Source organism: Methylobacterium sp. Leaf106 (assembly GCF_001422895.1).
Classification (GTDB): Bacteria; Pseudomonadota; Alphaproteobacteria; order Rhizobiales; family Beijerinckiaceae; genus Methylobacterium; species Methylobacterium bullatum.
The window spans coordinates 1-57,503 of record NZ_LMNB01000023.1; the positions used below are offsets into that span (position 1 = coordinate 1).

48 protein-coding genes, 2 tRNA genes and 1 pseudogene (1 of these 51 running past the window's edge) are annotated in these 57,503 nt (G+C 64.7%); 15 read left to right on the forward strand and 36 right to left on the reverse strand.

Annotated elements, in window-relative coordinates; translation table 11 throughout:
* Positions 1-68 precede the first annotated feature (68 nt).
* The 3 genes and pseudogenes from ASF34_RS11870 to htpG form a co-directional block, all read right to left on the reverse strand.
* Positions 69-1,303 (reverse strand): annotated as a pseudogene (locus ASF34_RS11870) (IS256 family transposase).
* Between the two features lie 628 nt (positions 1,304-1,931).
* Positions 1,932-2,021: transfer RNA gene (locus ASF34_RS11875), tRNA-Ser, on the reverse strand.
* 100 nt (positions 2,022-2,121) lie between these two features.
* Positions 2,122-3,954, reverse strand: coding sequence for a molecular chaperone HtpG (gene htpG / locus ASF34_RS11880; RefSeq protein WP_056161287.1), 1,833 nt, complete (start codon positions 3,952-3,954; stop codon positions 2,122-2,124).
* 185 nt (positions 3,955-4,139) lie between these two features.
* Here htpG and ASF34_RS11885 point away from each other — a divergent pair, with 185 nt between their 5' ends.
* The 3 genes from ASF34_RS11885 (at position 4,140) to ASF34_RS11895 (ending at position 7,059) form a co-directional block, all read left to right on the forward strand.
* Positions 4,140-4,433, forward strand: a complete 294-nt coding sequence (locus ASF34_RS11885; protein WP_338011532.1) for a hypothetical protein — start codon at positions 4,140-4,142, stop codon at positions 4,431-4,433.
* 134 nt (positions 4,434-4,567) lie between these two features.
* Positions 4,568-5,719, forward strand: a complete 1,152-nt coding sequence (locus ASF34_RS11890; protein ID WP_056161291.1) for an FIST N-terminal domain-containing protein — start codon at positions 4,568-4,570, stop codon at positions 5,717-5,719.
* Positions 5,716-7,059 (forward strand): ATP-binding response regulator, encoded by a 1,344-nt coding sequence (locus ASF34_RS11895; protein WP_056161292.1) that lies wholly within the window; start codon positions 5,716-5,718, stop codon positions 7,057-7,059. The genes ASF34_RS11890 and ASF34_RS11895 overlap by 4 nt, the downstream gene beginning before the upstream one ends.
* A gap of 26 nt (positions 7,060-7,085) precedes the next feature.
* Here ASF34_RS11895 and ASF34_RS11900 read toward each other — a convergent pair whose 3' ends face one another.
* From ASF34_RS11900 to ASF34_RS11925, 6 genes are all read right to left on the reverse strand, one after another.
* Positions 7,086-8,276 carry an L-dopachrome tautomerase-related protein gene (locus tag ASF34_RS11900; protein ID WP_056161294.1) on the reverse strand — a complete coding sequence of 397 codons (1,191 nt, stop codon included), beginning with the start codon at positions 8,274-8,276 and terminating at the stop codon, positions 7,086-7,088.
* Positions 8,277-8,307: 31 nt separating this feature from the next.
* On the reverse strand, positions 8,308-9,279 hold the full coding sequence (locus ASF34_RS11905) for an SMP-30/gluconolactonase/LRE family protein (protein WP_056161296.1): 972 nt from the start codon (positions 9,277-9,279) through the stop codon (positions 8,308-8,310).
* 65 nt (positions 9,280-9,344) lie between these two features.
* Positions 9,345-10,550, reverse strand: a complete 1,206-nt coding sequence (locus ASF34_RS11910) for an SMP-30/gluconolactonase/LRE family protein (protein WP_056161298.1) — start codon at positions 10,548-10,550, stop codon at positions 9,345-9,347.
* A 96-nt stretch (positions 10,551-10,646) separates the two neighbouring features.
* A complete protein-coding gene (locus tag ASF34_RS11915; protein ID WP_056140965.1) occupies positions 10,647-11,012 on the reverse strand; it encodes a response regulator in 366 nt (121 codons plus the stop codon).
* Positions 11,013-11,186: 174 nt separating this feature from the next.
* Positions 11,187-11,756: a hypoxanthine phosphoribosyltransferase gene (gene hpt, locus ASF34_RS11920; RefSeq protein ID WP_056140962.1), complete on the reverse strand. Its 570-nt coding sequence runs from the start codon at positions 11,754-11,756 to the stop codon at positions 11,187-11,189.
* A gap of 70 nt (positions 11,757-11,826) precedes the next feature.
* Positions 11,827-12,606 carry a zinc-ribbon domain-containing protein gene (locus tag ASF34_RS11925; RefSeq protein ID WP_056161300.1) on the reverse strand — a complete coding sequence of 260 codons (780 nt, stop codon included), beginning with the start codon at positions 12,604-12,606 and terminating at the stop codon, positions 11,827-11,829.
* Between the two features lie 157 nt (positions 12,607-12,763).
* Between ASF34_RS11925 and ftsE the strand changes: the two genes are divergently transcribed.
* The 3 genes from ftsE to ASF34_RS11940 all read left to right on the forward strand — a co-directional run bounded on the left by ftsE (position 12,764) and on the right by ASF34_RS11940 (position 15,386).
* A complete protein-coding gene (ftsE, locus tag ASF34_RS11930) occupies positions 12,764-13,462 on the forward strand; it encodes a cell division ATP-binding protein FtsE (RefSeq protein ID WP_018045475.1) in 699 nt (232 codons plus the stop codon).
* A 35-nt stretch (positions 13,463-13,497) separates the two neighbouring features.
* Positions 13,498-14,430, forward strand: coding sequence for a cell division protein FtsX (locus ASF34_RS11935; RefSeq protein ID WP_056140957.1), 933 nt, complete (start codon positions 13,498-13,500; stop codon positions 14,428-14,430).
* 269 nt (positions 14,431-14,699) lie between these two features.
* Positions 14,700-15,386: a YdcF family protein gene (locus ASF34_RS11940; protein WP_056140955.1), complete on the forward strand. Its 687-nt coding sequence runs from the start codon at positions 14,700-14,702 to the stop codon at positions 15,384-15,386.
* 643 nt (positions 15,387-16,029) lie between these two features.
* Here the strand turns inward: ASF34_RS11940 and ASF34_RS11945 are convergent.
* The 4 genes from ASF34_RS11945 to ASF34_RS23125 all read right to left on the reverse strand — a co-directional run bounded on the left by ASF34_RS11945 (position 16,030) and on the right by ASF34_RS23125 (position 17,328).
* Entirely contained in the window at positions 16,030-16,281 is a 252-nt protein-coding gene (locus tag ASF34_RS11945) for a hypothetical protein (protein WP_056140953.1), read from the reverse strand.
* 243 nt (positions 16,282-16,524) lie between these two features.
* A complete protein-coding gene (locus tag ASF34_RS23120; RefSeq protein ID WP_018045471.1) occupies positions 16,525-16,683 on the reverse strand; it encodes a hypothetical protein in 159 nt (52 codons plus the stop codon).
* Between the two features lie 151 nt (positions 16,684-16,834).
* Positions 16,835-17,158 carry a hypothetical protein gene (locus ASF34_RS11950; RefSeq protein ID WP_018045470.1) on the reverse strand — a complete coding sequence of 108 codons (324 nt, stop codon included), beginning with the start codon at positions 17,156-17,158 and terminating at the stop codon, positions 16,835-16,837.
* Complete coding sequence (locus tag ASF34_RS23125; protein ID WP_018045469.1) at positions 17,155-17,328, reverse strand: hypothetical protein; 174 nt, start codon at positions 17,326-17,328, stop codon at positions 17,155-17,157. The genes ASF34_RS11950 and ASF34_RS23125 overlap by 4 nt, the downstream gene beginning before the upstream one ends.
* A 346-nt stretch (positions 17,329-17,674) precedes the next feature.
* Between ASF34_RS23125 and ASF34_RS23130 the strand changes: the two genes are divergently transcribed.
* Both ASF34_RS23130 and ASF34_RS11960 read left to right on the forward strand, forming a co-directional pair.
* Positions 17,675-17,986 carry a hypothetical protein gene (locus ASF34_RS23130; protein ID WP_200913268.1) on the forward strand — a complete coding sequence of 104 codons (312 nt, stop codon included), beginning with the start codon at positions 17,675-17,677 and terminating at the stop codon, positions 17,984-17,986.
* Between the two features lie 510 nt (positions 17,987-18,496).
* Positions 18,497-19,405, forward strand: a complete 909-nt coding sequence (locus ASF34_RS11960) for an MBL fold metallo-hydrolase (RefSeq protein WP_056161305.1) — start codon at positions 18,497-18,499, stop codon at positions 19,403-19,405.
* Here ASF34_RS11960 and ASF34_RS11965 read toward each other — a convergent pair.
* Both ASF34_RS11965 and ASF34_RS11970 read right to left on the reverse strand, forming a co-directional pair.
* A complete protein-coding gene (locus ASF34_RS11965; RefSeq protein ID WP_056145057.1) occupies positions 19,392-20,870 on the reverse strand; it encodes an amino acid permease in 1,479 nt (492 codons plus the stop codon). The two genes, ASF34_RS11960 and ASF34_RS11965, sit on opposite strands and share 14 nt — an antisense overlap.
* A gap of 188 nt (positions 20,871-21,058) precedes the next feature.
* Positions 21,059-21,814, reverse strand: coding sequence for a DJ-1/PfpI family protein (locus ASF34_RS11970; RefSeq protein WP_443136535.1), 756 nt, complete (start codon positions 21,812-21,814; stop codon positions 21,059-21,061).
* A 312-nt stretch (positions 21,815-22,126) separates the two neighbouring features.
* Between ASF34_RS11970 and ASF34_RS11975 the strand changes: the two genes are divergently transcribed.
* From ASF34_RS11975 to ASF34_RS11985, 3 genes are all read left to right on the forward strand, one after another.
* Entirely contained in the window at positions 22,127-22,870 is a 744-nt protein-coding gene (locus ASF34_RS11975) for a sigma-70 family RNA polymerase sigma factor (RefSeq protein WP_018045464.1), read from the forward strand.
* A gap of 225 nt (positions 22,871-23,095) precedes the next feature.
* Entirely contained in the window at positions 23,096-23,506 is a 411-nt protein-coding gene (locus tag ASF34_RS11980) for a DUF1236 domain-containing protein (protein WP_018045463.1), read from the forward strand.
* A gap of 212 nt (positions 23,507-23,718) precedes the next feature.
* Positions 23,719-24,024, forward strand: coding sequence for a hypothetical protein (locus ASF34_RS11985; protein ID WP_018045462.1), 306 nt, complete (start codon positions 23,719-23,721; stop codon positions 24,022-24,024).
* A 16-nt stretch (positions 24,025-24,040) separates the two neighbouring features.
* Here ASF34_RS11985 and mscL read toward each other — a convergent pair whose 3' ends face one another.
* The 3 genes from mscL to ASF34_RS12000 all read right to left on the reverse strand — a co-directional run bounded on the left by mscL (position 24,041) and on the right by ASF34_RS12000 (position 26,166).
* The gene (gene mscL / locus ASF34_RS11990; RefSeq protein WP_026176221.1) at positions 24,041-24,463 is read right to left on the reverse strand and encodes a large conductance mechanosensitive channel protein MscL; all 423 of its coding nucleotides are present in this window, start codon (positions 24,461-24,463) and stop codon (positions 24,041-24,043) included.
* A gap of 57 nt (positions 24,464-24,520) precedes the next feature.
* Positions 24,521-25,366: a CDP-alcohol phosphatidyltransferase family protein gene (locus tag ASF34_RS11995; protein ID WP_018045460.1), complete on the reverse strand. Its 846-nt coding sequence runs from the start codon at positions 25,364-25,366 to the stop codon at positions 24,521-24,523.
* A gap of 89 nt (positions 25,367-25,455) precedes the next feature.
* Positions 25,456-26,166 (reverse strand): phosphatidylserine decarboxylase, encoded by a 711-nt coding sequence (locus ASF34_RS12000; protein ID WP_018045459.1) that lies wholly within the window; start codon positions 26,164-26,166, stop codon positions 25,456-25,458.
* A 213-nt stretch (positions 26,167-26,379) separates the two neighbouring features.
* Here ASF34_RS12000 and ASF34_RS23135 point away from each other — a divergent pair, with 213 nt between their 5' ends.
* Positions 26,380-26,550 (forward strand): hypothetical protein, encoded by a 171-nt coding sequence (locus tag ASF34_RS23135; RefSeq protein ID WP_187273446.1) that lies wholly within the window; start codon positions 26,380-26,382, stop codon positions 26,548-26,550.
* Positions 26,551-26,581: 31 nt separating this feature from the next.
* Here the strand turns inward: ASF34_RS23135 and ASF34_RS12005 are convergent, their stop codons facing one another.
* On the reverse strand, positions 26,582-27,484 hold the full coding sequence (locus tag ASF34_RS12005) for a pyridoxamine 5'-phosphate oxidase family protein (protein WP_056161308.1): 903 nt from the start codon (positions 27,482-27,484) through the stop codon (positions 26,582-26,584).
* A 28-nt stretch (positions 27,485-27,512) separates the two neighbouring features.
* The gene (locus ASF34_RS12010; RefSeq protein WP_056162014.1) at positions 27,513-28,127 is read right to left on the reverse strand and encodes a glutathione S-transferase family protein; all 615 of its coding nucleotides are present in this window, start codon (positions 28,125-28,127) and stop codon (positions 27,513-27,515) included.
* A 139-nt stretch (positions 28,128-28,266) separates the two neighbouring features.
* Here ASF34_RS12010 and ASF34_RS12015 point away from each other — a divergent pair, with 139 nt between their 5' ends.
* Positions 28,267-29,175, forward strand: a complete 909-nt coding sequence (locus ASF34_RS12015) for a LysR family transcriptional regulator (RefSeq protein ID WP_056162016.1) — start codon at positions 28,267-28,269, stop codon at positions 29,173-29,175.
* Positions 29,176-29,439: 264 nt separating this feature from the next.
* Here ASF34_RS12015 and ASF34_RS12020 read toward each other — a convergent pair whose 3' ends face one another.
* Complete coding sequence (locus ASF34_RS12020; RefSeq protein WP_056161311.1) at positions 29,440-30,261, reverse strand: oxidoreductase; 822 nt, start codon at positions 30,259-30,261, stop codon at positions 29,440-29,442.
* Positions 30,262-30,822: 561 nt separating this feature from the next.
* Here ASF34_RS12020 and ASF34_RS12025 point away from each other — a divergent pair.
* Positions 30,823-31,917 carry an acyltransferase family protein gene (locus tag ASF34_RS12025; RefSeq protein WP_018045453.1) on the forward strand — a complete coding sequence of 365 codons (1,095 nt, stop codon included), beginning with the start codon at positions 30,823-30,825 and terminating at the stop codon, positions 31,915-31,917.
* Between the two features lie 253 nt (positions 31,918-32,170).
* Here the strand turns inward: ASF34_RS12025 and ASF34_RS12030 are convergent, their stop codons facing one another.
* The 7 genes from ASF34_RS12030 to ASF34_RS22800 all read right to left on the reverse strand — a co-directional run bounded on the left by ASF34_RS12030 (position 32,171) and on the right by ASF34_RS22800 (position 45,158).
* A complete protein-coding gene (locus ASF34_RS12030) occupies positions 32,171-33,979 on the reverse strand; it encodes a reverse transcriptase family protein (RefSeq protein ID WP_056161313.1) in 1,809 nt (602 codons plus the stop codon).
* 316 nt (positions 33,980-34,295) lie between these two features.
* Positions 34,296-35,960 (reverse strand): hypothetical protein, encoded by a 1,665-nt coding sequence (locus ASF34_RS12035; protein WP_056161315.1) that lies wholly within the window; start codon positions 35,958-35,960, stop codon positions 34,296-34,298.
* On the reverse strand, positions 35,957-39,103 hold the full coding sequence (locus ASF34_RS12040; protein WP_056161317.1) for a hypothetical protein: 3,147 nt from the start codon (positions 39,101-39,103) through the stop codon (positions 35,957-35,959). Before ASF34_RS12040 ends, ASF34_RS12035 begins: the two co-directional genes overlap by 4 nt.
* 505 nt (positions 39,104-39,608) lie before the next feature.
* Positions 39,609-40,373, reverse strand: a complete 765-nt coding sequence (locus ASF34_RS12045; protein ID WP_200913269.1) for a hypothetical protein — start codon at positions 40,371-40,373, stop codon at positions 39,609-39,611.
* Positions 40,374-40,429: 56 nt separating this feature from the next.
* Positions 40,430-41,407 carry a hypothetical protein gene (locus ASF34_RS12050; protein WP_056161319.1) on the reverse strand — a complete coding sequence of 326 codons (978 nt, stop codon included), beginning with the start codon at positions 41,405-41,407 and terminating at the stop codon, positions 40,430-40,432.
* Between the two features lie 246 nt (positions 41,408-41,653).
* On the reverse strand, positions 41,654-42,940 hold the full coding sequence (locus ASF34_RS22300) for a hypothetical protein (RefSeq protein ID WP_082494184.1): 1,287 nt from the start codon (positions 42,938-42,940) through the stop codon (positions 41,654-41,656).
* A gap of 1,780 nt (positions 42,941-44,720) precedes the next feature.
* Positions 44,721-45,158, reverse strand: a complete 438-nt coding sequence (locus ASF34_RS22800) for a hypothetical protein (protein ID WP_156465712.1) — start codon at positions 45,156-45,158, stop codon at positions 44,721-44,723.
* Positions 45,159-45,302: 144 nt separating this feature from the next.
* On the opposite strand from ASF34_RS22800, the gene ASF34_RS23775 reads away from it, so the two are divergent.
* On the forward strand, positions 45,303-45,467 hold the full coding sequence (locus tag ASF34_RS23775) for a hypothetical protein (protein WP_082494155.1): 165 nt from the start codon (positions 45,303-45,305) through the stop codon (positions 45,465-45,467).
* A 264-nt stretch (positions 45,468-45,731) separates the two neighbouring features.
* On the opposite strand, the gene ASF34_RS12055 is transcribed toward ASF34_RS23775, so the two are convergent.
* From ASF34_RS12055 to leuC, 8 genes are all read right to left on the reverse strand, one after another.
* A complete protein-coding gene (locus ASF34_RS12055; RefSeq protein ID WP_082494156.1) occupies positions 45,732-46,715 on the reverse strand; it encodes a PD-(D/E)XK motif protein in 984 nt (327 codons plus the stop codon).
* Positions 46,712-49,078: a Z1 domain-containing protein gene (locus ASF34_RS12060; RefSeq protein ID WP_056161324.1), complete on the reverse strand. Its 2,367-nt coding sequence runs from the start codon at positions 49,076-49,078 to the stop codon at positions 46,712-46,714. The genes ASF34_RS12055 and ASF34_RS12060 overlap by 4 nt, the downstream gene beginning before the upstream one ends.
* Before the next feature lie 11 nt (positions 49,079-49,089).
* Positions 49,090-50,646, reverse strand: a complete 1,557-nt coding sequence (locus tag ASF34_RS12065; protein ID WP_056161326.1) for an ATP-binding protein — start codon at positions 50,644-50,646, stop codon at positions 49,090-49,092.
* Between the two features lie 7 nt (positions 50,647-50,653).
* Entirely contained in the window at positions 50,654-52,009 is a 1,356-nt protein-coding gene (gene dcm, locus ASF34_RS12070) for a DNA (cytosine-5-)-methyltransferase (protein ID WP_056161328.1), read from the reverse strand.
* A gap of 1,320 nt (positions 52,010-53,329) precedes the next feature.
* Positions 53,330-54,004, reverse strand: a complete 675-nt coding sequence (locus tag ASF34_RS12075; protein ID WP_056161330.1) for a recombinase family protein — start codon at positions 54,002-54,004, stop codon at positions 53,330-53,332.
* 642 nt (positions 54,005-54,646) lie between these two features.
* A complete protein-coding gene (locus ASF34_RS12080) occupies positions 54,647-56,362 on the reverse strand; it encodes a tyrosine-type recombinase/integrase (RefSeq protein ID WP_082494157.1) in 1,716 nt (571 codons plus the stop codon).
* A gap of 81 nt (positions 56,363-56,443) precedes the next feature.
* Positions 56,444-56,528 (reverse strand) — tRNA-Leu (locus tag ASF34_RS12085).
* Positions 56,529-56,632: 104 nt separating this feature from the next.
* On the reverse strand, positions 56,633-57,503 hold the 3' portion of the coding sequence (leuC, locus tag ASF34_RS12090) for a 3-isopropylmalate dehydratase large subunit (protein WP_056161335.1). Its footprint extends 545 nt past the window's final position; 871 of the gene's 1,416 nt are visible here — the last part of the coding sequence; its start codon lies beyond the right edge, outside the window; its stop codon occupies positions 56,633-56,635.

Genomic DNA, 57,503 nt, shown 5'->3' on the forward strand with positions numbered 1-57,503 from the left:
GGTCGTGTCCCCTGGCGTGGTGTAGCTTCATAGAGCCACCCCGATCACCGGTAGGGCCGGTGGTTTGATCAGGCTGCCAGGGTCGGCAGGCTGACGAGAGGATCATCGCCGATCGGGGCGATGCTTTCCAGCGTCATGTAGCGGGCCCGTTGCACGGCCCACTCGTCGTTCTGTTCGAGCAGGATCGCGCCGACGAGGCGTGTGATGGCGGCCTCGTTGGGGAAGATGCCGACGACTTCGGTGCGGCGTTTACTTTCGCCGTTGAGGCGCTCCAACGGGTTCGTGGAGTGGAGCTTGACCCGGTGGACGGCCGGAAAGCCCATATAGGCCAGCACATCGGGCTCGGCCGCGTCCATCAGGGCGGCGAGCTTGGGCACCTTGGGCCGGAGTTGGTCGGCGATCTTGCGCCACTGGACCTTGGCGGCCTCTGCGTCGTCCTGGGCGAACGCGGTGGCGATGAAGGCCGAGACGACCCGACGGCCCGAGCGGCCGGCGTGGGCCAGCACGTTGCGCATAAAGTGGACCCGGCACCGCTGCCAGGTCGCGTTCATCACCTTGGCGACGGAGGCCTTGATGCCTTCGTGCGCATCCGAGACCACGAGCTTGACCCCGCGCAGACCGCGCCGGGCGAGTTTGCGCAGGAACGTGGTCCAGAACGTCTCGGCCTCGGACGGGCCGACGTCCATGCCGAGCACCTCGCGCCGGCCGTCGGCGTTCACGCCGACCGCCACGATGACGGCGACCGAGACCGGGCTCCCGTCGCACATGTGCGATGGGGACCCTGGATGCGGCCGTCCTGGCGCACCTTCACGTAGGTCGCGTCGATCCAGAGATAAGGCCACTCGCCCTCGATGGGCCGGTCGAGGAATGCACCGACCCGCTCGTCGATCTCCTGGCACAGCCGGCTGACCTGGCTCTTCGAGACGCCCGTCCCACCCATCGCCTGAACGAGATCATCGACGGACCGGGTCGAGATGCCCTGGATGTAGGCCTCCTGGATCACCGCCGTGAGCGCCTTCTCGGCCATCCGCCGCGGCTCCAAGAAGCCGGGCAAGTAGCTGCCCTTGCGCAGCTTCGGGATACGCAGTTCCACAGTGCCGGCCCGGGTCTGCCAGTCCCGGTCGCGGTAGCCGTTGCGCTGCACCAGCCGCTCGGCGCTCTTCTCGCCGTGAGCCGCCCCAGTCAGGCCGCCCACCTCCAACTCCATCAGCCGCTCGGCGGCAAAGCCGATCATCTCCCGCAGCAGATCAGCGTCGGCACTCTTCTCCATCAGCCCGCGCAGGGTCATCATCTCGTCGGTCATCGGGGGTTCTCTCGGGTTCGGGGTTGGTCGTCGCAACCCGACCCTACCCGGCAACCGCCGATGACCACCCTGAAGCTACACCACACCCTGGGACACGACCAGGGGGTTCTCTCGGGTTCGGGGTTGGTCGTCGCAACCCGACCCTACCCGGCAACCGCCGATGACCACCCTGAAGCTACACCACACCCTGGGACACGACCGGTATAAGATATTAGACTTCGTCGTTGGCGCCGATAACACCGTTCCAACCCCTCATCAGGGTCGCGTCTTGGGCATCGAGTGATCTAAACGCAGCTCCTCGCTGACGCAAAACGTAAGAATCTTTGAATTGCGTGTTAGCAGTGAAGAAGGTGGCTATGCGAATCTGACTTCGCCTCGCGCCTTACGCGGTGGCCCGCTATTCAACCGCATCCTCTCGGACGGGGATCAGTGCCTCTGGGCAAAAAAGTCGCGTTGATCGAAAGGCCGCCATGCACCCCAAGCGATCGGCCTCGCGCGCGCGAGACGAAGTCCAGCGCGATCCAGCTTTAACCGACACAAGCCGATACAAAATGTGGGGTAAATTGGCGGTGGTCGCCGGTCGTCAGGCCAAATTCCGCAACAGCTACAATGGTTTGGCTTATTCAAATGGCGGAGAGGGGGGGATTCGAACCCCCGATGGGCTTGCACCCATGCCGCATTTCGAGTGCGGTACAATCAACCGCTCTGCCACCTCTCCGCGGGGCGCCTCGATGAGACGGAAGCTCGTTAACACGAGTTCGGTCGACATCACAAGTCGTGAGCGCACAAAGAATGCGCTCCCGTCGAACGTCGCGGGGTCAGCCGCCGGAGGCCAGGGCCGCGGCGACCTTGCGGGCGAAGGCGACGGGGTCGCGTGGAGTGTCGCCGTCCTGAATGCGGGCGAGGTCGACAAGGGTGCCGGCGGGCTCCGTCACGTCCTCCCCGGCCTCGGCCTTCGCCGCGAGGGAAGCGATCAGCGGGTGGCGCGGATTGATCTCGAGGATCGGCAATCCGCCGGCTCCTCGCCCGGCCCGGCGCAACAGGCGCTGCATCTGCAGGTCGGGCCCGCTGCCCGAGGCCGAGAGCACCACGGCACTCTCCACCAGCCGCTCGGTGGCGCGCACGTCGGCCACATCCTTGGCCAGTGCCGCCTTGAGGGCGGCGACGAGGGACTCGACGGAGGCGGGTGCCTCGCCGGTTTCCTCGGTGGCGGCGATCTTCGAAAGGTCGAGGCCGCCCTGGGTCACCGAACGCAGGGGCTTCTCCTCGAACCGGCCGAGCTGCTCCGGCCAGAACGCGTCGACATGGTCGGAGAGCAACAGCACCTCGACGCCACGGGCGCGGAACCCCTCGAGCTGCGGCGAGGAGGCCAGGGCGTCGGCATCGTCGGCCACGAGGTAATAGATCGCCTCCTGGCCGTCCTTCATGCGCGAGACGTAATCGGGCAGGGAGGTCCAGCCTTCCACCGCCGAGGAGCGGAAGCGCAGGAGCGGAGCGATCTCGCCCCGGCGCTCGTAATCCTCGTAGATGCCCTCTTTTAGGACGGGGCCGAAATTCTCCCAGAAGGACTGGTAGCCCTCCGCATCCTTGGCTCGGGTACCGAGTTCGGAGAGGACGCGACCGGTGACGGCGCGACGGATCTTGGTGAGGACCGGCGTCGCCTGCAGCATCTCGCGAGACACGTTGAGGGGCAGGTCCTCGGTGTCGACCACGCCCTGAACGAAGCGCAGCCAGGTCGGCAGCAATTCGGCCTCATCGGTAATAAACATGCGCCGGACGTGAAGCCGAACCTTGCTCGCGCGCTCCCCCTCAACCGCCTGGAACGGCTTCATGCCGGGAATGAACAGCAGGGCCGAGAATTCGAGCGCCCCCTCCGCCCGCCAGTGCAGGGTCGCCCAGGGCTCGTCGAAATTCATGCCTACATGGCGGTAGAACTCGGTGTACTGCTCCGGGGTGACCTCGGATTTCGACTTGCGCCACAGGGCCGTGCCCTGGTTCGCGATCTCGGTCTTGCCCTCGGAGACGATGGCCACCGGCACGGTGATGTGGTCGGCCCATTTGCGCACGACGTGGTCGAGGCGATAGCTCTCCAGATACTCGTCGGCGTCCTCCTTGAGATGGAGGACGATGTCGGTGCCCGGCTCGTCGCGGGTCGCCTGTTCCAGGGTGTAGCTGCCCTGGCCGTCCGAAGCCCAGGTCCAGGATTCGTCGGAGCCGGCGCGGCGCGAGGTGACGGTGACACGGTCCGCCACCATGAAGGCGGAGTAGAAGCCGACGCCGAACTGGCCGATCAGGCTGGGTTTGTCCTCGGCCTTCGCGTCTCCGAGCGACTGGCTGAAGGCGCGGGTGCCGGAGCGGGCGATGGTGCCGAGGTTCTGCGCCAGTTCGGCCTTGGTCATGCCGATGCCGGGATCGGAGATCGTCAGCGTGCGCGCGGTCTTGTCGGGGGTGATCGTGACCTTCGCGTCGGCCGGCGGGGCAGAGACCGATTGCGTCAGCGCCTCGAAGCGACGCCGGTCCATGGCATCGGCGGCGTTGGCCACCAATTCGCGCAGAAAGATTTCGCGGTCGGAATAGAGGGCGTGAACCACGAGGTCCAACAGCCGGCCGACCTCGGCACCGAATTCGTGCCGTTCCAGGGTATCGCTCAAGGGTTTGCCTCCGGGGATCGAACGGTGCGCGATATGACCCTTGCGGTGCGGAAATTCAATATCGGCAAGTAGAAGCCGGGTCCGTCATGCCGCCGCCGGGGGCAGGCGCCCGGTCCATGCAACCTTGTCCGCTCTCGGGCGTAGCCGTGTCTGACTCACCACGTTCGAGGACGACGATGGAACCGATGAAGCCTATGGAACCCATGAAGCCCATGGAGCCGATGAAGCCCATGTCTGGCGGCGAGGCCTGGTGGCCCCAGGAGCTGGGCCAGCCTTCCACCAGCGGTGGCCAGAACGGGATGCGCTACGCCTTCTTCCCCGACCCGCGCCGGCTCGTCATCGACACGGACGGCAAGCGCACGACCTACGATACCGGCGATCACCAGATCAGCGGCGTCTCCCAGAGCAACGGCTCCGCGCCGACCTTCTCGTCCCGCCAGGGCGACGTGTCGGTGAAAGACCTCAAGACGGTGGATTGAGCCCAAAAGGCGGCGCTTGCGAGCGCCGCCATTGCGCCCGGCCTGACGCACCGACATACTCCTCCGACATGACGTCGAGGCGCAAAGCCGACGCATGACGCCGAGGGGACGGGACGGTGAAGGAAGGCACGCGGATGCGCGGGCATCTGTGCGGGATCAGGACCGCCTGGACGGTTGCCGCGACGGCGGCCGAGGCGGTGGCGGACGTCGCCGCCGGCATCGGTCCATCCCGTCTCTCGCATCTGCTGGCCTTCTTCTCCCCCGATTACGTCGTCGATGACCTGAACACCGCCCTGGCAGGCGCTTTCCCCGGCACACCCATCACCGGATGCACCATGTCGGGCGGCATCTGCCCGGCGGGCGGGCTGGATCGCGGCCTCGTGGTGGTCGCTTTCCCCGAAAAGGGTTTTCGCGTTGTCTCCGCGATCCTCGATGCCATCGACCATCTCGACGTGACGCGCACCGCCTTGTCCGTCCGTGCCCTGCGGCGGATCCTGGAGACGGAATCCCCCGATGCCGCACCGAACCGGCGCTTCGCCCTGTCCTTCATCGATGGCCTCGCCAATGCGGAGGAGACGGTGGTCTCGGCCATCGCATGGGCGCTCGATGGCATCCCCCTTGTCGGCGGATCCGCCGGCGACGACCTGAATTTCCGCGAGACGGTGCTGCTCCACCAAGGCTCGATCCATCGCCGGGCGGCGGTGGTGGTCCTGGTGGAGACGGATTATCCGTTCCAGATCTTCAAGAGCGATCATTTCGAGCCGACGACCACGAAGTTCGTGGTCACGGCCTCCGACGACGAGCAGCGCATCGTCCACGAGTTGAACGCCGAGCCCGCCGCCCGCGAATACGCCATGGCGGTGGGGCTCGACCCGGAAGCGCTGACGCCGATGAGCTTCGCCGCCTATCCCCTCGCGGTGAAGGTCGGGGGCGAGTATTTCTGCCGCTCGATCCGGCGCATGAACGCCGATGGCTCCCTGAGCTTCTTCTGCGCCATCGACGAGGGCGTCGTCCTCACCCTGGCCCAGCCGCGCGACATCGTGGAGACCACCCGGAGCGAACTGACCCGTCTCGAAGCGGCACTCGGGGGGATCGATCTCATCATCGGCTTCGATTGCATCCTGCGCCGCCTCGATGCGGAGAGCCGGCAGGTCCGCCAGGGCATCTGCGACCTCTATCGCCGCTATGACGTGGTGGGGTTCGAGACCTATGGCGAGCAGTACCGGGCGATGCACCTCAACCAGACCTTTACCGGAATCGCCATCGGCCGGCTGGCCGCTTCATGACAGCCGGCTCTCCCAGCGTCGGCGACGAAGAGGCCAGCCGCCGTATCGCCAAGCTGGAGCGTATCAACGCGGCGCTCATGGCGCATGTGGAGCGCACCATGGACCAGCAGGGGGGCGCCTATTCGCTGTTCCAGACTGCGATCATGCTCGAGGGCCGCGTCCGCTCCCGCACCGAGGAACTCACCGGCCTGATGCACAGCCTGGAGCGCTCAAACGCCGCGTTGGTCGCGGCCAAGGAGGAGGCCGAGACCGCCAACCGCTCGAAGACCCGTTTCCTCGCCGCCGCCGGGCACGACCTGCTGCAGCCGCTGAACGCAGCGCGCCTCTCGGCCTCCGCCCTGTCGGACATGCCACTCGGCTCGGAAGCCCTGGCGATGTCGGCGCAGGTCGAACGGGGGCTGCAGACCATCGAGGACCTGATCAAGACTCTTCTCGACATCTCCAAGCTCGATGCCGGCATCGTCCGCCCGGTCATCCGGCCGGTGGCTCTCGGCGATCTGCTCGACGGGATCGCGGCGAGCTTCATGCCGATGGCCGAACGCAAGGGCCTGCGCCTCGCGGTCCGCTGCCCGGAGATCCGGGTGGACAGCGACCCGGTCCTCCTTCGGCGCATCCTGCAGAACCTCGTTTCCAACGCGATCCGATATACTGGCCGGGGCGGCGTACTGATCGCCGCGCGCCGGCGTGGTCGGCTGTGCCGCATCGAGGTGATCGATACCGGCTGCGGCATCGCGGAGAGCGAGCGCCATCTCGTCTTCGAGGAATTCTACCGGGGCGGCGGGGCGGGTGACGAGGGCGAGCCGGGACTTGGCCTCGGACTCTCCATCGTCCAGCGCATGGCCGCGGCCCTCGACCATGCCCTCGTCCTCGATTCGCGGCTCCGCCACGGCACCCGGGTCAGCCTGTCCGTCCCCATCGGCGCCTCCCCGACCGAGACCATGGCCGGCCCCGCGCCCATCGCCACGCGGTTGACCGGGGCGCGCGTCCTCATCGTCGAGAACGACCCGGCCACCGCCGATGCGCTGAGGCGTCTGCTGCAGAACTGGGACGCGGAGGTCAGCGTCCATCGCGACCTTGCGAGTGTGGCGGAGCGCGTCGCCGCCGGGCAGCCCCCGCCGGACGTACTGATCCTGGATTATCACCTCGATCACGGCGCCTGCGGCCTCGATGTCGCGAGCTACCTGCGCGGCGTGGCTCGTTCGGCCCTGCCGGTCATCGTGACCACCGCCGACCATTCGCCCGGGATCGAGGCGGACGTGGCGATGATCGGCGCCGAATTGATGCACAAACCGATCAAGCCGGCGCAGCTGCGTGCCCTCCTCACTCACATGCTCGCCTGATCATACGACCGGGCGGGGGCGCCGTATCAAGCCGGGTCGGCGTCGATACGCATTCGGAGGATGGCGTAGGGCGGCTGCCGCATGTCGCGGCCGTTGTTGTAGTCCGGGCTCCGATTGACCTGCGCGGCGGTGATGTAGAGCCAGCGGTCGGGGGTGATCCAGAACGTGTCGGCCCAGATCAGCCGGGGATCGGTGGCGAGGATGGTGACGGTGCCGTCCGTTTCGCGCCGGCCGACCGCATTGTGCTCCTGCAGGGCGAGATACACGCGATCCTTGGAATCCGCGATGAGGCCGCCGGTCATGCCCTTCTCGCCGAGATCCTCGACGGCGGCGGCGACCTCGGCATCGGACACCGCCGGGTCGAGGAGCGAGGCGGTCTCCACCGCATAGAGCCGCCGGCCCATGAGTGGCGCGTAGTAGAGGCGGCGGCCGTCCGGGCTCAGGGCGATGCCGTTGGCGCCACCCTGCACCGGGCGCGGCGGTCCCTCCGCCTTGCGCTGCAGGATCTGGCGGTTCTCGACGACCTTGACGATGCCCTTCTGGGATTCGGTGCTGGCATGCTCGGCGAGGCGCCGGACGACGCGGCCGCTGGCGAGATCCACCGCCAGGATCGCGCCGTGCCCGTCCTGGCCCTGGTCGGTGATGAAGGCCACCGCCCGGTCGTCGCGGATATCGATCCGCAGGTCGTTGAGCGAGGAGGTCGCGGTGATGCCGGCCTCCAGCGGAACCACGCGGACGATGCGGTTTCCGGCGAGATCGATCTGGACGAGCTTGGCACCGCCCGGCATGGGCGGGCCGGCACCGTCCGGCAGTCCGGCATCGAGGACCCAGAGCGTGTCGTCCCGGTCCATTACGCCATTGGGGACATGCAGCAGGCGGGTCTGGGCGTGTGTGGCATCGGGCTGGTTGGTGGTCTCGTCGGGATAGGGCGTCACGCTCCCATCCGGCATGACTTCGCCGAGGGTGAAGGGCACCTTGGCGTTAAAGCGCGGCATCATCACGAAGATGCGGCCGCTCCGCGACAGAGTGAGGCCAGTGGGGTTCGAGGGCGCATCCGCCGCCATGGCGAGTTCAAGTCCCGGCACCCCTGGATCGCTGGCGACCGTCTTGCCGGATGCCGTAGGGGGGGAGCCTCCCTCAGCTGCAGAGGCCTGGCTGCTCAGGCAGGCAAATCCGGCGAGGCCGGCCGCCAGCATGTCACGTCGTGCGAAAGTCATTGATGCTGCAATCCTGAAGAAATGACGTTGGTCAGCCGGCTTTCGCCGCGCCCCGGACCTTGAGATCGATCGCGGCCACCACGGAGCCGGCCGAGATGAAGAGGCGATGCCCGTCCGCCCCACCGAACTCGACGTTGGAGGCCGGCGTCGCCGTGGCGATCCGGCCGAGCAGCGTCCCGTCGGGTAGGTAGATGCGCACGCCGTCGGCACAGGCCGCATAGATCCGCCCGGCCTCATCAATGGCGAGACCGTCCGGAGCGCCGGCATCGAGCGAGGCGACGACCCGTGGCTTGCCGAGGCGCCGATCCTCCACCGGGAAGGCGAGGATGGCCCGGGCGCCCTCCGCATTGTCGAGGGCGGCACTGGTCTCGGTGACGTAGAGCGTGTGGCCGTCCGGCGCGAAGGCGATGCCGTTGGGCTGGCCGACGGCATCTGTCATGCCCTGGACTTCACCGGCCGGATCGATCCGGTAGACCCGCCTCGCGGATTGGGCCGGCACCGCCTGAATGCCTTCATCCGGCACGGTGATGCCGAAGACGGGATCGGTGAACCAGATCGCTCCGTCGGGCGCGAGCGCCGCGTCGTTGGGTGAGTTCAGGGGCTTGCCGTCGTAGGAATCCGCCAGCACGGTCATCGTCCCGTCGGGGTCGCGGCGGACGACGCGACGGGTCCGGTGCTCGCAGGTGACGAGGCGCCCCTTCGCATCGAGGATGTTGCCGTTGGCGTTGTTGGAGGGATCGCGAAACGGCTTCACCTCGCCGTTTTCCCCGATTACCAGCATGCGGTTCGACCGCACGTCGCTGACGATGAGGCCCCCGAGATGCGGCGCCCAGCACAAGCCTTCGCACCACCGACCCTCGCGGTAGAGGGGCATCGGCCGGGCGGACGGATCGACCAGTTCGGCGAACCGGGGATCGTCTGACCGGAGGATCGGAGCCGCCGAGGCGTGACCGTTCCAGAGACCGGATGCGGCGAGGCCGCAGAGGATGTCGCGTCGGCGCATGGGAAAGCTCGCAGGGGAGGGCGGGAATGCCCGGCCGGTCTCGCCGACCGACCGGGCCTTCGGTCTCAGCGGGCGGCTGGGATCGTCGTCGATCCGGTGGCATCGCTCGCCGGGGGCTTGATGCTCCACAGGTCGGTGGGCAGGGCCGCCGGTGCGTCGGGCTTGTAGAAGGCCGAATCCTGGATGCGAGAGGTCGTCACGTAGAGGGTGCCGTCCGGTCCCTCGGCGAAAGTGTCGGGCCAGCGCAGGCGCTTGTCCTGGATCAGGGTCGTGAGGGCAGAGCCCTTCGCGGACAGGTCGCGGACCTTGATCGAGTCATCCTGGGGCGAGGTGACGTACATCCGCCCATCCTTGCGCGAGATGATGAGGCCGTCCGCAGGGCCGTTGTCGCCCACCGTCTCCACCTTGCCCGACAGGCTCCTGTCGCTGAGCGCTTCCGGCACGAGCGACGACGTCATCCAGCCGGTGAGCGCGGATGTCGGCAGGCTGTAGAGGGTCCGCCCCTTGATCGCCTGCCAGTACAGGGTGTCGCCATCGGGCGAGAGGGCGATGCCGTCGGCGGCGAATTCCACGCCGCGTCCATCGGGCCGCCGAAGGGGCCTGCCCTCGTAGGTCACGGTCACCGTCTTGTCGGGCTGGGTCGTCGGATCTCCGTCGAGGAGGCGGCGGGCCTTGCCGCTGGCGAGATCGACCACGACGAGGGCACCACTCGCGCCCGAATCGGTGATGTAGGCGGTCTTTCCATCCGGCGAAAAGCGCACGTCGTTGAGGTAGGAACCCTGAGGGGCCACGGCCTCGTCGAAGGCGATGGTGCGGGCGGGCCTGTTGGTCTTGAGGTCGATCTCCACGAGCTTCGGCCCGTTCTTCACCACCGCCGCCATGCCGGGCGCGGCCGGATCGAGCACCCAGAGATTACCGTCAGGGCTCGCCACCACACTCTGGACGCAGATCCAATGGTCCCCAGCCGAGACATCGTCCTTGCGCGCATTGCGCCAGGCGTTCCACTCGGCGTCGGGAAAAGGTGTGATCCGGCCGTCTTTTACCTCGGCGACGGAGACGGCGCTGTCTTCGGTCCAGCGTGGGAAGTTGACGAACACGCGACCATCCTTGGAGACGGTGACGCCGGTGACCTGATGCTCGAAGCTGGCGACCTTGGTGAGTGTGCCGGCGGCGGGACCCGGCTGGGCTTCAGCCGCAGCGGCCCCGGTGGCGATCGTGCCGGAGAGAAGCAGCGCGGCCAGGGCGGCGCGGGTCGTCGTCGATGACGTCATGGGGCACTCGTCGCGAGAAAAGGAGGAATCACTCCCTTCGGCAACGCAATGACCGGCGGCCAAGCTTCATCGAAATTTCGCGGACGTGCGGCCCGTTCAGGCGGCGAGCGCGCGTTTCACCGTCGAGCGCAGGTCGGCCAGGGAGAAGGGCTTCGTCAGCACATCGGTGACGATGGCGTCGAGGCCACGGGCCCGCTCGCGCTGGTCTGCGAACCCCGTCATCAGGAGGATGGTCAGGTCGGGAAAATCGCGCTTGGCCGCGAGAGCGAGGGCGATCCCGTCCATCAGCGGCATACGGATATCGGTGAGCAACAGATCGAACCCGCCATCAGCCTCCATCAGCCGATCGAGCCCGTCGCTCCCATCCGACGCCGTCACGACGGAATGCCCGTCGATTTCCAGGCCCCGTTTCAGGAAGCCACGCACGGGCTCTTCATCGTCAACGAGGAGGATTCGTGCCATCAACTCTTTGTCTCTGCTGGATCGTCCAGACTGCGCTTTTACTCAGCTTCGATGTCAAGGGCCGCTTTGCATCAAATGATATGCAAATGTCCTGCGTAACCCGACCGCGCGCAATTGTCGCCCTAAAGCCACGGCTGTGCCTGATCGTCAGCTTCGCGTGCCTGCAGGACGGGCTCAGGTGCCGCCGAACAGGTCCGGCTCGCTGCTCACGTGGTCGACCAGGCCGACGAAGGGGAGCTGACGATATTCGTGGGCGACATCCATCCCGTAGCCGACCACGAACACATCGGGGCAGGTGAATCCGACGAAATCGGCATCGATGGTCACCGCCCGCTTGCCCGGCTTCTCGAGCAGGACGGCAGTCAGGACCCGCTTGGCGCCACGCGCCATGAGCAGGTCCTTGGCGAAGACGACGGTGCGTCCGGATTCCAGGATATCGTCCACCAGGAGGACGTCGCGGCCGCGAACCTCACTCTCGACGTCGCGCAGGATCTCTACCTGTCCCGAGGAAACCGTGCCGCTGCGATAGCTCGACAGGTGGACGAACTCCACCTGCGGTGACAGGCCGGACCGGTGCAGCGCCCTCAGCAGGTCGGCTGCGAACATGAAGCTTCCCTTGAGAACCGCCACGACGAGGAGGTTCTCGGGCTTGGCCGCGACGATGGCCGCGGCCAGCTCCTCGTTGCGGTTCGCGATGGCGGTTTCGTCGAAGAGGACGCGCACGCGTCGGGTCGGGCTGGTCATACGATCTCTCTACCACGAGCGGGCGCGGGTGGCACCGTTTTTTGCCCTGCGCGAGAGGCAACGTCCGGTGTCAATGACCGAGATCCGTCTCCGGCACACCGCGCTCCGGTGCGAACCCGACCTTGATCGTGCGCCCCTGCGCCGGCGGCGCCGACAAGCTTGCCCTGAACCGGGCCGTCTCGCGATCCTCGAGGCTGGAGCGCGGCGGCGCCACGGTCCAGCGGTAGATGGTCTGGTCCTGCGCATCGCGCACCTCGACTTCGATCGGCGGCACCGGGACGGGGTTGCCCGCCACGCCGACCACGTCGCCCTCGACGACGAGTTGGGACGCGGCGCCCTCGCCCTGGGTCTGGAAGGCCGAAAGATCGCGGATCTCGATGCCGCGCAGGTTCACGGGCATGCCGATCCCGGCATAAAGTGCAGCGCTCTGGGGCATGGCCCGCACCACGGTGCTGCGGGCAAGTAGCGCCAAGGGTATGCCCGCCAGCAAAGCGAGCCCGAAGGCGGCGACCGGCGACATAGCGCCCCATCGTTTCGGAGGGGGCGTGCGCCCGCGGGGCTTGCGGACCGGCTTCTCCTCCGGCATCGGATCCACCGCTGCGGCCTGGGCCTCCTCGGCCAGTGCCGCTTCCCATGCATCGAGATCGGCCTGCGCTTCCCCGCGCCCCTCCACCGAGCCCATCGCCGCCTGAATCTCGGCCATCTCCTCGGCGAGAGCAGCAGCGACCTCATCGGGTGAGATGAACCAAGTCTCGCGACAGGCGGCGCAGCGCACCGAGCGGCCTTCGACGCCGACCCTGTCGGTGGCGATGTCGTATTCGCTTGCGCAGGCCGGGCATACGATCAGCATGGCGAATCGACGCCTCGAATTCTCGATCGGCGGTTGCCGGTTCGGTGAAAAAGACTCACACCATCATCGCCAAGAGCGGTTAATCCTCCGTGAAGCGGCAGAATGGGAGCGCAGGCTTGTCAGCAGAATCAGGCATCAACGGATCCGGGCATCTCGCGTGACCGCTGACAGCCTCCTGTCGGGCGTCGAGGAGCCCGTGGTCCAGTTCGAAAATGTCGGCATGCGCTACGGCCTCGGGCCGGAAGTGCTGAGCGACGTGAGCTTCCAGATCGCCCCGCGTTCGTTCCAGTTTCTCACCGGTCCCTCCGGCGCGGGAAAGACCACCCTGCTGCGCCTGATCCTTCTCTCGGTCCGGCCGACGCGGGGGCTGGTCTCGGTGTTCGGAGAGGAAGTCAGCGACATCTCCAACGAGGCGCTCACCGGTTTGCGCCGGCGGATGGGCATCGTATTCCAGGATTTCCGGCTGCTCGACCACCTCACCACTTACGAGAACGTCGCCCTGCCGCTGCGCGTCCAGGGCAGGTCGGAGACGAGCTACCGTGCCGAGGTGGTCGAACTCCTGCGTTGGGTCGGTCTCGGCGAGCGCATGCACGTCCTCCCGCCGCTTCTGTCGGGCGGCGAAAAGCAGCGCGCGGCGATCGCCCGGGCGCTCATCGCGCGGCCGGACCTTCTCCTCGCCGATGAACCAACCGGCAACGTCGATCCCGGTCTCGGCCGGCGGCTGCTGCGGCTATTCATCGAACTCAATCGGCTCGGAACCTCCGTCCTGATCGCCACCCACGACTTCGCCCTGATGGACCTCGTCGACGCCCCCCGGCTCGTCCTGGGTCAGGGCCGGCTGCAGATCGAACACTGATGGGTCGTCAGGCAAGCCCACCGCCGCATCCCTCGATGCCCATCGCTACCGACCAGGAAGCCCTTCCGGCGACCCTGCGACGCAACGCTCCCCTCGTCCCCACCGACTCGGCCGCGAGCCGGGCGCTCGCGGCCGTCATCGCGATCCTGACTTTCCTGGCGGCTCTTTGCGCCGGGGCGGCCGAGATCGTCGCCTCCAGCGCCGATCAGTGGCAGGGCAGCGTTGCGCAGGAGGTGACGATTCAGGTGAGGCCGAGCGCCGGTCGCGATATCGATGCCGATGTGGCCAAGGCCGATGCGCTGGCAAAGGCGACGCCCGGAATCGCCACGACGCGGATCTTTTCGAAGGCGGAAGCCGAACGCCTACTCGAGCCCTGGCTCGGCAGCGGCCTCGATCTTTCCGACCTGCCGGTTCCGCGGCTCGTGACCCTGAAACTCGCGGATTCCCCCGCGCCGGATCTGAAAGGACTCCGGGGCGCGCTCGGCGAAGCACTGCCGGGGGTGGCGAGCCTCGACGACCATGCCCTATGGCTTCAGCGGCTCTCGACCATGGCCAACACCTTCGTCGGTGTCGGCGTCGGCATCGTCGCCCTCGTCCTGATCGCCACCGGGCTCGCGGTCGTGTTCGCCACGCGCGGCGCCATGGCCGGCAACCGGGAAGTGGTGGAGGTGCTGCACTTCGTCGGCGCGAACGACGATTTCATTGCCCGCGCCTTCCAGCGCCGCTTCTTCGGCCTCGGCCTACGCGGAGGCGTCATCGGCTCGTGCCTGGCACTTGCGGTCTTCGCGCTAGCGGGACTGCTCGCCCGGCTCTGGCGATCGGGGCCGGCCGGAGACGAGATCGAGGCGCTGTTCGGCGCCTTCCATATCGGTTGGCGTGGCTACGCCGCCGTCCTGCTCATCGGCGTGATCGCCTCCGTGGTGACCGGTATCGTTTCGCGGCTCACGGTCAGACGATTCCTGCGCTGAAGCTGGGTTCTCGACTGCGGGACAGGGCTCTTCGCCACCTTGCTGCATGACATCGCACGGGGTTCCGAGTTCTCGGAATCGCGTTAACTATTCGTAAACCCTTAGGGGCGGAAGTATCGCCTCGCGGATGCCGCATTCGGCACTACCTTCGGAGAATGGCCACGCGGATGTCAGGACTCGGCACCACTCGCCCGCCGGAGGCGTTCGGTTGGGTCTGGCCACGCGGTCGGGCGGAATTGTCGACGCCTCCCGCACGGATCGCAAGGGTGATGTCTCCAACACTGCAGCGTATCGGCTATGTCACCCTCGGCCTCGGTGCCATCGCCACCCTGGCGCTGGTTGCCGGGTTCCTGATCTTCGCCGAATCCATCGCCCGTGACGAGCGCACGCTCGACGGCCGGGCGGACGGGATCGTGGTCCTAACGGGCGGCGCACAGCGTATCGGCGACGCAATCGATCTTCTCGCCGGCGGTTATGGCCGGCGCCTGCTGATCACCGGCGTCAACGAGCGAACGAGCCGCGACGAGATCGCCCGCCTGAATCCGACCCAGCGCCACTGGATCGAGTGCTGCGTCGATCTCGATTACCGGGCGCGCAACACGATCGGCAACGCCATCGAAACCCGTCGCTGGATGCGCCAGCACCGGTTCAATACCGTCGCGGTGGTCACCTCGAACTACCACATGCCCCGGACCTTGGTGGAGCTCGACCACGCGTTGATGGGCAAGGACCGGGTTCTGCCCCACCCCGTGATCGCGGAAGGCTTCGACGCCGATCGCTGGTGGCGGCACCCTGGAACGGCAAGGCTCATCGGCTCGGAATACCTGAAGTTCCTCGTTTCATGGCTGCGGACACGGTTCGAATCCGATCCGGAGCAATCACGAGCGGCGATCATGATGGGGCGCGGAAAACCCATCAAGCTCGTCTCCGAATCGATCATGCGCGCGCAATACTGACACCGCGCTCTCAGCGCGAGGCGTGTCGCCCGATAGCCACCGTCACAATCCTCGCTCCGTCCTGCATCGGCAGATTTATGGATGTCGAAACCGGATTCCGTCTTCCCCGAGACAGTATCCTCGGACCTTGGCTTCGGGCCTTGCGTCTCGCCTCGGTGGGCGTTTCGATCACGTATAGGGTGGGCGTTCCGACGGGTGCGGGGCGGATGCCGGTGGCGGTGGGAACATCGTATGTTCCATATCCCCAAGCGCTCGGGACAAGCTCGGTTGGGCGGGGTATTGGCGGCAACAACCCAGTACGAGAGGCTGCAACGACATAAGGCCCGGCGTAGCTCTCATCGAACCGCGGTCGGAACGTATCGGGATGGCCGTAGCCCGAAGCTGTGACGTCCTGTGCATGAGCTACTGGCGCCACCACGAGGGCAAGCGCCAGGGTGCATCCCGGCATCATCCATCTCAGCGTGGCCGACATACGAACCTCGTCGTATCGAGACGGACCTCGATAGACCGGCACGACGAGAATGATCGTGCCAAGGTGAAGTCTGATAGTAGGGGCGAGGGGTAAGGTGCGGCAGTCCCTAAGTAGCTGCAAGGCATCGAAGTCGACGCCCACATGCCGTCATCCGAAAGCGGAGGCATTGCCTCAGCGGCAAGTGGTGACACGGCGGACGATCCAGCCCTCGCCATCGACGAACAAGCGCTTGCGCGATTTGGTGCAAGCGAGAGTATCGTCCTCGGCCTCGACCGTCAGGGCTACCTTGCCAAGCTCCGCATCCCGGTGAGGAGTACCGGTCGAGGATCCCTCAGTGCCAGGCATTGCCTCAGCGGAAAAAGAGGACACGCCGACGACGAGCGCAATGCCCATCGCACTGAAAAGCCTGAACCGTTTCGTCATCGCAACCCTGCCCGCGCTCCGTTTTACGAAGCACCATCCAGACCCAAGCCATTGCACTTACCGCAGCGCTTGGTTTGTAAATCGCGGGAGGGCGAAACGGTTGCAGCGCAATGAAGCGCCACACGCGAATAGTTGGGTTTGCCACACTGCTTGTGTGACATCACACCGTCACGATCGTGATTGCGCGTCGAGAAGCCTCTCCGCCGCCGCCGACGGCGCGCCACGAAATCCCGTGGGGTGGCTTCAATGCGCAGCGGTGACACTGAGGAGCGGCAGGGTCACGGCAAGTTCCGGGGCGCCGAGGATCCGGGGCGTCAGGGAGGGAAGGGCCAGGGCTGCGATGCCGAGGACGAGGGTCAAGCCGAGAAGAGACGTTTCGAGCCCGCGGTAGATCACATCCATTCCCACCTCCACCCTGTAGGGACGAGTGGATCATGAGCGGGAGTGGGTTAACCAATCCCTCACGTGTACTTCGCGGAAAGGAGACGCAAGTGCAGGCCGAGCCCCGAATCATCGCGATCCATCGTTCAACTGAGGCTGGCACGCCCAGCCGTCACGCTCTTCCGAGCATTGTCATATGGGCGAGGTCGGCTTCCGGCGGCTTGAGCAGGGCCGCCGCCAGATTGGCCTCGAGCACGATGAGATCGCTATCAGGATCGGGCTCCCACCCGCAATTGCAGCCGCCTGGGCCTTCATGGGCCTCGGCGACCTGTCGATACAGCGTCCCGATGGTGCGCGCCGCTACCGCCAGCGCCTGGAGCGCCGGAAGAGGTTGTCGGTGCAGACTGGTCCAGAACGCGCGTCGCAGTGCCTCGTCCAGTTCGCTTCCCTCCTTGGGCGGATCGATACAGGGCCGGGAAGAACGGATAACACTCACGCGATCTCTCCTTTTACGATCGGGATCGGTTTGTGCATCAGGCCCGGCTCCTTTGCGGCAGTCAGGAAATCGACGAAGTCTGCGATGCGGTGCAGACGCATGTCGACGGTGCAACCATCCCACCATGCCAGCCGTGCATAACCGCGGATCAGTTCCAGCACCCGTTCCATCTCGTCCGACCTCCAAATTCTGCAGTGCCCCGACAGCGGGCATAAAGAAGCAAGCTGATCGATCAAGCAAGCGTATTGGCGAATATTGGAAAGAGTATAAAACTCACGCAAACCGTTCGAGCTACAATTTAGATTTAGATCTATTCTACGTTGCCTGGCCTTAGTGCCTCATTTTGCGGGGTTGAAACAAAAATGGCGTGCCTTCGTATCTGCGTTCCCCACCCTTGAGCACCTTTTACGAAATGGCGATCGAGGCAGGCCGCCAACGCGTTCGGCAGTCATCGCCAGCGGCGGAGAATGCCCCGAAATCTACGGTGATGCCGCCGTTCTGCTACCGGAGGTGGATGTGCCCAAGACCCATAAGATCAGCATCATTTTACACGTATTGAAGGACGCGATGTTCCGGGCCGCCATCGAGAAGCTGGGTGCGGATCACATCAAGCTCATCTCGCTGCGATCGGTTGCGTTGGACGAGATCGAGGGCGTGATCGGAGACATCATGAGCTGCGAGGAGATCGTCTCCACCTCGCTCCACGGTGTCATATGTTTCCCATGCCTACGTTATTCCCTGTCAGTCGCTCCGCGTGACGAGCGACCGGGAAAGCGCTCGGGATTCGTTCAAGATACGAGATTACAAGCTCTCGGTCGGTCTCGATGATCCAACTTTCGGCGTCCCGCCGAGATTTATCGACCTGAAGTGGCTCGAAGCGCGCGAGTGCGTCCTGCTGCCGTCGCCGATCGACACGAAGGCTCTCCGGGCACCGTTCCCCTTCCCCGGCTGATTGAAGGCCTGAACGGCGAGGCCGGTTTCCGGCCCTAGCACCACCCGCCTCAGGGCCGCGGAGCTCTCTTCCCGCACGCCGTCTCGAGGGCGTTTCGATGCGCAATCCCAACGGGCGGGTCGCCTTATCTATCGCTCGTCAATATGAGCCCAAGGCGCTCTTGCCCGACGCGGAAATAGTCAGGCGGGAGCCGGCTTTTCGCAGAATCCGGTCTTCTAAGCTGTGTGCGTGGCCGCACATCGATGTCGAAACGGGCTGACTACCTCATGGTCAACCCCACTTCGATCCTGGCAACCTGATCGTGGCCGCTCTCGCGAGGAACGGATCGCATCGGTGCGCCGAAAGGCACCGGATCTCAGATGGATCGGGCAATCGGTAGTCGAACGATGACCATGACGCACACGACCTCGGCTGAGGACGGCCTCTCCCTACGCTTCTGGGGCGTTCGAGGTTCCACGCCTGTCAGCGGGCCGGATTATGCCGAGTTCGGGGGCAATACGCCTTGCATGGAGGTCCGCTGCGGCACGCGCCTGTTCGTGGTCGATGCCGGGTCCGGCCTTAACGCTTGCGGTCTCCATCATCGCGAGGCGCTACCCAAGGAGATCGATCTCCTGTTCAGCCATCTCCATCTCGACCACACCGCTGGGCTGCCGTTCTTCAAGCCGGTGATCTTCAACCCAGAGCGAACGATCAACACCTATTGCGGGAACCTCGACGGGGACAGCGCCAAGGCGGCCCTGGACCGGCTGTTCTCGCCGCCGCTGTTTCCGGTGACGCTCGATGTCATCCCGTGCACCTTCTCCCATCACGGCTTCAAGGCGGGCGAGTCGCTGAGGTTTGCCGACGGCGCGCGGGTCGACACCATCCTGCTCAATCATCCACAGGGGTCCGTGGGCTATCGCTTCGACCATGCGGGCAAGCGCCTTTGCATCATCAGCGACATCGAGCATTCCGACCCCTGGCCCGACGAGGCCCTTCGTCGCTTCGTGGAGGGGGCCGACCTGCTCGTCTACGACGGCATGTTCACGGAGACCGAGTATCCCCGCTGCTGTGGCTGGGGGCACTCCACCTGGGAAAAGGGCGTCGAGTTGGCGCGGGCGGCGGGGGCGAAGGCTTTGGCGATCATTCATCTCCACCCGTCGCATGGCGATGCGCAGTTGCGCAGCGTGGAGGCCGAGATGCAGGCCGTGATGCCGACCGCGTTCATCGCGCGCGAACGTCAGATGGTCGCCGTCGGCGAGGTGACGGAGCCGGTCCGCGACGGCCGGCACCTGTCCCTGATCAAGACGGCCTGACGGCCTCGTCGCGGCCGAGGCGGCTGTTGCGCCGGCTCCAGGCGAAGTAGATCACAAGTCCTACCACGAGCCAGGCAAGCAGTCGCAGCCAGGTCTGGCCGTCGAGGGACACCATCATGGCGAGGCAGCTGACGATGCCGAGGATCGGCACCAGCGGCACCAGCGGCGTCCGGTAGTCCCGTCGCGCATCGGGCTGGGTCCGGCGCAGGATGATGACCCCCGCACAGACCAGGATGAAGGCCAGCAGGGTGCCGATGCTGGTCATGTGGCCGAGCTGGCTGATCGGCAGGAACCCGCCGAGCGCGCTGGTGAACACCATGAAGAACAGGTTCGAGCGGTAGGGCGTCTTCCAGGTCGGGTGGATCTTCGAGAAGAAGCCCGGCAGCAGCCGGTCCTGGCTCATGGAATAGAACACGCGGCTCTGGCCCAGCAGAAGGACCAGGATCACGGTGGAGAAGCCGGCGATGACGCCGAGGGTCACGAGGCTCTTCAGCCAGGGGAACGGGGTCTGGGCGATGGCCGTGTTCACCGGGGCGGCATCGCCCTTCATGGCGTCGTAATGCACGAGGCCGGTGAGCACGCCGGCGAAGGCGATGTAGATCACCGTGCAGATGGCCAGCGAGCCGAGGATGCCGATCATCATGTTGCGCTGGGGGTTCTTGGCCTCCTGCGCCGCCGTCGAGACCGCGTCGAACCCGATATAGGCGAAGAACACGACGCCGGCGCCGCGCATGATGCCGCTCCAGCCGTACTCGCCGAACGTGCCGGTGTTCTCGGGGATGAACGGCACGTAGTTCTGCGCCTTGATGTAGAACAGGCCGACGCCGACCACGACCGCCACCACCGCGAGCTTGATCGCCACGACGACGGCGTTGACGCGGGCGGATTCGCGGATGCCGATCATCAGCAGGGCCGAGACGGCGACGATGATGAGGATGGCGGGCAGATTGACGATGCCATGCGCCGTCACCCCGTCGACCGTGTAGGTCTCGAAGGGGGAATTGACGAGGCTGGGCGGCAGGTTGATGCCGAGCGTGTCCCGCAGGAACCGGGTGACGTAGCTCGACCAGCTCACCGAAACGGTCGCCGCGCCGACAGCGTATTCGAGCACGAGATCCCAGCCGATGATCCAGGCCACGAACTCGCCCATGGTGGCGTAGGCGTAGGTGTAGGCCGAACCCGCCACGGGGATCATGCCGGCGAGCTCGCTGTAGCACATGCCGGCGAAGGCGCAGGCGATCGACGCGATGGCGAAGGAGATCACCACGGCGGGGCCGGCATGCTCGGCCGCCGCGATGCCGGTGAGGGAGAACAGGCCGGCTCCGATCACCGCGCCGATGCCGAGGGCGACGAGGCTCCAGGGGCCGAGGGTACGTTCGAGCTTGTGCTCACCCCCTTCGGCGTCGGCATTCAGTCGCTCGAGGGATTTCGTCCGGGTGAGATCGCCTGCGAGGCCTGATGCCATTGATCGATGCCCTTCATGGTTGGAGCGCGGAGGTCCGGCGTCCAGCGCATGGCGACCATGCAGCTTTCCCGCCAAGGGCTAAACCTTGGCCATTCAACGAGGTTCCGGCAAAATGACGCGCCGTCTCGCGGGTCGCGGAGGCCGCCCGAGGCGGCAAGCTACGGCTCCCCGACCCTCAGCCGCAGCGTCTACCGCGTGGCTGCCGCGAGACAGCCAGCCGCCAGATCATTGAGGATCGCTCCGGCGCGGGCGGAGATGTCCCGCCCGGCCGTCTCGGGCGTACCGGCGGAGAAGGGCGGTTCCGGCGCATATTCGGCCACGAGCTGGCTCGTCCTGGCATAGTCGTCGCCACGCAAGCGGGCCGCCAGGACGAGGGCGAAGTCGAGACCTGCGGAAATGCCCGCGGCCGTGATCCGGTTGCGGTCCACCACCACGCGCCGGTTCACCGGAATGGCGCCGAGGCGGGGCAGCACGGTCTCGCGCACGCACCAATGCGAGGTGGCGCGGTAGCCGTCGAGCAGCCCCGCCGCGCCGAGGATGAGCGAGCCGGTGCAGACGCCGGTGACCCAGGATGCGCGTGGAGCCCGGTCGCGCAGGAAGGCCAGGGTCGCCTCGTCGCGCATCTGGGCGGGGGTCGCGTCGCCGCCCGGCACGAAGAGCACGTCGATATCGAGGGGGCAGGTCTCGAAGGAGGTGTCGGCAATGAGGGTCAGGCCCGTATCGCTCGGAACGGGTCCGGCTCGGCGGGAGACGAGATGGAGCCGATCGCCCGCCAACCCGGCCAGGATCGCCTGCGGGCCCACGAGGTCGAGCGCCGTCATGCCGGGGAACATCAGCATGGCGATCCGCACGGGCGGCCGCTCGGGCGCCGCCGCGCGAGCGGCCTCGCCCGGACCGGACAGAACGGCCGCGGTCAGGCTCGCGGTGAAGGCGCGACGATCCATGGACGATTCCTCCCGATGGCCACGCCCTCCCGATGGCCATGACCGGATCATATAGACCACCGATCACGCCAGCAGAGGCCGCTGCGCTTTGGGACATGACCAAGATGTCGCTGCCTCCGGCGCCATCCGCCGCATGTGGACGCGAAGGGCGTACTTCGCCATATGCGCAGCTTGGCGGGATGCGTGACCGGGTGGGATGCGCTACAACCCCGTGACATGCTACGGGCTCGCCATCGACGTCAGGCGGACCGATCCGATACGGCCGGCCCGAACCGGACGATTTCCTGCCAAACGATCAGAATACGACGAGCCATGACACGCGACGTCCTTGACACCAGCCCCGACCGCTTGAGCGATACGAACGGCGACGGGCGGCCGAGCCTGACGGCGACCATTCGCTCCCATCTCGGAGACCAGCTCCGCACGGTCTACGACCGCCTCGGCACGGACGAGCCGTCCACGCGTTTCGCCGAGCTCATCGAGAAGCTGGAAGCCGCCCTGAAAGCGCGCGGCGAGCAGGTGGAGCCCGAGTTCCGCAACGGTCTGCTCGCGGCGGTGCCGTCGCTGCGGGCTTTCGCGCTCTCGCTCACCAGCAATCCGGCCCGCTCGGACGATCTCGTGCAGGACACCCTGCTCAAGGGCTGGCAGCATCGCGCTCGGTTCCAGCCGGGCACGAACCTCAACGCCTGGCTCTTCACCATCCTGCGCAACATCTTCTACTCCGACCACCGCAAGCGCGTGCGCGAGGTGGAGGACCAGGACGGGTCCTACGCCGCGCGTCTCGCCACGGCACCGCACCAGGGCGACCGCCTCGATGTGGAGGACCTGCAGACGGCTCTCGCCAAACTGCCGCCCGACCAGCGCGAGGCCCTCGTCCTCGTGGGCGCCGAGGGCGTGTCCTACGAGGAGGCGGCCACGATCATGGGCTGCAAGGTCGGCACGGTGAAGAGCCGCGTCAGCCGCGCCCGCGGGCGCCTCGCCGAATTGCTCGGCTACGACGAGGAAGACCTGAGCTCGGACCGGCTGATCCAATCGGCCATGCCGAAGGACGCCTGATTCCGGCCGCCGAGCCGTCGGGATCGGCGCTCCTTCGCGCTCGCCAAGCGACATCGTATCGCGACACCGGGGGCATGAGGAACGTCGTCCCCCGTTCGGGGACATGGTTGGGACAATCCGGCAAAATCGATTTTCGAGGCATCCCTTTCCGGAGATCGGGCGTTACTGCCCCGAACCCCGCTGAGCGTCACCGTTCGCGGGTCATCGGATACGGAGATCTCGATCATGAACATCAAGACCCTTCTCGCCGCTTCGGCGATCGCCCTTTCCCTCCCCCTCGCGGCCCAGGCCCAGGGCCTCGTGCGCGGCGCGGAGCGTGGCGCGCAGGACGGTGCTGACGCGGCCGGCCCGCTGGGCGCCATCGTCGGCGGTGCCGTCGGCGCCGCGACCGGAACCGTCGGTGGCATCCTGGGTGTCGACGACCGCCCCCGTTTCCGCCAGTACGTCACCCGCGAGCGTCACAGCTCCTACGCCTATGACGGCGATGTCCGCGTCGGCGCGACCCTGCCCGGCACCGGCGTGACCTATTACGACGTGCCGTCCGAGTACAACGCCCGCGGCGCGCGCTACACCATCGTCAACGACCGTCCGGTGCTGGTGGACCGCAGCCGCCGCATCGTCGAGGTCATCGACTGATCGTCGACATCGATCGACGCTGACCATTCGGCAGGAGCCCCCGGTGCCACGGCACCGGGGGCTTTTTCGTGGATCGGAGAATCGTCAGGGTTCGCAGGAGAAACACCTGAAATACCGGCGCAGGATCGGGTACCATCAACATTTGTGAGTCGGTACGCGCAACACTCGCCGCCCCGGCCGGTTATTGCTCTTGACTGAGAGAAACACCCGATATGGCAAACGATCCGATTCTCCGCATTGATCAATCGGCCTCCGGACAGTCCGGCGCCGCGGATGTCGATCCGTCTCTGCCCGAGCCGGTGCGGGACCATCTCGGCCAACAGCTGCGCTCCGTCTTCACCACGCAGGACGATGCGCCGAAATTCCTCGGTGAACCTGCCGTGCCGGAGGAATTCGCGCCGCAATTGCGTCGCCTCGAGACTCGGCTGAAGACGCATGAGGAAGGCACCGGCGCGGTCGAGCAGGCTCTGGATGGCCTCCTCGACGACCTGAACGCACCGCCCGCGACGTCGATCTGACTCGGACCTCGGGACCCTAGACCTTGGGTTTGGCCGCGAGGATATCGCGGATCTCGCCCAACAGCTTCACGTCCGCTGGGGTTTCGGGAAGGGGCTTTGCCTCTTCCTGGGTTTGAAGCTTGTTCATGGCCCGGATGACGAGGAACAGCACGAAGGCGACGATCATGAAATTGAGCGCCACGGTGATGAACTGGCCGTAGCCGATCACCGCGCCCTGCTTCTTGGCATCGGCATAGGCCGCGCCCTTCTGCACGCTCGACGAGAGCGCGATGTAATAGTTCGAGAAATCGAGGCCGCCCGTGATCGCCCCGATGATCGGCATGAACACGTCCTGGACCGCCGACGTGACGATGGAGCCGAAGGCGGCGCCGATGATCACGCCCACCGCCAGGTCGACGACATTGCCGCGCAGCGCGAATTTCTTGAATTCTTCCAGCACCGTCGCCTCCAAAGCGTGAGCCCAACGGGCTTCCGGCAGAGACGTTAGGCGAGCCGATCAGCTTTCGACAGGCGCCGGTTCGATCTGTCCACGGCCGGTTGCGTCGAGACGCTCCTCGATCTTCGCCCGGCGCCGGTACTGCGCGGCCCCGATCGGCAGGGTGACGAGGTAGCCGCCCGCCATCACCACCATGGCCTCGAACGGATAGCTGATGAACAGGCCGAAGGCTGCGACCACCACGAGGAAGATCGGCAGCACCCATTCGCGCGGCACGCGTTTGCCCATGGTCTTGCCGGAGAAGGTGGGCACGGTGGAGACCACGAGGAGGGCGATGCAGAGCGTGTAGCCGAGCACCACCGGCGCGGCCCAGCGCTCGAACGGCAGGCCGAGGAAGTGGAGATAGAGCGGCAGCATCGCGGTCAGCGCTCCGGCCGGCGCCGGCATGCCGACGAAGAAGTCCTTCTTCCAGGCGGGCCGGTTGGGATCGTCGAGCATCGCGTTGAAGCGGGCGAGGCGCAGGGCCATGGCGATGGCGAAGATCAGGGCGACGATCCAGCCGAGCGAGCGCAGCTCCTTCAGCGCGAAGCCGTAGAGGATGAGCGCCGGGGCGCAGCCGAAATTGACGAAATCGGCGAGGGAATCGAGCTCGGCCCCGAAACGCGACGTGCCCTTGAGCATGCGGGCGACACGCCCGTCGATCCCGTCGAGGAAGGCGGCCGCGACGATGGCGATGACGGCGGGCTCGAACTTGCCCTCGAACGCGAGACGGATGGCGGTCAGCCCGAGGCAGACCGCCATCAGGGTGATCATGTTGGGCGCGATCATCCGGAACGGCACCGCCTTGAAGCGGCGCGGCTTCGGCTCGTTGGCATCCGGCTCGAAGGGCGGAAAGAGATCGTCCATGACGCGCCTTTTCAGAAAGACGGGCGAACGGGCCTATGGGGCACCGTCCGCGAAGGATCGCGACCCCGCCCGGGCGGGGCCGGGCGGGATCAGATGCGGCGGAAGCTGCGCTCGGGGCCGCCGCCGAGATCGGCGAGCACGGTCTCGCCCGCCACCGCCTTCTGGCCGAGGCCGACCAGCACGCGCGTGCCCACCGGCAGGTAGACGTCGACACGCGAGCCGAAGCGGATCAGGCCGAAGCGCTCGCCGACATTCAAGGTATCGTTCGCCTGCACCCAGCCGACGATGCGGCGGGCCACCAATCCGGCGATCTGCACGACGCCGACGCGCAGTGGGCTGCCGCGATGGGTGGTCTCGATGACGAGGCCGTTGCGCTCGTTGTCGTCGCTGGCCTTGTCGAGTTCCGCATTGAGGAACAGGCCGGGCGTGTAGACGATCTGGCCGATCTTGCCGGTGACGGGGACGCGGTTCACGTGGCAATCGAACACGTTCATGAAGACCGAGATCCGCGTCATCGGCTCCTGCGGCAGGTCGAGCTCGGGCGGCGGCAGCACGGTGGAGATCAGGTTCACCCGGCCGTCGGCCGGTGAGACCACCAGGCCGTCGGCCACCGGGGTGACCCGCTCGGGATCGCGGAAGAAGTAGCAGACCCAGAGGGTGAGGATCAGGAAGATCCAGCCGGCGAACTGGGCGAAATAGCCGAACAGCACGGTCAGCACGATGCCGATCAGGATGAAGGGGTAGCCCTCCTTGTGGATCGGCACGAGGGTTCTGCGGATCGTCTCAAGCAGATCGGACATGAAGATTCGGTACTCCTGCGGACCGAGGGATCGGCCGCGCCCGCAATGCGGCCGGGTTGGCAGTCCCGACGGCCTGCGTCAACTCTCGGAGCGGTTCGGCGGCGCCCGCAGGGCATCCCCGGCACAGCACCGGCCTTTGCGCATTCCGTTTGATGATGCCTTAAGCACCGTGCCGCTAGACCGGGATGGGATCGGGCGGGGAGCGGGGATCGGATGCTGGGTCGGGCGCTGATGCATGTGCGAGCGGCGATCGCCCTGCGGGACTGTGCCGCGAGCGCGCCTTCGGATATCGAACGCCACCTCCTGATGAAGGTGGCCGCGATCCACGAGGCACGGGCCCGCAAGGTGCTCCGCGCGAGCCAGAGCCAGGGCCGCCGTCGCTGAGGCCGGCGCGTCACGGGAGCCGGTCGCTCCGTCACCAGAGCGGCACGGCCCCCGCGCGCCGGACGAAGGTCCGGGGTGCGAAGCGCCAGAGCCGCTCGGCGCCCGGAAAGCGCGCGATCTCGGGGGAATCGAGGAGCACCTCCGCCCGCCCCGTCATCTGCAGCAGGTCGCCGGTGGTGAAATCGATGATTGCGAGCCCGGCGCGGGGATTGGCGCGGATGTTTCCCAATGTGTTGAAGAAGCGGTTGCCGGAATAATCCGGGACCGTGAGCACGTCGTCCTCGCCGACGCGCACGAAGCCTTTGGGGCCGCCGCGATGCGAGACGTCGACCTGCCGGTCCCCGTCCTTCCCCTCCGCATAGGTGGCGACGAAGAGCGTATCTGCCCCGGCGATGAGCGCACGGGCGCTTTCGTCGAGGCCATGGCCGGTCTCCGGGGCCGCCGCAACGGGATTGCGCCAACGCTTCGCACCCTGCCGGACGTGGATGTATTGCGGGCAATTGCCGAAGCTCTGCTGCACCCGGACCTCGAAACCGTCCCCCTCCCGGCGCTCCACGATCCCGTTCAGGCGGTTCCTCCGCCGCGTCGCCAGATCGATCCCGAGCAGCCCCACCGCCGCACCCTCCGTCAGGCCCGCCTCGGCCGGATCGCCGAGTTCGGCGGCTGCCCGAACGCGCAGCCGGAAGGGGTCAGGCGCCTCGACGAAACCCGGTTCGCCCGTCCGGACCGTCGCCCAGACGTCACCTGCAGGGTCCACCGCCCCCAGCACCACGAAGGGCAGGTGACGGAAGAAGTCGCGATGCTGCTCGATCATATGGTCGCGGATCACGCGGGGGCCGATCTCGGCCATGCGCTCGGCGACGCCGGCATGGTCCTGGATCGCGATCTCGCCCGGGTGCCAGGGCGAGGCGGGGTGATGGTCGGATGAGGACATGGGTGATCTCCCGTGGCAGGATTTCGTCTCAGGCCGTGCGCAGGCCGGCCGCCGTCGTCGGAAAGGCCACGAAGCCGGGCAGTGCTTCGATCCGGCCGAGCCAGGCGCGGATCTCGGCATAGGGCGCGAGGTCGACATTCCCCTCGGGGGCAGCGGCGACGTAGCTGTAGAGGGCGACATCCGCGATGGTCGGGTGGTCGGCGGCGATCCAGGCGCGACCGGCGAGCTCCGCCTCGATGCGGCCTAGGATTTGATGGGCACGGGCAATCACTTCGGCCGTGTCGAAGCGAGCGCCGAAGACGGTGATCAGCCGGGCCGCGGCGGGGCCGAAGGCGATGGGTCCGGCCGCCACCGAGAGCCAGCGCTGCACCTGCGCCGCTCCATAAGCATCCTCCGGCAGCCAATCCGTGCGCCCGAGCTTTTTCGCCAGGTAGACCAGGATGGCGTTGGAATCCGGAACCACCACGTCGCCGTCCACGAGCACCGGCACCTGTCCGAACGGGTTCAGGGCCAGGAAATCCGGCGTCCTGTGCGCACCGGCGGCGAGGTCGACCTCGACGATCTCGCAATCGGCACCCACCAGCGACAGGAACAGACGCGCCCGGTGCGCATGCCCCGACAGGGCCATGTGGAACAGCTTCATGATGGATCTCCGCGACAGCCGGACGAGGGCGCCGGCCACGGACACATCAGAGACCCTTGCCTGGAACGCGTGAACCGGCATTCTCCGCAATCGACTATTCCGCTAGATGGAATAATCCGCGGGTATGGAGGAGGCCAGTATGGATCGGTGGCAGGCGATGCGGGTCTTCGTGCGGGTGGCGGAGAGCGGGGGCTTCGCTGCTGCGGCGCGCCAACTCAACATGAGCCCGCCCGCCGTGACCCGTGCGGTGGCCGCCCTGGAGAACCGGATCGGAACCCGTCTTCTGACGCGGACCACGCGCTCGCTGATGCTCACCGAGGCGGGCGGACGCTATCTGGAGGATTGCCGCCGCATCCTCTCGGACATGGAAGAGGCGGAAGCACTCGCGGCCGGCGCATACGCGACACCTTCCGGAACCTTGACGATTACCGCTCCGGTGCAATTCGGCCGGCTTTATGTCTTGCCTGCCGTGACCGAATTTCTAGCGCGCTACCCGGCCGTCAGCGTGCGGGCGCTGTTCCTCGACCGGGTGGTCAACCTGATCGAGGAGGGCGCCGATGTGGGAATCCGCATCGGGCACCTCGCCGATTCCGGGCTCGTCGCGGTCCGGGTCGGCACGGTCCGCAGGGTTCTCTGCGCCGCGCCGGACTATCTCGACCGGCACGGGACACCGGAATCGATGGGGGATTTGCACCGCCACGCGACCATCGGTTCGACCGCCACGCGACTGCCCTTCGAGCGCCATTCCCCGGCCGAAGGGCCGACGCGTGGCGCCACGCGATGTCGGTTGATCTGCAATACCATCGACGCGGTCCTGGCGGCTGCCATCGCGGGCCAGGGGATCGCATCTCTGCTGTCCTATCAGGTGGCGCCGTCGGTCGCCGAAGGCCGTCTCAGGCTGGTCCTCGACGATCCGGAGGCGGTGCCGCTCCCGGTCCATATCGTGACCCTGGAGGGAAGGCGCGCGCCGGCCAAGGTGCGCGCGTTCATCGATCTGGCGGCGGCAAGGCTCCAGGCCGACCCGATGGTCAATCCCGGTCGTGGCTAAGAGCCTGTTAGAGTTGTTTTTCCAAGGCGTTACCTCATCCTGAGGTGCCGCATAGCGGCCTCGAAGGAGCGCTCCAGATATCGCAGTAAGCTCTGGAACCCTCCTTCGAGGCCCTTCGCCGAGGCGAAGGGCACCTCAGGATGAGGCGGACTGCTGGGAGCAGCGGCTTTGGCACGAGCATCCGCTGAGACATCCGATCAGACGCTCGTAGAGCCGGTCGGAACGCATTCCTTCCCTGCACCTGAGCGCCGGGAGCGTGGCGATTCAAGAGACCGGGGGAAGGCGCATCTGCTTGCGGTAGCTCTTGTCGAACTGCTTGGCCGGCACGAAACGGCGCAGGAGGCTGGCCTGCCGCGCCATCGATCCGGCGGTGTAGCGCAGATGCGGCGCCGTCGCGGTGGCGGCCTTCACCACCACCTCGGCGACGATCTCGGGCGCGTCGGCCGTGGCCATGACCTCCCGCGTGAAACGCTCCCGGCCCGCGCGATCGGAATCGTAGAGGCTCAACGGGGCATCGGGGGAGACCAGGTTCGCGTCGAAGGCCGTGCGCGTATAGGCCGGCTCCACCAGCACGACGCGGATTCCCTGGCCGCGGACCTCGTGGTCGAGGGATTCCGAATAGCCCTCCACCGCGTGCTTGCTGGCCGAATAGACCGCCATGTAGGGCGCCGGGACGAGCCCCAGGATGGAGCTGATGTTGACGATGCGGCCGCCCGCCTGCGTCCGCATCAGCGGCAGCACCGCCCGGGTCGTGCGGATCACGCCGAACAGGTTGACGTCGAAGAGCGCCTGCGCCTGTTCGGCCGTGGATTCCTCCGCCGCGCCGTTGATGCCGAAACCGGCATTGTTGACGAGCAGATCGATCCGCCCGGTTTCGCCGTGGACCGTCTTCACCAGGGCCTCGACGGAGGCCTCGTCGGTCACGTCGCAGGCCAGCATCGTGACGTCCCCGTCCCGCCCCGGAATGGGTCTGCGGCTCGTGCCGTAGACCCGGTAGCCCGCCGCTTTCAGGGCCTTGGCCGTCGCCAAGCCGATGCCGGATGCCGCTCCGGTGACGATGGCCGTCTTGATGTCCGTCTTGCCCACGACGCTCTCCCACGATGCGCCCCCTCGGGGGACCGCTTCGGCTCATAGATTATGATTATAATCTATAATTGCAAGACGTATCGGGGGAGCCGGCCCATCCGCGATGGCGTGCGTCGACTTCACGTGGCCGCCGCCCGAGCCGTCGGCAGGCGAGGGGCTGAAATTTCACGGTTGGTACCGTTCGCGCACGACCCCTTGCCGACCCTCGGAAGGTCCGCTTCCAGGCTGTTCAGGCCGCTTCCGGGCGAGAGTGGGTGGAAGCAGGCACCGCCTTCGCGCCCGCTTACAACTCGAAGCTTGCTCCGGGAGTGTTCGCGTTCGGCATGCTTGATGAAACATCGAGCAGGACAGGGTTGGGTGGCTCTGCCAATGCCGACTTACGAGCGGCAAGAGCACCGAAGTGAACGTCGCCCCACCGACCCGCGACCCTAAAGCAGGCGCGCCCACAACACATTTCAAAATATGAGTAACTCCAATGCTCGCTTGCAAATTTCAATGGCCTGCATTGGATGTGAATGTCTAACCACACCGTAGTGACTTTAATATCCCGGAGAGCATGTCGTGAAACAGCGCCTCGACGGCTTGACGGGTCTTCGAGGTATTGCAGCATTCAGCGTCGTCATTTTTCATTTCAATATTATGCCGCTCAGCTCAATGGAAGTGGCGACCTGGCTGCCATTTTTTAAATTCGGAAATACGGCCGTCGACATCTTTTTTATCATTAGCGGATTCATTATTTCATTTGTTCACCTGAATGATTTCAAGAATTTGAGTAGTAGGGGTATCGGACGATTCATACTTTTGCGACTCGCCAGGATCTACCCGCTTTACGTGCTTACTGTCATATTTATGGTCGGCATGACGGCCGGCGCGATCATGCTCCACTTGCCGTACAATCCCAAAATCGCAGATTTTGGCCGATTACTAGACTGCTTGCTCATGACCCAGGCATGGCATTCAGACGGCATGGCCTGGAATTATCCAGGGTGGTCGCTCAGCGCTGAATGGTTTGAATATCTTATATTTCCCCTCATCGCTTCTGGGGTCGTTGGTCTGGGAAAAAAGCAGGGCGCTCTCGTGTTGGTAGTCGCCGCCGGAGCCCTTATCGCCTATGGCGGATTGAATTATTTCGAAAGTATGCCTTTGATAAGAAGTACGGCTGGTTTTTTATTGGGAATGCTCTGCTTTCAGCTGACTTACTTAAATCTAGTAAAGAGCATTCCGTTTGTCCCCATCGCTTTGCTTGCAATTCCCATTTTGACATTCACATGGGGCACCATTGCCGGACCACTCACGCTTCTAATGTTCTATTCAATTATCGTTTTAGCATGCGCCTATCCAGGCAATAGAATTGAGCGCGCTTTCGTGTATAAACCGTTTGAATATTTGGGGCAAATATCATATTCCCTTTATCTCATCCACGCGCCCATTCAAATGGTTCTTGGGCGTATCCTGCTCCAGCGTTGGCAGTTTGGTCAGTCAAAGATCGCGGACATCATAGTCAGCGGCGCATTCATCTTTCTGACGGTTCTTTTGGCTCACCTTGTCTATCGGTGGTTTGAGTTGCCAACCAGACGTTGGTTGCGGTCGCGCATATTGCCCTATTATCAGTTGGAAGAGGGGGCGCCTCCTGGGGTTACAAGTGCGAAGACATGACGATGCCCATCGTGTTGTGGGGAAAGGTCGGCTGAGAGGCGAAAGGTCGGGGGCTTTTTTCCACACATCGCGGACGTTCAGGGGGCGGTACCAAGCGTCGGATGTCCACCACGAGGAGCAAGCCGCCGTCACATCGCCAGCGACGGCGCCCTCCGTCGGGTCTCGAAGACCCCGACCCATGGATCAGAGGCAGCGCGGCTCGGTTTGAGAGGCCGCCGGAATGCGGCCGGACACGGGGCCGCTGCCGAAATCCCTATCTCCGGCGTCGGCGGCGGAGCCAGCGCCGGATTGCGATGACGAGAGCCGCCGCGAGCACCAGCAATCCGAGAACCGGATGCACGATGGCGCCGGCCTGGAACAGGACGAACACGCCGAGGACCGCCATCCAGGGCTTCAGCGGAGTGTCCTCCTCGACATCGCCGCCGCGCGGCGATCCGGGACGCGGCTGGTCAGTCGCCGGCGCGGGGCGACGGCCGATGGAGGGCAGGCCGCTGCGTCCGGGTACGCTTTGGGCGGGCCGCTCCGCCTCCAGCAGGATGGGATCGGGCTGCGGCGGCGGGCGTTCGGCCGGGCTCCACCAGCCCTCGCGCGGCGGCACGCCCCGGGCGGATTGCGCGCGGAAGGGGGTGATCCGGGGCTGGGCCGGCTGATGCGGGGCCCCGTGTTTCTCGGCGAGCCTCCGCGCCTGCGCGACCAGGGGAGCGCCGGCTTCGGGCGTGACCATCCGGACGAAGCGGGCAAAGCCCAAAGCCGCCCCGAGCACCGCTAGCCCCTCGCTTCGGCCCCAGCGGCGGCCGGCGGGTCCGTGCCCCTCGATGCCGTGAAGGAGGGCGCGGAACCGGCGCAGGGTCTCGCGCGGCACCGCGACCCGTTCGTTCACCGTGAGCCCGGTGACCTCCTGGTGCCGCCCCCGCCGCATCACCCGCGTCTTGTCGGGATGGACGGTGAAGCCTTCGCCGGCGACGATCTCGTGCACGTATTTCAGGAGCGCGCCGGTCTTGCCCGCCGCTTCGCCCGAGGCGGAGAAGGTCATGTCGTCGGCGTAGCGCGTGTAGGTGAAGCCGAGCGAGGCGGCGAGGCCGGTGAGGCGCGCATCGAGGCGGGTGCAGACGAGGTTGGTCAGCGCCGGGCTCGTGGGCGCCCCCTGCGGCAGGCGCCGTGGTCCGCGCGCCGCGTAGAGGCGCTGTCCGTCGATCTCGACCTCGTCCACATCCGGCTCGGTGCAGAGCAGGGCAAGGACGGTGGCGACCGGCTCGGCATAGCCGAGGCCCCGGAACTTGCCCTTGATCCGGCGGTAATCCAGCGTCGGGAAGAAGTCCTTGAGATCGAGGTTGACCACCACGTCCCGCCCCACATGGAGGGCGGCGTTCGTCAGGATCGAGCGGCCCGGAACGAAGCCGTGGGCGGCCTCGTGGATGCCCGCATGGGCCAGCACGGCATCGAGGATCCAGTATTGCGCCCGCTTGAGCCGGGGCATCGGCGCCGAGATGGCGCGCAGCCCGCCGGTCTTCTTCGGGATGGTGAAACGCTGGTAATGGCTCACCGTGGCGAGCGCCCGGTCATAGGCGAGGAAGCGCAGCTCGCCGAGGCCGATCCCCATGGCCTCGGCCACCGCAGCGGGGCTCGCCAGTTCCGGCAGGCCGTCGGCTCGCGACGCCCCGGCGTCTCCCCCCGAGAGACCCGCCGAGACGCCCTCGCCGAGATAGAGGATCTCCCGGTTCCGGCGCCCGTGCCAGGCGAGCGCGCGTTCGTGCCGCCCGCGCGCGCCGTTGAGCTTGGTCTCGCGCCGCCGTTCCAGGGCCGCCTTCTTCCGGCGCTTGTGCATCGCCTTGAGGGCGGCGTCCGGATTCTTCCAGAGCGCCTCACTCCGATGCAGCTCCGTCAGTTCACGGGTGAGCTCGCCCCGGCGGCGGATGAGATCCTCGGGGAGGTTCGGCTGATCCTTTCCGGCCGGCCAGTAGCCGAGCCGGATCATCTCTTCGAGGACGACCTCGTCCTTCGAGCTCTCGCGGATGCGGTCGTAGAGCTGCTGGCGGGTGAGCGAGCCGGGCTGGACGCTCATGGGCGGCTCGCCCGGACGGGAAGATGAATGAGGGACGCCGGCCGGAAAGCCTTCGTCAAGTCTCGGGACTGGTCCGGTCCACTCGATGCCGGCACGACCCCTACCGCGCGTTTGGGTTCAAGGAACCCAAACAGAAAGCGCGCGGTAGGGGTCTGTGCCGGCCCAGTGAAGAGCGGGCCAGTGACGCTTTGCCGGGCAGGGTGCAGGGACGGCGAAACGCCGCCCAGGTTGCAAGGTCCGCTCCGCCCGACGTCCCTCAGGGGCTGAAGCTTAAAGCATGCCGGGGACGGCATCAATCGGTTCCGGACGCGGTTCCTCACGCCTGACTCCTCATCGGCTTGCCCTCGACCTGCACATGGACGATGCGGCGCAGGGCCAGCATGTGCTCGCAGGGGCCGCGCATCAGTCTGTTGCGAATGTAGAAGCCGCAGGTGCAGTGGCCGCCGACCATCCGGTCGTCCGCGTCGATCTCGACGGCGGTCGCCATGGCCCGGCCATCGTCCAGCACCGAGCCGGTGAGGCTGCGCCGGCCCTCGGCGCGGGTGATGGGGCCGAGGGTCACGAGCCCGGCGGCGACGAAACGGTCGGCCTTGGCCTCCTGCTCGGAGGCGAAGCGCAGGGCGCCCGCATCGAGGTGCTCGCGGGTGAGTTCGCGCAGGCGGAACACCCGCTTGTCGAGGTCGAACATGACGCGGCCGGCCTGGACGTAGCCGCCGAGCGCCGACTCCACCGTCGCCCGGTCGAGGCCGGTCTCGGCGGCGAGGGTCCCGGCATCGGCGAAGAGATGGCGGCCGAGCGCCGCGAAGACCCGCACGGCGGTGCCCGTATCGACATCCGTGCGGGGCGCGAGGAGGTCGAACTGGCCGGCGCGGGACCAGTCGTTGGCGGTCCAGCCGGACAGGCCGAGGGTGAAGCGCAGGCCGCCGTAATCCACCACCGCGAAGGAGGGCAGGCCGGTGCCGAGGAGATGGAGCCGCACCGATCGGGCGAGGGGCAGGGCGCGGGCGAGGATCGCCAGCCGGCGCCGGCCCCAGAGCCGGATCTCGGCGCTCGCCGGCCCCCGGTAAATCGAGCGCCGGAAGGTCAGCCGCTCGTTCCAGGGTTCGATCAGCACGCTCACCGGCCGGTCCGGCTCGAGCAGGAAGCGCAGGGAGCGCGGGCCGTGCCGCTCCCGGCGGGCGGCGAGCCGCGTGAGGATCGCGTGCATGTCGACGGGGTGCAGATCGACCACGCTGGCGGGCTGCGTCATGGCGCTCGAGACCTGCAGGAAGCCCCGCATCCAGGAATCGGGCAGATCGATCTTGTCCTCGCGATACGCCTCCGTGCCGGTGGTCTGCACCGAGAAGCCGGTGGGGTCGATGGCGAGCTCGGTGTCGCGGTCGCTGCGGATCTTCTGGAACTCGTCGTACAAAGCGTGGCTGTAATCGATGTTGGTGGTGCCGAAGGCCATCTCCCCCATGCGCGCGAACACGTCATGGTCGCAGGAGAGGCGCCCGTAGGTGGATTCGTCGAGGCTGAAACACTCGAAGAAGATCTCGTCCGGATGCACGGTGATGACCGGGTCGAGGACGATCCAGGCGTCGAGATCCTCTTTGTAGAGGCGGTCGAAATAAAGCTGCCGGGCCTTGTAGAACGGCCGCATCACCGTCTGGTACCGGATGCCGATGTCCGTGAGTTCGCGGCGCAGGGACTCGATCTCGGCTTCCAACTCGTCCCTGCCGGCCAGCGCTTCGGCCAGGAGCTGCTGCTCGTTGGCCTGCAGCCAGGCGAAATAGGCGCTGCGGTCCTTCGGCTTGAAGCGCAGATCCGACACCACGACGTGGTGGAGGGCCGAGATCGCCTCGCGGAACGGCAGGTGGCGGGAGACCCGTCCGTTGAAGAAGGTCGGCGCGCGCAAGGTGTCGGGGGCGAAGCCGAGCCGCGTCGTGCCCCCTTCCGTGACGGCGCGGCTCTCGCCGAGATAGCGGTGATGGAGCTTCATCGGGCACCCTCCGACAGGGATCCGGGGGAGGGCCGTGCCGCGGACGGTCGCCGGACGAGGGGCGTCTCGAGATCCGGATAGGCGTCGGCGATGTCGCAGAGCGCCAGGATCGCGGCGTTCCGGTCGCGGGCCGTGCCGCTGAGCGACAGGTCGGCGAAGAAGGGCAGCAAACTTTGAGCCCGTTCCCGGCTGCGCAGGGCCTCCCCCTTCAGGAAGGCGCCCATCCTGTCCTTGGCGGTCCGCCCCGTCAGCACCTGCAGCATGACGATGCGGGCCAGCGGCACGAGACGCGCGAAGGCGTCCTCGCTGGCCACGGCCTCTGCCGTCAGCAGCTCCGTCACCAGAAGGTGCATGGAGGGCGAGGGATGTTCGAGGAGGCGCAGGATCTGGGCATCCGCCTCCCCCGGCCGCAGCCGGCTGCGCAGGATCCGGCGGGCGAAGGCCAGGACCTCCGGCTTGACGCTGTCGGTGACGACGGCGAGGGCATCGGGCGTCCAGGCCTCCTCCGGCCAGGCCGCGAAATGGCTCTCCGCGAAGGCGAGCGTCTCCGGCCAGTCGCTCTCGACGAGGAGGACGGCCTCGGCCGCCTCGGCCTGGAAGCGGGCCGGCTCGGCCAGATAGGCGGCCATCGCCCATTGCCGCACGGAGAGATGCGAATGCCCTCCGAGCCGCGCGATCTGGCGCACGCTGTAGAGGCCCGGCTCCCGCTCGGCCAGCACGACGGCGCCGAGGCGCTGCGCGCCCTTGGCCTGCGCCTGGAGGAGGCGCCACAGGGTGCCGGCGTCGAGGGCGGCGAGCTCGCGGGGCATCGCTTCGCTCAGGAGAGCGACCACGTCGGCGACGAACTGGTCGTCCGGCGCGGTGCGGAACAGGCTCCCGATGAGGGATTGCGCCAGGGGGCCGGCGCTGTCCGGGTCGGCATCGACCAGGCGCTTCACCAGGGGCCGCGCCGCCTTTCGCAGGACGGGCGAAGGCCCGCAGGCGAAGGCGAGGATGTGGTCGGCGTGCCGGCGGAGCCGCTCATCGTCGAGGCGCGACAGGAGGCCGATCGCGGCGTCCCGCACGTCCAGGGAGTCCGATCCGATCAGGGCGTACCATTGCTCGGCGGGCAGGCCATCGGCATCGGTGCCGGACAGGGCCAGCAGCGCGACGCCCGCAGCGATCATCTCCGGGGCCGGATGCGCCATCAGCGCGCCGATGTCGTGCCCGGCCACCGGCATGTCGTGGTCCGGCCAGAGCAGCGGGATGCTGCCGCGCATGGCCCGGATCGCCGCCTTCGCTTCCTCGTCGAGGACGGGCGGCATCGCCCGCAGCCACGCCACCAGCCGCTCGGCCAAAGGCCCGGCCACGCCCCCCGGAAGCCCGCGCTCACGGGCGAGGGGGAGGAGCGCGGCCCCGACCTCCGGCGCGGCACTCGTGAGCAGGGCGAAGGCCAGCGCCACGGTCGACCAGGGCAAATCCGCCTCGGCCTCGATCCGCCGCAGGGCCAGCATCCGCGCCTCAGGTAACCGGGCCTGGACCAGGACGGCGAGGAGGTCGGGATCGGCCCCGCCCCGGGCGAGACGCTCCCGCGCGATCTCCAGGCCGAGGGCGGCGACGGCGGGCAGAGTCGCGCCGAGCAGGCGACCGATTGCGGCGGCATCCAGGGCCGCGCAGGCCGCGGTGTCGGCCCGCAGGACGCGCAGGCCCAGCATCGCCACGGGTTCGATCCGCCCCTCCGTGGCGAGCCGGAGCGCGAGGTCGGGCCGGGCGCTCCAGAGGTCGGGGAAGGCCTCGTCCCGCGAGTCGAGGTCGGTGTCGGCATCGAGGAAGAACGTGGCCGAGCCCGAGCGCGGCCGTGCTTGGCGCGCATGGCGGAACAGGAGTTGGCTCGCCGCCCAGTGGGTCGCGAGCGGCCCGCGCAGGCGGGCATCGCGGCCCCAGGTGCCGTCCGCCTGACGCCGCCACAGGGTCGAGACCGTGCGCGGACCCAGATCCTCCGGCCGCACCCTCAGCAGCAGGCCGGCGGCCATCTCGGCGAAGGCCGGATCGCCGACCTCGCCGCGCTTGCGCAAGGCCCGCCAGATCCGGCGCTTGAGGTAGAGCGAGGTGGCCGAGGACAGGCCGATCCGCGCATCCGGACCGCCCCGTTCATCGCGCACCACGAATTGCCGCCGCAACTCGGCCGAGTAGACCAGGGGGGCGCCGGATTTGTACATCGCCGTCGCGGTCTCGAGCCGCAGCGCGGTGGCGCCGAAGAGGCCGGCATCGTCGGCCATCTCGGCATGTTTGAAGAGGCGGCGCAGGCCGATGAGGTAGGGCGGCCGGGCGGGCAGATGCGGGAGCGCGGCGCAGAGGCCCGCATGCAGCACGGCATCGTCCTGCACGCAGCGGCCGAGCGCCACCAGCGCCGGCCCGACGGCGAGGGGCTTGGCCCTGGCAAGGGCGGTCAGCGCGGCGACGAGGCCATCCGCGTCGCCGGCGCGGGCCGGTCGGGCGATAGTGTCGGGGAGGTCCGCCTCTTCACCCGAGGAGCGTCGTTGCGCACCCATCAGCGGCGAGACCACAGCGAACCGGGCGAGGTCGCGGATCACGACGCTGCTCGTCTCGGCCGCCACGGCCTCGAGGATCGGTGCCGCCTTGCCCCCCACGGCGCGGGCCAGCGCCCAGACCAGGGCGTAGCTCGCCCCCGCCGGTCCGACGTCCCGCACCAGGGCGACGAGGTCCGGCTCCGCTTGCGCGATGCGGAGCTGGCCGATGCGCCAGAGCAGGCGCTCGCGATCCTTCTCCGGCCAGAGCCCGCGCCGGCAGGAGGCCAGCCGCGCGAGAAGGATGCCGTCGCGGCCCTCGGCCGGGGTGCCGTCCTCCCGCGATTCCGCCTCGACCGTCGGTCCGGGGAAGGAAGCGGCCGGGTCGATCCGGCGGTAGCCGGCATTGACCTTCGCGACGACGACACTGTCAAACACCTTCGCGGCGGCATCGGCGGTGATCGGCTGCGCCGTCTTCGATCCCTCGCGCAGGATCGTGCCGCGTCGTCCGTAGCGGATATTGACGAGGAAGCGCTCAGGGGCGGCGACCGCGTCGTTCTCCACGAGGTCCACCTCGTAGACCTTGTCGGAGGCCCCCTCCTTCAGGTGGAGGCGCGCCGCGCGGACGACCCTCATGCAGCGGACCCGGTCTGGGCAACAGTGCGATCCTCGGGTCTCTGCATCGTGGCTCCTCGCGAAACGGGGAAGAGGCGGCGACCGGCGCGGTGACATGCGGCGTTCCGGTCGCAGGGATGTCTAGCCGCCCTGGGATCGCGGGGGCAACCCTGGCGGGCCGGGCCACGATATTCCCATACCCTGCGGTCGCCACGGATCCTCTCGCCTTCCAAGCGACGGTGGTCACCCATTTCGCGGGATGCGCGGCTCTTCTCCCAAGCGGATCTCGGGCCTGACTTGGGATCCGTCGAGCGTGTGGGGCGACCCTGAGCTGCGGCGGCTGGCGGAGCCCCCCCCGCTCCCGGCCTGTGCTCGCAAGGGGAGGGGGCACGGTCTGCGCGGAAGAGCAGAGGGGTGGCTCCGCCCCGGTGGTCGCACCCGAATTAAGTGTCTCTCACAAAACTCCCCCTGCGCTGTCGTGCCTGGAGCGAGAACCGGCCGTGATCGGAAGTTTTGTGAGGCATTCTCACGGCGCCCGCCGAGGCGCCGGGCCCCCGCCCGCCCCGGCCGTGGGGCCGTTCCGACGGTCCTTCCCGACCAGCCCGTCCTCCGTGAGCGTGACGTCCCGGAGCGTCGCGGGCGGAATGAAGTCCTTGGAGAGTCCGGCGACGAAAGCCGGCACCGTCCCAAGGCGCCGGGCTGCCTGCCACCCGGCATGGTGCAGCACGGCGCGCAGCTTCACCCGTTCGGCGAAGACGGCGCGCTTCGCGGCCCGCGACAGGGGCGGCTTGCCCGCCAGGGGCTCCACCATCCGGCGGCGAATGGCGCGGAGGGCAGCGGCGCTCGGCTCGACATTCGTATCGTTGGCCACCATCCATTGGAGAACGATGAAGGTCGTGAGCACGTCGCCCGCATCGTCCGCGCGCAGGTCGGTCCTGGTGAGGAAGCCGCGAAAGATCGTGTCGTAATCGTGCCTGGCCATCTCCCGCCCGACCTCCCGGGCCGCGGCGGGATCAGTGGCGCTCAGCTCGCGAACGTACCGGGCCACCGTCGTGGCGCGCAGCTCCGCGCTCGCGATGAAGGACAGGTCGCCCGCCCTTCGCGGCGGGTCGGCCTGCGTCCGGGACTGCCGCGCCGTGTCTCCCACCGACCCGGCGCCGATGGCCGCGTCGAGGGTCTGGAACTGCTGCTGCTGGAGCCCCTGCAGGATGCTCGCTCCGACATCCTGGGCCGGGGCCGCGACGGGAACGAGCGCGGCGAGGGCGCAGACGCAGCGGATCGTGGCGTTCATGGCATGCTCCACCTTCGTGAAGGCCGACGGACGGCCCTCCACCAGGGCACGCCCAATCAGCGCGGAACCACCGAGGCGGCGACGCGCTCGGCCCGCGCGAGGGCGTCCGGCTGGTCCGCGCCGGCGAGACCGATGACGCGCAGGTAGCTCTTGCCCTCGAAGCGGATCGTCTGGGTCACCCCGACCTTTCGGCCGGACCGCACGTCCTTGCCGGTGGCGCGCAGGCGGATGAGGACCGCGCCGCCCTCGCTGGTGCGGCTCTCGTCGGTGACCGCGATGTCCTTCACCTCCCGGATGGTGCCCAGCGCCTTGCGGGCGAAGGCGCTCTGCTGGCCGGTCGCGACCGGGGCCTTGCCCAGGGAGGGCGCCACGATGACGAGCGGCTGGGTGCCTTCGGGATCGACGTCCTTGGGGCCGTCGGTGAGCAGGAGGGTGTTTCCCATCAGCGTCCGCACCGGGCGGAACCCGGCCAGGTCCCCCACCGAATAGGGCATGGCCGCGATCTGATCCGCCACGCTGCCGGGGGAGCGGAAGGCGATCGTGCCCAGCGCGGCTTCCACCGCCTGGTTCGGCACCTGTGCACGGGCCGCTTCCGGAACCTGCACGGTGACGAGGCCGGTGCCGTCCCCGCCCCGCACCACCGCGACCCACTTGGTGTAGGCGATCCCCCTGGCCGACTGGCTGCCGCGCAGGACCCGCCCCTCGCCGCCGGCGACCGGCAGCGGCTCGGCCGCTCCCAAGGCGGCAAAGCCCGTCGAACGCAGGGAATCGGGGGTGAATTTTTCGGCGAGCTGCCCATACGCCTCGGCCGGCATCGCGACGATGACGATGGAGGCGCCGGAGGGATGCTCGAAACCGGCGAAGCTCTTGGCGGGCGTCATGCCGGCGGGCGGAACCAAGCCGATCCCGCCGGCGGGCGGAAAGACCGCCTCGGCGGCGAGGGCCGGCAGGAGCGGGGCGGAGAGGAGCGGGGAGACGAGGCCGAGGAGGGCGAGGAGCCGGCCGGTGGCGCGGCGGAAGCGGGGAAGACGCATTCTGGAAGGGTCTCTCGAGAGTGGGACGCCGGCGTCGGCGGGGCTTGCCCCGACGCCGGCTCGCGGTCTGTGCAATGTCTCGGGCAGCGGCAGCTTGGCTGCCGAGCCCACCGGACCGGACTCATCGACGGTCCGAACATCCGATCCTGGGGATTCCACCGCCCGAAGGGGTGGGTTCACTAGCGCGAATTTACGACCCCTGCCGATGGCGGTAAGACGGTCGGTCGCGGATGCGGAGATAAAGAACTATTCGATTCCGACCTCAGCTAGCAATTCCTCCCTATCTTGATGGGCGAGCCAGATTAAAAAGCTGCGATCTACGACTGTAAGCACCCGCGTTGTCTGATCATAATCAAATATGATTGGGCGAATACTCTTCAAAACTTGCAAAGACGCCGTATTTTGAAGTGCCTGCGTTATATTCCCTTCATTAAGTTTGAGGCCCTCAGGATGCTTATTTTTAATGATTAGGGCTACTTGTTGCCGCCGCAAGCCACTTTCCAAAGCCTCAATGGGTGACACCAATACTGCATAAGCAACCCATTTATACATTTCGAGCGGTGTCGGCTGGAAACCTTCAGAAAAATTAGTGATGAAAGCAGAGTACCGGCCTGCCTGGTCGTTTACTATTTCCCGTACAATCTTCTCTGCATCTACGCCCCTGCCGACATCTGTAAGTTCGTCGCAGGTTTGCAAAATATCCGCACTTTTGCAGATACGATAACAAGCTTCTTGAACAAGGGCAACACTATCACCGGAGTGATAAATTACACCTCGAATAGCCTCTTCGTCGATTTTTATATTTAGCAATGCTTCACTAACAGAAATCACTTCCCGAAGATGCTCATTCGACCAAACATCAACATCAACGCTGACAACTCGGTTTGTGAGATCGCCATTGTAATATATGAGCCTGTTTTTATCTCTCCACACCCCGACGATCACAAAGCAAAGCTTTGAATTTTCATGATAAGCCTTCAGAGCAAACGAAAAAGATTTCTGTACATCTGCAGAGAGATAGTGGAAATCTTCAAGTATGATAAACTTGGAGAATTTTATCTCCTGCAATGCCATGATTATGTCATTGACGTCACTGATATCTATTTCCAGCTTTCGCGTAGTTTCAGCGCGCTGGTCGGTAGTTTCGCGCGCACCGGTGGTTTTGGCCGATGCTTTCGCGAAAAAAGGTACTTTGCCCTCCCCGACAAATTCCGCACCGAATTTCCAAGCGCCTCCAACCGTCTTAGTGAAAGTCTGTTGAATACGATATCCTGCGGCCTTCAAAATAGCCCCATTCAAGTCGGCAAGGCTCATGGTGTTGACGCAACTTATAACAATATAGTCAGCATCATCGAGACAGTGCCGTCGCAGGGTTGTTTTTCCTTGCTTAGAAGATCCATAAATAACTACGTGCTTTTCACGAGTAAGACTGTCTAGAAACTCACCGTCAACATTAGGCCGCGCAACATAGTTTAATGGGACGTCTCGCCCGACTCCGAATGCCTCTTTCAACAGCACGACTTGTTCAGGCATTTGGTACCTCGTTGCCACGTTCATCGGCCGCTTGTGGGATCGGACCATAATCAATCGCTGGGCGACTTCGCAAGAAGTTGCAGCGTGCACCATCCAGCTAAGAGCTCAATCTCACCTCCGCTACCACGCAATGCGAGCGCAAATCGGCAAAGCGTTCGTCAGCTCGTCAGTGCGCCGACCGAATTGATATTTTCATCTTAGTGTGCCTCACAAAACTCCCGGTCGCGGTCCGTTCTGGCTCACGGCACAACGGAGCAGCGGGAGTTTTGCAAGAGACACTTAATCGGCGCACCGGATGAAGCCTCAGGAAGCAGCGTAACAATGGGCTGCCGGTTCGCAACAGTCATCCAAGCTGATATCGCCCGTGCGATTCGAGCCGTCCAAGCCGCTGAGCAGTCAGCTATGCGTGTGATGGTCAGAGCCAACGGCGTCGTGGTTGAGACGGTGCGCCTCGTCGGCCCACGACAATGACGACAAGGCGCACGCCGATATGGACAGAGAAAGTACCCAGCACTGCGCATAGCTTCAGGAAGGCTGGAGCCCGCCGAGCGGCCGAAGCGGGAGCCGCTGAGGCGCAGCTTAATGCCCTCGACGGATGGGCGCCGGGAAGCCGTGAGAGTGCAACCTGTACGAGAACCGCGGATAATGCCCGATTGGCCCGCGAGGCTCCGATTTATCCCGCACCGGTCGAAAAGGTGCGAAAAGCGGGGCCAAAAACTAAGTCAACATCAGTCACTTAGTTTTTGCTTGGTGCCCAGGAAAGGACTCGCTAGTCCTACCCCTAAATCATTGAAATCGCTAGACTCACCGGATAGACCATCGCTGATTTGTGTACCGGTCCTGTGTCCCGGAGTCGAATAGTTTGCGGGTAGAAAGAGGCTTTCTGATGTGTCGCTTCGCTGGGTGGCCTGTGGTCGCCTATGGGCGGCGACCGATGCAAGAGCGCAGGTAGAAGTTCTGCCTTAAGGACACGCTTTCGCTAGACCAGCCCATCGATATTATCGAGAAGTGACATCCAGCCCCTCTCGATATCGTCGATCGTCTGCACCCTGCCGTATACGTCGCCATGCCGTCCAACATGGTAATGGGCACCGAGGCGGCGCGCTCCTTTCGAGAAATGCCCCACACGGACCACCCCAAATGCGCCTCTATAGAAGAAGGAGCGATAGGTCGAACTCCGGCTTCCCCACGCCGAACCTCCGCTGGCACTCTCGAAGATGCGGCAACTCACGCCTGATTGTGGGCGAGTCACAAGAACCAAATCGAAAAGTCGAGCAACTGTCTGTCGCATCTCGTCAGTCTGGCCAGTGCGCGGAATGTCCTTGCACTCGTAGGCTGCAACGGGCAGCCCACGTGGCCGACCTCCTCCGTTGTTTCTCAGGGCTGAGGCAATCTCCTTCGGCAGGACTGACACGTCACATTCGTGCGTTGCGTTGCTTCGGCCCATCCACTGGAGGCTTCCATGCAATTCCAGCGAAAAGCTATCGCTCTTCCTTTCCATAAGAACGTGGCACCGGCCCGTGGGATGAGATTGCGGGATCCCGGACTGGGATACCGGTAGGCCGAAGCTGGCTCCGGTTGGCAGAGGCGTTTCATCGGCTCGTCTTAAGGTCACGTTCCATTTGTTTGAAAGGCGGGCTTTGTCCGCCAAGCGCATCAAAACCCAAGCCTCCAGTGCCTTTCCGGGCCCGTTCGGCACCGCCGCAATGCCATGGGCGACACGGTAGCGCGCCAGCATCGACCGAAGCTGGGTGACAAGTGCTGGATCTAACGGCATTAGCTACTCGGCCTCCGGCGAGATCGCGGCAAGAATACGAGCAAGCTCGTCTGCGTCCTCTTGGTCGCCAGCCGGAACTTTTCGGATAGATTCCTCTGGATCTCCGTCCGCAACTGGTATGAACGCGACACGAACTGACGAGCCTTTGTCTGATGGTTCCATTGAGTCTTGAATACGGCCTGCGATGCGCTCAGCCTCAGCAAGCCGGCGTACCGGCTCAACTAACCGAAGCCGAATGAGACGCACGGCATGTCCAAGTTGCTCGTCGCCGGGGATAGCCTCGCGGCGCGTAGGGAGATCAACAAGCGGATCTTGAGCGTGGGTGTCATCCGGAGGGGCGCCGAAATCTCCCGGTTCGCGCACTTCACGACCGAGGCCGATCTCGCTTAGTAATTCTCCAGCGAGCACCTCAAAGCCTTCGTTATTGAGGATCGTCACCAACTCCATAACGTCCGCGCTTATGGGCATTTAAGGAACTCTGCTCGCTTAATCACCCAGACACACGTCAGGCCGCTGGGCAAATTGATTTGGAAAGAGGCGAAGCGCTTGCCCTGCGACAACGTAGCTGAACCTAGATGTCGAGCAATGTCGGCCGTTCGCAGCATAAACACAAAGACGGAGCTTGCCGCTAGGCGACTTACCCACAAGCTAGGTTACCGTTTCCGCCTACACAGAAAGGATCTCTCTGGCAGGTCTAATCTCACCTTTCCAGGAAAGCAAAGAGTTATCTTCGTGCATGGTTGCTTCTAGCACCAGCACCCCGCTCCGAGCTGTCGCCCTGCTACTCTTCCGCGCAAACAACAGGGTTATTAGCACCCTAAGCTCGCGCAACGTGGAAAGCAATGCTCACAATACAGTCGGTCTTATGGATTTTGGCAGCAAGGCACTTTTATTATAGGAAAGCGAATTGCGCGACCTTGAATCTATAGAAAGAAGCTTACTATATTTTCTTGGCTCAACAATATGGATAGATGTCAAAGTGGAGAAACAGACTGCTGACATCCTGCCGACGCACTAACCTGGCATTAGCCCTTGAAGCGACGTGCCTTGAAGCAAGACTGGGGAAACGGCTGACGCTTGCGACAAGTCGGATTGAAACCGGAGGCCACTGACACCCGGTGGGAGGTCCCCCCTGATCGCAGGTATATCCCGTAGGTCGAACCACTGCAGACTTTCACGGCACATCGGCTCGTCGAACGTTGCGTCGAGAGCCGCTGGAAGGGATTGCCCCATAGTTGAGGCAACCGTCTCTCTAAGTCGAACAGCAGCGTTAGGCGCTGATGGCAGGCGGTCCTCAATGCGCTGAAGCAAGTTGCCGACGCTTGTGCCGCCCCCAGCCGCCTCGACCCTAAACGATGCGACAAGAGCGACGCCCTCTGGAGGGTGGCACTGCTCCCACGAAAAGGAGTGCAGGCGAAACTGCATGGATGTCGCCTTGCACTCGACACGGGCGTCCGCGCCGGCGAAGTCAAAGCTGTCGGTTGGAGAAATCCGCCAATTGCTGATTGCTTGCTCTGCGTCTGAAGCGAGCAACAGCAGCATCAGTTCTCCGATGAGGCCGGTCACGCTTTGCCTTGAGGACCGCCCCAGGGCTGAGAAGATCGAGGCAAACCTTGCTACTGCGTGCGCCGCTTCCGCCATGGTCGGCCGCGCGCCGAGGAGCCGCAGGAAGCTCCCCGCCGTCTCAGTGAAGAGTGGCAAGGCATCCGGATCAGCGACGCACTCGATGACGCTAATCCGCCGCTCTTCAGGCCCCTCATCACCGACAGCTATCGAGCACGCCACGTCGAATGAAGCAGTTAGCCCAGATAGGCGTATATCCGGAGGGCGCGGGCCGCCAGCGGCGGTGCAAAGAAGGAGGCTTGGCCTGCCTGCTGCGGAGAGCGCCACCATATGGCCAGCATATCCCGGCAGGGGCAGAGCCGAGAACGCGGCTCCTGGCCTGCCGCCCTCAGCGGACAGCCGCGTGAACAGCGTATGGAGAACTTCGGCGATCAAGCGCCAACTCCGTCATCGCTCTGCTCTGGCTGCCGCTGCGTGACTGTAGGACGAACGCCACCGGACGGAAACTTCACGGCGAGGAACGGCACGTTGCGAGCAATGATTTCAAGGTCCTGCCGCCTCGGACGCCTGACTTCCAGATCCTTTGCGCGCGTAAGGTCAAGGCGGTGCACTTGTACCGTCACGCACCGATCGTTGTAGATTGCTCGGTCACCAGGATACACAGAGCCGCGTGCGGCTACCGGCTGCACCGGAGCCTCGCCCTGGAAGAACTGCTTCACACGGCCAGTTTGCTTGGTCCCACGTTCGCGAGACCGCCCCCCGCTCATGAGCACAACAACCGCCCGCGCGTCGCTATCTTGCTCAAGTAGGTTCCCCAGCTCCGCATTCAGGCTCGTCCAGCTGCTGATCTCACTCGGGTCGCGTAGCCGGAAGCGCGCGGTCAATTCCTCGACGACTTCACGGAGAGGAAGTGGATCGGTGATGAGGTGCTTCTGCGCGTCGGTCCGGCTCACATGGCCAGTGTCCTGATGCCACTGGTGCGAAGCTACGAATCCGTCCACCACATCTCGGTTGTGCTCCTCGAACCCCAGATTGCCGAGAAATGCCTGTGTCGTGATCCACCCGTCGGGATCGGCAAAGCTGCGGCTGTAGGCGTCTCTCAGGACGTCGTCCCGACAAGGTTTCAGGTTGGGGTCGAGGACGAACCTGCGTGGCCAGTCACTCAGAGGCTCCCGCTGGTCCCTCACTCGCAGAAGCTCCCTGCGCATGAATTCTTCATGCTCGACGTAATCCTCAAACCCGAAGTTAACCCCTTGCTCCAGGAATACCCTGCAATATCCGAGATATGGCTCCTTATAGCCGAAGAACCGGGCACGCTGCTGCATGGTGTCAGCGTTACCTCCACCTAGCCCGCGCGGCATGTATGTGACCGTCAATCCTTCAACGGTGAACCCGCGGTCCATTGCTTGGCCCCCAACTAGGATCCATCCGTAACGCTGGCTCCAGTCGATGATCACGGCCTCTCCTTGCCGTCGATTTACCTCCTTCATGTCCGTGTCATTGAATGCAACTCTGAAGTGTGCCCTCACACTCTCGAAGGACGGCATGCCGCTGCTTACCGTCACCGCGAGGTCATCGTAGGCAGCCCGGAAGGTATCTGCTAGCGTGTCCGCGGCGCTTCGGTCGGCGTCATTTCGCCTGAATGTTGATCTCCAGTCGTGAAAGAGGTCGTTGATCCAGTTCAAGTAAACTTGGTGATCTGCGGTCTTGACTGATGGATGCACGAGCATCGAGCGGTTTTTGCCGTCGGTATCCCCCCGCGCACAGGCTGCAGCAACACCCACCATGAAGAGGCGTAGGGCGTACTCGAGTGTCGGTGGAACAGCGACTAGGGGAGCCGTGGGTGTTGGTATCTCCCCTGCCGGTATTCTGCGTACGATCCGCTCATGCTGGAGTGGCCTCAGAGGCAATGGGGTAGCTTGGCCACGGTTTCTCGCTGGCCCGAAGAACGTGATCCCACCGGTGTAGCCAGCGCCAGGCTGAAGGACGTCAACCCACCGCGCTGAGAGGCTGTCGATGATATTGATGAGTAGAGGCGCCTGGGGGGTAGCGGTGTACTGAAGATAAGTATGCGCGGGCAGAGCGCCCCGCAGGTCCATTAGCCTAGCGTAGGTCGTGCTCTGTCGCGCACGCTGAAGTTGGAGCTGAGCTGATCGCCTCGCTTGAGTATTAAGGCTCGCTTGGTCTGCCTCATCATCGATGATGAGAGCGGAGACGCCCGTCAGGTCGAGCCGCTGCAATAGCCGGGTTAAATGCCTCAGATGCGTGTGCTGCTTCATCACTGTGATGATGACCGTCTGGCGCTGCCGCGGTGGGACATGGGGGTCGCGCCACTTGTCCAGCAATCCTTCAATACCGGAAGCGTCTGTGACCTTAGGATTGTGGTACGGTGCCCATGCGCGGCGGCCGTCCGTTCCGATCTTCAAGTCCTCACGAATTCTTCTCTGGGATTGATCTGCTAGCTGCGCCGAGGATCCGGCGAGCACCACAACCAACTGGAAGCCATTATCCCGAGCCATCGCCATGACAGCGGTAAAGGAGAGCGTTTTTCCGCTTTGAACGTAGCCGACGATGAGCCCCGTGTCTGATCCGGCTTGTCCTGGTGGTAGCCCGCGGCCCAGAATCGCGCGAGTTGCCTGCGAGACCTGCGCCTGGGCTTCTGGCTTATCAGCGAGCTTATTTGCCAACAGGCTTGTCAGTTCAGGCCCAGTTGGATCCGGCTCCCATTGCATGTCCTCCGGGAGCATGCGTGTGTCCACGTCGAGCGTAACTGCGGCGATAGGGGTCTGATCGGTCATGATGACTGTCGCTAGAGGGTACTGAATACGTCGCGCAGCAGTTCGTTGGCCGTGCGACGGATAGCTGATGGGCTCTCTCTTCCGAGGCTCCGGAGCAGGGCCTCAGCGATGCCGAGCGATGCCGCTACGCGCACAAGCGCCTGCATGACTTCCGGCTCTCTTTGTGCGAAGCGGGTCATGAACGGGTGGCGGCTTGAGAGTTCGATCTCGAGCCGCCGGCCACCTACGCCAGCGCGGACGAGTTCGGCATCCCTGACCACGAGCCACTCGCCCAGACCCTCGTCCTCAGCCACCTTGACGACGACGGTCCAGCGCGAACCCTGGAAATCGAAGGGCAACTCGGTACCGGCCAACGCCAAGACCGGACTCGCGCAAGGAGTTGTGCAGGATGCCGGCTCGGGAACCGCGGCCTGCTGCGCGGCTGGGGGCATTGCCCCCTCCAGGTTGCCCCGCATGTCATCGGCCGTGGATGAGACCGCCGAGATAGCGCTGCGCTGCATGGCTGGCCGCGGCGCATTCTGCCTGTGCCCCTCTCCTTGTCGCAAGATCTGGATTTCGCCGCCATCGAGTTCCTCGGCAAGGAGTTGTGCGAATGCATCCTCGTCCGCCCAACGGAAGCCATCCTTGGTATGGCTGACGTCGAAGCCCTCAAGATGAAGCTCGCCGAACAGGCGCTGATGTCGGTAGCTGTTGGGGCTCCCGAATACCTCTGGATGCTTCCAGCCCTCATCAGCGCTCCCCTGGATCAGGCGGTTCCTACGGAACAGTGCGAAGCCAGCCTCAGCTCCCTTGCCTTCCCTGCGCAGGGCCGCGAACCCATGTGCTCGCTGCCCTCCGCCGAGGTCGATGTTAACATCTTTTTTCCAGGTGACAGCTGGGCCGGCCGGTTCCCTGTAGTAGGGCGCCGAAAGGATCTCGGGCGCGCGGTAAGAGAGCTTCACGCCACCGACCCAGAGATCAAGCGTCCCGTCGCGCAGGTAGCACCTGTATATGTCTCGCAGGTGGTCCCTGACTTTGCCAAGTGTCCTTCCGGCGACTTGGACGTGCAGATCCTCCAGGATGACCTCGGTGAAGTGATTGTCTGGAGGGCACGGCATTGTCTCAACGTCGAGCTCATCAAGATTCTCGGCGACAATCTTCGCAACGTCGAAGCGAACAATTCTTTGCGTAGGCTCGCCGAGTGCACTTGTCTTTACCTCCCAGCGGCTCGCAAACCAGCATGAAGCGCTCTTCATGCCCATGCCGAACTCACTGAGCCCTGACGCGTCCGGCGGGACCTCGGCAGGCCTGAAGGCGCGCTCGAAATCAGCCTCGGAGATACCCGCGGCATTGTCTCTGATCGAGATGCGGCCCGGTGCATCCGATTGTACCTCTATCTTCACGGTAAGCTGCGGCCGCGCGCCAACCGCGATTAACCGCTCGCGGTTAGTCAGGAAGCTCTGGAGGGCGTTGTCGACGAACTCCGCCAGGGCGAACCAGGCGCGATAGTTTAGGTGGCGCAGGGAGCCGAGGATCTTGATGCCCGGCCGTATGCTGATTGTCTGGAGGCGTCCTGCACGTTCAGCCACTGGTCACCTAGGCTGCAAGAGTCTCGAGATGGCTTGGTTCTGGAGCTGAATCCGAATCGATCAGCGCCCGCGCGATGGCCTTTACCACCTCGACGTTCACAGCGTTTCCAAGCGCCTTGAACGCCGCGGACTTCGTGCTCGGTAGGTGCTCAAGGCTACCCATACTCTGGAGGCGGCTGCACTCGCGCTCGGTCATGTACCGCCGCTCCCACGCCACCACCGGGACCTGGCTCGTTGTCATTGCCACAAGGGATGGCGCGCGGCGCGGGGACTTCACACGGATGCCGGATGCGCGGAACTGGATGAGCTTGTTCCAGACGCTCCGCTCCTCGTCTCTGCAGTTCCACTCAAGCTTCTGGAAACTCGGTGCGAAATCCGCGATCCGCGGCATCCAACTATCGATCAGCTGCTGGTTCCGCCTATAGAATTCGCGGTTCTTACGGATGAACTCGATCTTCCACGCTGGAAACCGGCTAGATTGCTCACGGGCGTAGGAAGGCAGCGCAGCCGCGACTTGGTCAGCAAGCATCCAAGACATGCTGCGCCCAAGTGCACCATTATACTTCGTAAGACCTCGAAAGCCTTGAGAGTAAGGCGTCGAGTCAATGTAAGGGTACGTCGCACCCCACTCCATGGCCCACATCGGCCAACTCGGAAGCACTTCGTGTGGAGGCAAGGAGCGAATTAGATCCTCCCAGGCCGTCAAGTAATCAATGAAGCGCGGCTCGAGGTACCGTGCCTCTGTGGGATTTACATCCAGCACTGAGCGTACCGAGAGATCCTCGTAGGCGCGTCCTGTTGGCCATTTAAACGAGCCGAGACTCACCCGCCGACCTACAATGAAGCAGCGTTCACGCGTCTGCGGCACCCCGAACATCTCAGGGGACAAACGCTCCTCGGAGATGTCGTAACCCACCGCCACTAACTGCGCGCGTATCTGACGCCAAGTTTCGCCTCCGAGATGCCGCATGAGGTTCGGCACATTCTCCATGATCAACAGACGTGGCTTATGATGATGCAGAATTTCCAGAATGTACCCGACCAGATCACCATATTGCGGGCAGTTGAGGCCTAGCTGGTCGCCTGCCTTAGAAAAGTTCTGACACGGAAAACCAGCGCAGAGAATATCATGTGGGGGAACGTTCTTGGGATCAACTAATCGAATATCACCGTGAGGCAATATCCCAAAGTTTTTTTGATAAAGCTCCGCAAGTGCTTGGTTTGCTTCACATGCAAATACGCACTTAGACCCTAATGATGAAAGTGCTTGATGGAATCCACCGAGGCCGGCGAATAGGTCAATAAATCGGAGGCGTGACGAAGCATCTAGCACGGCCTCCTCGGTCAGGGATGCATTAGGCATGCCTGACGCATCCTATCCGGTGTCCGTGTGGCATGTTTGTTCCCGTCCCTACAATTCTCAGGCTCTAATGCCGGTCCATTGGGTTGCATCATGACGGGATTCTGACACCGGGGTAAAGTCATCACCCTCAATGAGCGGCGCACAACTTTCAGAGCGTTGCGTTCACGCATCGCCCAGCCCCCATACGGCCCCTCCAGCGCTCCATAACGTGCTGAAGACGCCCACCAAGGGAAAGAAGCCTGAGAAGATCCCGGAGCTTGAGAGCGGCATGCTCCTTATCGATAGCGACGACGAGGTCGACAAGAATTAATCAAGATCGTGGAAGACCCGTCTCTGGGCGACCTAGCCTCGGCCGATTGCGCTTGAGCCCATCCACGACGCAACTGGTGGCCTCAATCTCCGTGCCATTAGCCGCCCATATCCGCGACATATTGACGCTAAAACCGCCTGTTGTTGCATTAAATCATGAAATATGCGAGAACAAAACGAGCACATATGAGTTATCCACAGGATGCTCATGCGTTGCCATGTGGGCGGTGCGACAAGAGATTAGTAGGTGGGTCTGCTCGTAGGTTCCCGCCACCTACCTCACCGCCCCATGCACAAACAGAAGCGGTCTCTTTCCGGTGATCCTCCGCTTCGGGCCTTCCAGGGCCGCCATGATAACCGTTAGGGTGCTGGCACCCCTTACAAACCAGACATTTCCCGGCGGAACTAGATTTCTCCTTCAAGGAGAATGACTCCGACGCCTCGACTGCCCGATGCAGGCTGAGAGATAACCCGCACAACGATGCCCTCAGGCGCAGTCAGCGCCATGCTGTCCCGGCAACGATCAGGGAGGGGGAGCGACTGGTCCACGATACGGATATGCGGGCTATACGGGAACGGAAGCATTATCCCTCTACCGCATCCTACACCCAAGGGATTCCTTGGAGACGGGGGGAGTAAGCGGAGGTGGAGCCTTGCCCTCATGCATCCGGGGGCCGTCGCCACCAACCCACCATGAGAGAGCAGACTCATAAAGGAGAGAGACCTTCCCACCATGGAAGGCGAGACCTCCTGCCACCTGCTGTGCTGATGCATAGAAGACACACCACGACAAGCTTGTGCTCACACAGGAAGCCTTCAAACCCGCCCAGGTCCGACCGGGCAGAAACAAAAAGAGATATTATTATTTATCTCTTATAATCCCAGATACAGACAAATAAATTCCTTGTTTCCCTACGGAACCGAGGCCACACCATCAAATCTAGGGCGCCTGAATTACTGCCTATTTATCAGGCAATTATATTGCCCAGGTTGTGATATCTGATCGGCCCTTCAAACTCGCCTCGCCATAACACGTGACACCTGTACGGCACTCCATGATCCGCCTCGGACAGTCGGCACGCTACGGGCATTTAAGGCTGCTGCAATATCGCGCAGACTGACGGCACCAGCCCCCTTAATCTCCTCGATGACGCCAGACAGGTCGGATGCACGGTCATTCGCCTTAGCCTTGGAAACTGCTGTTCCTTTTGCCTTGGCCTCTGCTGAGAGGGTGACACCCCGATCACCACCCAAGCGGACGCCTCGCGCCTTCGCTGCCTGTAGCGCAGCTTTCGTCCTGGCCGAGATGGTGCGCCTCTCCTCGTCTGCCACAACAGCCATGATGCCGATGGTCATACGATTAGCATGTGGGTTGTCAGCGGCGACGAACTCGATGCCGGTCTTCTCCAGGCCCAGGAGGAAGCCCGCATCACGAGAAAGGCGGTCAAACTTCGCAATAAGAAGCTTGGCTCCATAGATGCGGCACGCCTTGATTGCTGCCTGTAGCTGCGGACGGTTCGAGTCGCCCTTGCCTGACTCCGTTTCAGTGAACTCGCCGCACACCTGCCAGTCGCCTCCGTTGAGATAGACTGACACAGCTTGGCGTTGAGCCTCAAGACCCAAGCCGCTATCACCCTGCCGCTTGGTCGATACTCGCGTGTAGACGACGAACTTGCCCTGAACCATGCCTGATCCGCCCGTGTGACAAGTCAACCTACGCTCGTTGATTGGAATGTAACAGGGTCATAGGTATTGGCAAGCGGTATCCGCACGGCTCCCTAATAATATTCGTCCAGTATCAGACCTTCACTCCCACGACTAGCATATTATGCATCGAAGAAGAAAGAGGGGGTAGTGTCTTTTTTGTAACAGATAGCCGCCCTGGTCGGCCGACCATAACAGTAGTTGTACTATTTTTGTTCGGATTTACATTCTTCCACCCCCAAAAGGAATAGCCAATGGATGATGAAAGCTATAGAGCACGAACAACTTAGATACCCAGGTAAACGGCGAAGACCAGATCACATCTCTAACCGCGAAGCAAAGCGCTTTAGAAGCTCGGGTCTAGTCGATTAATGCGGACATGAAGGCCATCGGCCGTGTCCAATCTGGAGATCATCCGCGCCAACTATAACGGCCCCGCCTATCCGAGTGGGTCATTTAGGTACGGGAGCTTTTAGGCATCGACCTCGGTTCCTCAGTGACAGGAGAACAGGACGAGTTGGATGATACGTATTTTCGACCCGCGTACTGGCAGGCTCGTTACCATCGAACAGCCGAAGCCGAGTCCGCAACTGAGCCCCTCGGCGGACCAACCTCAACCGAAGTCTAAGGCGTCATTGGGGGGACTGGCATAGTACTATCAAGTTCATTAGCGACGGATGGAACGGGCATCCTGGCGATTTCTGCGGCAAGCTGCTCAAGCCCGAAGTGCCGATACCGTCCAGCTACAGAGGCTGCCGCATGGCCCTGGATATGATCAGCTACGGAGTCGGATAGACCGATCCTGCTGGCCTTCGACTTCCACCAATGCCTCGTAGCATGAGCCGGACTCTTGCGGTCATCATCGAAACCGCGAAGCTCTCGTATCCACGAAGATAGATGGTTGCGAGGGCCGACGCTGGCGTGGCGCGCGGAGGTTGTTGTCGCTCGGCCATAGAACAACGGGCTCTCGCCCTTCTCCTTCACGAAGTCGAGGAAGCCGCTCTCAAGCAGGACGGGATGCATTGGAATCGTCCGCTCACTCGTCGCATTCTTCAAGCTCCCGCCATCGGAAGCCGGTTCGATGACGATGCAGGGCACACCATCCACAGTCCGCACACGATCCCCTGATAGCTGAGCCATCTCGCCGACCCTTGCGCCTGTCGTGACGAGAAGCAGGGGAAGCCACCGGCGGTAGGCCAGCGTCTCGCGTTCCGCCGCTTGTAGCAGCCTTGCAATCTCATCATCGGTGTAAGGGAGCTTCGATGTCCCCGCCTTGGCTTTGGCCGAGACCCTTATGCCATCGGCAGGGTTCGTTGGGACGAGCTTGTTGGCAAGGGCGAACCGATACAGCGCTCGAATGCAGGCGAGATCGGAGTCATTCACGGTCTTAGACGACCGACCGGCGGCAACACGCGAATCTTTCCACTTCACCACGTCATGGTCGGTGATACGGGCCGCGTACTCATGGCCGACGCTACCCTTGAGGGACGAGATGATTCCCCGCCATGTGGTGACGGTGGAGCCCGATGGTTTGGTCTCCCGCTCCCAACGTTCGAAAAGGTTGGACAGGGTGATGCCGGACACTCTCTCTTGGAAGGGAGGAAACCTCAACGCATCCGGGTCCGGCCTGAAATCACCTGACGCGTGGCGCTTCAACTGCCATCCGGCCTGCAACGCTGCCCGAGCGATCTCCTGCAACAAGGCGAGGTGGGTTCGACTATCGACTTCGATCCCGTGCCGCCCAAGGGTCCAGTACGCCAACCTGCCGCAACGCTGTTCTAGAGCTTCCGTCTCATTAGTTCTGGGAAGCTCGTTGACGCCCAGGGTGAGGGCCGAACCATCATGGGCACCGAAGATGATGTAGGCCGCACCCTGCTCATCGGTTCGGCTGGTCAGTGCTATGGGAGGGACGCCATCTATCCGGCCTTCAAGCGCCGCTCTAGTGAAGGCTTTCCAGCTTTCCCATTCCTGAGGCGTGCCCGGATCGTCGCCATACTCGGCTATCAGATGCCGGTAGCATTCGCCTGCCAGTGCCGTGACCTGACGCTGAGAAAGGGGCACCGGACCCGTGCGAACTGCGCTGTAGAGCTTGGAAAGGGTGGCGATAATCGCAAGGCGGCGCACGTCGGCTGTCGCGGCATCCCGTGTTCGAAGCGAGACCTTCGCAAACTCGCCCAGACGGAAGCTAACGAAACAAGCCGGGTCGGCGGCCGAACCTGGAAGCTCAACCGTGACGATGCGACCGCGAACCAATTGGACCACGTCAGCTGGAACACGAAGCTTGAACTGGATGTGTCCCGAATCCGCTCGGGTAGCGTGCCGTTTCATTGTGAGGATCATGTGGGAGTGTGACCCGGTTTTGTGTACCGGTCTGACCCAAAAAATCCAATAATATCAACGGAGCAACGACTTAAAGTCGCTTGGTGCCCAGGAAAGGACTCGAACCTTCACCTCTTGCAAGACTGGTACCTGAAACCAGCGCGTCTACCAATTCCGCCACCTGGGCCGGTCGGCAGATGTTTGCCGACGCGGAGGTTCGTTTAGGCGGACGGGCCGGCCGCGTCAATCGCGATTCCGGCCCGTTTCGCGGATTCCGCCCAAGCTGGGCGCTCAGGCCTCGCCGCGCCACTCGCGGATGTCGACGAAGCGGCCGGCCACGGCGGCGGCGGCGGCCATGGCGGGGGAGACGAGGTGGGTGCGCCCGCGATGGCCCTGGCGGCCCTCGAAGTTGCGGTTCGAGGTGGAGGCGCAGCGCTCGTTGGGGCTGAGGCGGTCGGCATTCATGCCGAGGCACATGGAGCAGCCCGGCTCGCGCCAGTCGAACCCGGCCTCCTTGAGGATGAGGTCGATGCCTTCCGCTTCCGCCTGGGCCTTCACCACGCCGGAGCCCGGCACCACCATGGCCGAGACCGACGGGTGGACCTTGCGGCCTTCCACCATCTTGGCCACGGCGCGCAGGTCCTCGATGCGGCCGTTGGTGCAGGAGCCGATGAAGACCCGGTCGACGCTGATGTCGGTGATCTTCGTGCCCGGCGTGAGGCCCATATAGTCGAGGGCCTTGGCCTTCGATTGGCGCTTGTTCTCGTCGGCGATGGCGGCCGGGTCGGGCACGAGGCCGGAGATCGAGACCACATCCTCGGGGCTGGTGCCCCAGCTCACCAGGGGCGGCAGGCTCGCGGCGTCGAGGCGAACCTCGCGGTCGAAGAAGGCGCCCTCGTCGGTGGCGAGGCTGTCCCAATAGGCGCGAGCCCGCTCGAACGCCTCGCCTTTGGGGGCCTTGGGGCGGTCCTTGACGTAGGCGTAGGTGATGGCGTCCGGTGCCACCAGGCCGGCGCGGGCGCCGCCCTCGATCGACATGTTGCAGATCGTCATGCGCCCCTCCATCGAGAGGGCGCGGATCGCCTCGCCGGCATATTCGATGACGTAGCCTGTGCCGCCGGCGGTGCCGATCTCGCCGATGATGGCGAGGATGATGTCCTTG

Bases quoted from the DNA above. Each gene is read 5' to 3' on its own strand.
- ASF34_RS11885 (WP_338011532.1), top strand. From the start codon at position 4,140: ATGAAGCCTATGGAACCCATGAAGCCCATGGAGCCGATGAAGCCCATG.
- ASF34_RS11890 (WP_056161291.1), top strand. From the start codon at position 4,568: ATGCGCGGGCATCTGTGCGGGATCAGGACCGCCTGGACGGTTGCCGCG.
- ASF34_RS11895 (WP_056161292.1), top strand. From the start codon at position 5,716: ATGACAGCCGGCTCTCCCAGCGTCGGCGACGAAGAGGCCAGCCGCCGT.
- ASF34_RS11900 (WP_056161294.1), bottom strand. From the start codon at position 8,276: ATGACTTTCGCACGACGTGACATGCTGGCGGCCGGCCTCGCCGGATTT.
- ASF34_RS11905 (WP_056161296.1), bottom strand. From the start codon at position 9,279: ATGCGCCGACGCGACATCCTCTGCGGCCTCGCCGCATCCGGTCTCTGG.
- ASF34_RS11910 (WP_056161298.1), bottom strand. From the start codon at position 10,550: ATGACGTCATCGACGACGACCCGCGCCGCCCTGGCCGCGCTGCTTCTC.
- ASF34_RS11915 (WP_056140965.1), bottom strand. From the start codon at position 11,012: ATGGCACGAATCCTCCTCGTTGACGATGAAGAGCCCGTGCGTGGCTTC.
- hpt (WP_056140962.1), bottom strand. From the start codon at position 11,756: ATGACCAGCCCGACCCGACGCGTGCGCGTCCTCTTCGACGAAACCGCC.
- ASF34_RS11925 (WP_056161300.1), bottom strand. From the start codon at position 12,606: ATGCTGATCGTATGCCCGGCCTGCGCAAGCGAATACGACATCGCCACC.
- ASF34_RS11935 (WP_056140957.1), top strand. From the start codon at position 13,498: ATGCCCATCGCTACCGACCAGGAAGCCCTTCCGGCGACCCTGCGACGC.
- ASF34_RS11940 (WP_056140955.1), top strand. From the start codon at position 14,700: ATGTCTCCAACACTGCAGCGTATCGGCTATGTCACCCTCGGCCTCGGT.
- ASF34_RS11945 (WP_056140953.1), bottom strand. From the start codon at position 16,281: ATGACGAAACGGTTCAGGCTTTTCAGTGCGATGGGCATTGCGCTCGTC.
- ASF34_RS23120 (WP_018045471.1), bottom strand. From the start codon at position 16,683: ATGGATGTGATCTACCGCGGGCTCGAAACGTCTCTTCTCGGCTTGACC.
- ASF34_RS23125 (WP_018045469.1), bottom strand. From the start codon at position 17,328: ATGGAACGGGTGCTGGAACTGATCCGCGGTTATGCACGGCTGGCATGG.
- ASF34_RS11960 (WP_056161305.1), top strand. From the start codon at position 18,497: ATGACCATGACGCACACGACCTCGGCTGAGGACGGCCTCTCCCTACGC.
- ASF34_RS11965 (WP_056145057.1), bottom strand. From the start codon at position 20,870: ATGGCATCAGGCCTCGCAGGCGATCTCACCCGGACGAAATCCCTCGAG.
- ASF34_RS11970 (WP_443136535.1), bottom strand. From the start codon at position 21,814: ATGGATCGTCGCGCCTTCACCGCGAGCCTGACCGCGGCCGTTCTGTCC.
- ASF34_RS11975 (WP_018045464.1), top strand. From the start codon at position 22,127: ATGACACGCGACGTCCTTGACACCAGCCCCGACCGCTTGAGCGATACG.
- ASF34_RS11980 (WP_018045463.1), top strand. From the start codon at position 23,096: ATGAACATCAAGACCCTTCTCGCCGCTTCGGCGATCGCCCTTTCCCTC.
- ASF34_RS11985 (WP_018045462.1), top strand. From the start codon at position 23,719: ATGGCAAACGATCCGATTCTCCGCATTGATCAATCGGCCTCCGGACAG.
- ASF34_RS11995 (WP_018045460.1), bottom strand. From the start codon at position 25,366: ATGGACGATCTCTTTCCGCCCTTCGAGCCGGATGCCAACGAGCCGAAG.
- ASF34_RS12000 (WP_018045459.1), bottom strand. From the start codon at position 26,166: ATGTCCGATCTGCTTGAGACGATCCGCAGAACCCTCGTGCCGATCCAC.
- ASF34_RS23135 (WP_187273446.1), top strand. From the start codon at position 26,380: ATGCTGGGTCGGGCGCTGATGCATGTGCGAGCGGCGATCGCCCTGCGG.
- ASF34_RS12005 (WP_056161308.1), bottom strand. From the start codon at position 27,484: ATGTCCTCATCCGACCATCACCCCGCCTCGCCCTGGCACCCGGGCGAG.
- ASF34_RS12010 (WP_056162014.1), bottom strand. From the start codon at position 28,127: ATGAAGCTGTTCCACATGGCCCTGTCGGGGCATGCGCACCGGGCGCGT.
- ASF34_RS12015 (WP_056162016.1), top strand. From the start codon at position 28,267: ATGGATCGGTGGCAGGCGATGCGGGTCTTCGTGCGGGTGGCGGAGAGC.
- ASF34_RS12030 (WP_056161313.1), bottom strand. From the start codon at position 33,979: ATGAGCGTCCAGCCCGGCTCGCTCACCCGCCAGCAGCTCTACGACCGC.
- ASF34_RS12035 (WP_056161315.1), bottom strand. From the start codon at position 35,960: ATGAAGCTCCATCACCGCTATCTCGGCGAGAGCCGCGCCGTCACGGAA.
- ASF34_RS12040 (WP_056161317.1), bottom strand. From the start codon at position 39,103: ATGAGGGTCGTCCGCGCGGCGCGCCTCCACCTGAAGGAGGGGGCCTCC.
- ASF34_RS12045 (WP_200913269.1), bottom strand. From the start codon at position 40,373: ATGAACGCCACGATCCGCTGCGTCTGCGCCCTCGCCGCGCTCGTTCCC.
- ASF34_RS12050 (WP_056161319.1), bottom strand. From the start codon at position 41,407: ATGCGTCTTCCCCGCTTCCGCCGCGCCACCGGCCGGCTCCTCGCCCTC.
- ASF34_RS22300 (WP_082494184.1), bottom strand. From the start codon at position 42,940: ATGCCTGAACAAGTCGTGCTGTTGAAAGAGGCATTCGGAGTCGGGCGA.
- ASF34_RS23775 (WP_082494155.1), top strand. From the start codon at position 45,303: ATGTCGGCCGTTCGCAGCATAAACACAAAGACGGAGCTTGCCGCTAGG.
- ASF34_RS12060 (WP_056161324.1), bottom strand. From the start codon at position 49,078: ATGACCGATCAGACCCCTATCGCCGCAGTTACGCTCGACGTGGACACA.
- dcm (WP_056161328.1), bottom strand. From the start codon at position 52,009: ATGCCTAATGCATCCCTGACCGAGGAGGCCGTGCTAGATGCTTCGTCA.
- ASF34_RS12075 (WP_056161330.1), bottom strand. From the start codon at position 54,004: ATGGTTCAGGGCAAGTTCGTCGTCTACACGCGAGTATCGACCAAGCGG.
- ASF34_RS12080 (WP_082494157.1), bottom strand. From the start codon at position 56,362: ATGATCCTCACAATGAAACGGCACGCTACCCGAGCGGATTCGGGACAC.